This is a genomic window from Treponema zioleckii (genome assembly GCF_014737315.1).
GTDB classification, from domain to species: Bacteria; Spirochaetota; Spirochaetia; order Treponematales; family Treponemataceae; genus Treponema_D; species Treponema_D zioleckii.
Genome location: NZ_JPUF01000030.1, coordinates 1 through 47,198 on the forward strand (window position 1 = coordinate 1; position 47,198 = coordinate 47,198).

The 47,198-nt window shown below is 39.9% G+C and carries 36 protein-coding genes; 17 read left to right on the forward strand and 19 right to left on the reverse strand.

All coding sequences use genetic code 11. The features are described 5' to 3' along the window. Positions 1-126: 126 nt before the first annotated feature. Positions 127-300: a hypothetical protein gene (locus JI65_RS09120; protein ID WP_191015498.1), complete on the reverse strand. Its 174-nt coding sequence runs from the start codon at positions 298-300 to the stop codon at positions 127-129. 262 nt (positions 301-562) lie between these two features. Between JI65_RS09120 and JI65_RS17395 the strand changes: the two genes are divergently transcribed. The 11 genes from JI65_RS17395 (at position 563) to JI65_RS09170 (ending at position 10,974) form a co-directional block, all read left to right on the forward strand. Then, positions 563-703 carry a hypothetical protein gene (locus JI65_RS17395; protein WP_242457205.1) on the forward strand — a complete coding sequence of 47 codons (141 nt, stop codon included), beginning with the start codon at positions 563-565 and terminating at the stop codon, positions 701-703. Continuing rightward, entirely contained in the window at positions 684-1,175 is a 492-nt protein-coding gene (locus JI65_RS09125; RefSeq protein WP_242457206.1) for a V-type ATP synthase subunit E, read from the forward strand. The genes JI65_RS17395 and JI65_RS09125 overlap by 20 nt, the downstream gene beginning before the upstream one ends. A 51-nt stretch (positions 1,176-1,226) precedes the next feature. Then, the gene (locus tag JI65_RS09130) at positions 1,227-1,778 is read left to right on the forward strand and encodes a DUF2764 family protein (protein ID WP_191015501.1); all 552 of its coding nucleotides are present in this window, start codon (positions 1,227-1,229) and stop codon (positions 1,776-1,778) included. 24 nt (positions 1,779-1,802) lie between these two features. Then, positions 1,803-3,566: a V-type ATP synthase subunit A gene (locus JI65_RS09135; RefSeq protein WP_191015503.1), complete on the forward strand. Its 1,764-nt coding sequence runs from the start codon at positions 1,803-1,805 to the stop codon at positions 3,564-3,566. Positions 3,567-3,584: 18 nt separating this feature from the next. Then, the gene (locus tag JI65_RS09140; RefSeq protein ID WP_191015505.1) at positions 3,585-4,880 is read left to right on the forward strand and encodes a V-type ATP synthase subunit B; all 1,296 of its coding nucleotides are present in this window, start codon (positions 3,585-3,587) and stop codon (positions 4,878-4,880) included. A 19-nt stretch (positions 4,881-4,899) separates the two neighbouring features. Beyond that, on the forward strand, positions 4,900-5,550 hold the full coding sequence (locus JI65_RS09145) for a V-type ATP synthase subunit D (RefSeq protein ID WP_191015508.1): 651 nt from the start codon (positions 4,900-4,902) through the stop codon (positions 5,548-5,550). Continuing rightward, complete coding sequence (locus tag JI65_RS09150; protein ID WP_191015511.1) at positions 5,547-7,535, forward strand: V-type ATP synthase subunit I; 1,989 nt, start codon at positions 5,547-5,549, stop codon at positions 7,533-7,535. Before JI65_RS09145 ends, JI65_RS09150 begins: the two co-directional genes overlap by 4 nt. Before the next feature lie 77 nt (positions 7,536-7,612). Then, positions 7,613-8,044, forward strand: coding sequence for a V-type ATP synthase subunit K (locus tag JI65_RS09155; RefSeq protein WP_191015513.1), 432 nt, complete (start codon positions 7,613-7,615; stop codon positions 8,042-8,044). Positions 8,045-8,221: 177 nt separating this feature from the next. Continuing rightward, on the forward strand, positions 8,222-8,527 hold the full coding sequence (locus JI65_RS09160; protein ID WP_191015516.1) for a hypothetical protein: 306 nt from the start codon (positions 8,222-8,224) through the stop codon (positions 8,525-8,527). A gap of 126 nt (positions 8,528-8,653) precedes the next feature. After that, on the forward strand, positions 8,654-9,760 hold the full coding sequence (gene ispG / locus JI65_RS09165) for a flavodoxin-dependent (E)-4-hydroxy-3-methylbut-2-enyl-diphosphate synthase (protein ID WP_191015518.1): 1,107 nt from the start codon (positions 8,654-8,656) through the stop codon (positions 9,758-9,760). Positions 9,761-9,879: 119 nt separating this feature from the next. Next, positions 9,880-10,974, forward strand: a complete 1,095-nt coding sequence (locus JI65_RS09170) for a hypothetical protein (protein WP_191015521.1) — start codon at positions 9,880-9,882, stop codon at positions 10,972-10,974. A 1-nt stretch (position 10,975) separates the two neighbouring features. Here the strand turns inward: JI65_RS09170 and JI65_RS09175 are convergent, their stop codons facing one another. From JI65_RS09175 to yidC, 14 genes are all read right to left on the reverse strand, one after another. Continuing rightward, a complete protein-coding gene (locus tag JI65_RS09175) occupies positions 10,976-12,523 on the reverse strand; it encodes a BamA/TamA family outer membrane protein (protein WP_191015523.1) in 1,548 nt (515 codons plus the stop codon). Beyond that, complete coding sequence (locus tag JI65_RS09180; protein WP_191015526.1) at positions 12,523-13,950, reverse strand: exopolysaccharide biosynthesis polyprenyl glycosylphosphotransferase; 1,428 nt, start codon at positions 13,948-13,950, stop codon at positions 12,523-12,525. The genes JI65_RS09175 and JI65_RS09180 overlap by 1 nt, the downstream gene beginning before the upstream one ends. 72 nt (positions 13,951-14,022) lie before the next feature. Then, a complete protein-coding gene (locus JI65_RS09185) occupies positions 14,023-15,093 on the reverse strand; it encodes a glycosyltransferase family 4 protein (protein WP_191015529.1) in 1,071 nt (356 codons plus the stop codon). Between the two features lie 59 nt (positions 15,094-15,152). After that, on the reverse strand, positions 15,153-16,223 hold the full coding sequence (locus JI65_RS09190) for a glycosyltransferase (RefSeq protein WP_242457207.1): 1,071 nt from the start codon (positions 16,221-16,223) through the stop codon (positions 15,153-15,155). A 63-nt stretch (positions 16,224-16,286) separates the two neighbouring features. Further along, the gene (locus JI65_RS09195) at positions 16,287-17,351 is read right to left on the reverse strand and encodes a glycosyltransferase family 4 protein (RefSeq protein ID WP_191015532.1); all 1,065 of its coding nucleotides are present in this window, start codon (positions 17,349-17,351) and stop codon (positions 16,287-16,289) included. 86 nt (positions 17,352-17,437) lie between these two features. Continuing rightward, on the reverse strand, positions 17,438-19,492 hold the full coding sequence (locus JI65_RS09200; RefSeq protein WP_191015534.1) for a methyl-accepting chemotaxis protein: 2,055 nt from the start codon (positions 19,490-19,492) through the stop codon (positions 17,438-17,440). Positions 19,493-19,641: 149 nt separating this feature from the next. Beyond that, positions 19,642-20,886, reverse strand: a complete 1,245-nt coding sequence (locus JI65_RS09205; protein ID WP_191015537.1) for a CDP-glycerol glycerophosphotransferase family protein — start codon at positions 20,884-20,886, stop codon at positions 19,642-19,644. A gap of 108 nt (positions 20,887-20,994) precedes the next feature. Next, complete coding sequence (locus JI65_RS09210; RefSeq protein ID WP_191015540.1) at positions 20,995-22,986, reverse strand: aminotransferase class I/II-fold pyridoxal phosphate-dependent enzyme; 1,992 nt, start codon at positions 22,984-22,986, stop codon at positions 20,995-20,997. A gap of 58 nt (positions 22,987-23,044) precedes the next feature. Beyond that, complete coding sequence (locus JI65_RS09215) at positions 23,045-25,771, reverse strand: YidC/Oxa1 family membrane protein insertase (protein WP_191015543.1); 2,727 nt, start codon at positions 25,769-25,771, stop codon at positions 23,045-23,047. Between the two features lie 31 nt (positions 25,772-25,802). Further along, complete coding sequence (locus tag JI65_RS09220) at positions 25,803-26,552, reverse strand: phosphocholine cytidylyltransferase family protein (RefSeq protein WP_191015545.1); 750 nt, start codon at positions 26,550-26,552, stop codon at positions 25,803-25,805. Between the two features lie 13 nt (positions 26,553-26,565). Then, positions 26,566-29,280 carry a YidC/Oxa1 family membrane protein insertase gene (locus tag JI65_RS09225; protein ID WP_191015548.1) on the reverse strand — a complete coding sequence of 905 codons (2,715 nt, stop codon included), beginning with the start codon at positions 29,278-29,280 and terminating at the stop codon, positions 26,566-26,568. 4 nt (positions 29,281-29,284) lie between these two features. Next, on the reverse strand, positions 29,285-30,448 hold the full coding sequence (locus JI65_RS09230; protein ID WP_191015550.1) for an RNA-binding domain-containing protein: 1,164 nt from the start codon (positions 30,446-30,448) through the stop codon (positions 29,285-29,287). Further along, entirely contained in the window at positions 30,448-31,677 is a 1,230-nt protein-coding gene (locus JI65_RS09235; RefSeq protein ID WP_191015552.1) for a CDP-glycerol glycerophosphotransferase family protein, read from the reverse strand. The genes JI65_RS09230 and JI65_RS09235 overlap by 1 nt, the downstream gene beginning before the upstream one ends. Positions 31,678-31,699: 22 nt before the next feature. After that, on the reverse strand, positions 31,700-34,381 hold the full coding sequence (gene yidC / locus JI65_RS09240; protein ID WP_191015555.1) for a membrane protein insertase YidC: 2,682 nt from the start codon (positions 34,379-34,381) through the stop codon (positions 31,700-31,702). Positions 34,382-34,478: 97 nt separating this feature from the next. On the opposite strand from yidC, the gene JI65_RS09245 reads away from it, so the two are divergent. Both JI65_RS09245 and JI65_RS09250 read left to right on the forward strand, forming a co-directional pair. After that, positions 34,479-35,777, forward strand: a complete 1,299-nt coding sequence (locus JI65_RS09245; RefSeq protein ID WP_191015558.1) for a hypothetical protein — start codon at positions 34,479-34,481, stop codon at positions 35,775-35,777. Positions 35,778-35,785: 8 nt separating this feature from the next. Beyond that, the gene (locus tag JI65_RS09250; protein WP_191015561.1) at positions 35,786-37,339 is read left to right on the forward strand and encodes an MBOAT family O-acyltransferase; all 1,554 of its coding nucleotides are present in this window, start codon (positions 35,786-35,788) and stop codon (positions 37,337-37,339) included. A 94-nt stretch (positions 37,340-37,433) separates the two neighbouring features. Here the strand turns inward: JI65_RS09250 and JI65_RS09255 are convergent, their stop codons facing one another. The 3 genes from JI65_RS09255 to JI65_RS09265 are packed head-to-tail and all read right to left on the reverse strand — an operon-like array spanning position 37,434 to position 40,343. Next, complete coding sequence (locus JI65_RS09255) at positions 37,434-37,655, reverse strand: phosphopantetheine-binding protein (protein ID WP_191015563.1); 222 nt, start codon at positions 37,653-37,655, stop codon at positions 37,434-37,436. Between the two features lie 29 nt (positions 37,656-37,684). After that, entirely contained in the window at positions 37,685-38,848 is a 1,164-nt protein-coding gene (locus JI65_RS09260) for a diaminopimelate decarboxylase family protein (protein ID WP_191015565.1), read from the reverse strand. Continuing rightward, positions 38,832-40,343: an amino acid adenylation domain-containing protein gene (locus JI65_RS09265; protein WP_191015568.1), complete on the reverse strand. Its 1,512-nt coding sequence runs from the start codon at positions 40,341-40,343 to the stop codon at positions 38,832-38,834. The genes JI65_RS09260 and JI65_RS09265 overlap by 17 nt, the downstream gene beginning before the upstream one ends. A 282-nt stretch (positions 40,344-40,625) precedes the next feature. Here JI65_RS09265 and JI65_RS09270 point away from each other — a divergent pair, with 282 nt between their 5' ends. Both JI65_RS09270 and JI65_RS09275 read left to right on the forward strand, forming a co-directional pair. Then, positions 40,626-41,306, forward strand: a complete 681-nt coding sequence (locus tag JI65_RS09270) for a dihydrofolate reductase family protein (RefSeq protein ID WP_191015570.1) — start codon at positions 40,626-40,628, stop codon at positions 41,304-41,306. A gap of 2 nt (positions 41,307-41,308) precedes the next feature. After that, positions 41,309-41,857 carry a GNAT family N-acetyltransferase gene (locus JI65_RS09275; RefSeq protein ID WP_191015572.1) on the forward strand — a complete coding sequence of 183 codons (549 nt, stop codon included), beginning with the start codon at positions 41,309-41,311 and terminating at the stop codon, positions 41,855-41,857. 112 nt (positions 41,858-41,969) lie between these two features. Here JI65_RS09275 and JI65_RS09280 read toward each other — a convergent pair whose 3' ends face one another. Continuing rightward, on the reverse strand, positions 41,970-43,358 hold the full coding sequence (locus JI65_RS09280; RefSeq protein WP_191015575.1) for an MATE family efflux transporter: 1,389 nt from the start codon (positions 43,356-43,358) through the stop codon (positions 41,970-41,972). A 304-nt stretch (positions 43,359-43,662) separates the two neighbouring features. On the opposite strand from JI65_RS09280, the gene JI65_RS09285 reads away from it, so the two are divergent. Further along, positions 43,663-45,744 carry a methyl-accepting chemotaxis protein gene (locus JI65_RS09285; protein WP_191015578.1) on the forward strand — a complete coding sequence of 694 codons (2,082 nt, stop codon included), beginning with the start codon at positions 43,663-43,665 and terminating at the stop codon, positions 45,742-45,744. A gap of 15 nt (positions 45,745-45,759) precedes the next feature. Continuing rightward, the gene (locus JI65_RS09290) at positions 45,760-46,989 is read left to right on the forward strand and encodes a sugar ABC transporter substrate-binding protein (RefSeq protein ID WP_242457208.1); all 1,230 of its coding nucleotides are present in this window, start codon (positions 45,760-45,762) and stop codon (positions 46,987-46,989) included. Positions 46,990-47,198 lie beyond the last annotated feature (209 nt).

Sequence of the window (47,198 nt, forward strand, 5' to 3'; positions counted from 1 at the left end):
CATTTGCGCTTTTATTGCTCGATTTGTAAAATTTGTGGCAGAAAAGTTTCTGGGATTTAAAATAAAAAAACCGACCCAAAGTGCACTTTAGGGTCGGTTGTCAAAACTCAAAAATATAGTTAAATATTATTTGAAATCTTTAGGGCGACGTTCCTGTCTCTTGCATTTTGAACATTCTGCAAGGTTTCTAAGTCGTCCGTTTTCGTACATAGTCTTCATATTGATCTCACCGCCGCAATCAGGGCAAATGAATTTCTGTGTTGTAACTGTTGTACGAGAGTTCTTACTTGCACCAGCCATGACTAGCCTCCAATTAATCGATTATTGTGCTATTCTATAAAATAGTAGCACTGTTGTCAATATCACAAGTAAAAATCAGCGTTTGTTTTTGTAATAATAAATATTATCGGAAATATTTTGCAAAATGCTAAGAAAAAGCCCCAGAAAAGATAAAAATTTAAGTTGTTTTTTAGATAAACTCGCATATAATATAAAACAGATTAGTGATTATTTCGTTTGTAAATAGTCTTAATTTTTTATTTTACTTATAAGCGAGGTTCGCATGGACGTCCAGTTACAGGAATTGATCGACAAGATCAAGAAAGATGGTGTCGCTGCTGCAGAAAAATCCGCTTCTGAGAAACTTGCTCAGGCAAAAAAAGATGCTGAAAAAATCATCGCTGATGCAAAAGATAGAAGCTGAAAAAATTATCAAGGCGGCAAAAGACGAGACAGCACGTATGGAAAAAGCAAGCGAAGACGCAATCCGTCAGGCTAGCCGAAACCTTGTTTTGTCTTTTAGAGACAGTGTTACAAAAGAGCTTTCTGCTTTGGTAACCTCAGAAACTGAAAAAGCTTATTCTTCTGATTTGCTTTTAAAACTTATCCCAGAAACAGTAAAAGCTTGGACATCTAAAACTGATGCAGAGAATGTTGCTGTTCTTCTGAATGAGAGTGACCTTTCGGCTCTTGAGTCGTCATTGAAGTCGGCTTTAAAATCTGAAATCGAAAAGGGGCTTACTCTTAAAGTTGACAACTCAATCAACAAAGGATTTAGAATAGGAATTGACAATGGTGCGGCGTTCATCGACCTTTCTGATGAGGCTGTTGCTGATTTGTTCAGTGCATATTTGAATCCAAAAGTTGCTGCTATCATGAAAGAGGCTTCTAAGTAATAAAATCGCCAATAAATTTTATATTTTTTGAGCTGTTTATATGGGGGTAAAATGAGTAATCAGTATTACTTGGTGTCACAGCTTCCAGAATTTACTGTGAGCGATGACCGTTCAAATCTTCCAATTACTTATGAATACTATTATGACCTCTGTTCACGTTTTCTTGACAAAAAAAGTATGATGATTCTTGACGGGCTTTCTCTTGAACCCGCACTTGATTCTTCTAAAACAGGTTCTAAACTTGTTGATTCTTGGAACTACAAGGAAAAAAGTTTGAGACTTGCGCTTGCTCAGATTCGTGCGCTTCGAATGAAGAAGAAGTTTAGCACATCAAATGAGTCGATTGCTCCAGACGCTGTACAGGCGGCACGAACTGCTTCCGGAATGGAAAGTCCTTTGGCTGCTGAACAGTTTTTGAATCAATATAGGCTTAATGTTATAGAAAGTATGCGTCCGACAGATGGTTTTTCGCTTGATGCTGTATTTAGCTACGGTTTGAGACTGAAACTTGCCACACGAATGAAAAAATTCAATGCGGCTACTGGTATGGCTTCTTACCATAAAATCTATGATAGTATACTCAAAGAAGGCTCTTCTGAGTAATTCTGGAGTTAATGGAGATAATAAATGACGGATACAAAAGGAAAGGTAGTCGGCGTTAATGGAAACATGGTTTCTGTCGAATTTGACGGAAATATTTCCATGAACGAAGTTGCCTATGTAAAAGTTGAAGATTCAAGCCTGAAAAGTGAAGTTATCCGTATCCGCGGAAATGTAGCTCAGCTTCAGGTTTATGAAATGACAAAGGGAATTAAGGCAGGTGACACTGTTGAATTTACAGGTGATTTGCTTTCTGCTGAGCTTGGTCCAGGTCTTCTTGGTCAGGTTTATGATGGTTTGCAGAACCCGCTTCCTTTGCTTGCTGAAAAAGCCGGCTGGTTCCTTGAGAGAGGTGTTTATGTAGATCCTCTTGATAAATCTAAAAAATGGGAATTTACACCTACTGCAAAAGTTGGTGATGTACTAAAAGCCGGAGAATATGTTGGAACTGTTCCTGAGGGTCCTTTTACCCACAAGATTTTCGTTCCGTTCTATTTGCTTGGTTCATACACTGTAAAATCAGTTGCGGAAAAAGGTGAGTATACACTCAAAGATACTGTTGCTGTTATTACAGATGAAAAAGGCAACGACGTGAATGTTACATTGTCTTTCAAGTGGCCTGTAAAACGTGCAGTTAACTGCTATGCAGAGCGACTTGCTCCTAACGAGACAATGGTTACAAAGGTTCGCCTTATCGATACATTCTTCCCTGTTGCAAAAGGTGGAACGTATTGTATTCCAGGCCCGTTCGGTGCTGGTAAGACAGTTCTTCAGCACACGACTTCAAAATATGCGGACGTTGACATTGTAATCATCGCTGCCTGCGGTGAGCGTGCGGGTGAAGTCGTTGAGACACTTACTGAGTTCCCTGAACTTAAAGACCCAAAAACCGGAAAGACTTTGATGGAGCGTACAATCATCATTTGTAACACTTCTTCAATGCCTGTAGCTTCACGAGAAGCTTCGGTTTACACATCAGTTACTTTGGCTGAATATTATCGCCAGATGGGACTTAACGTTCTTCTTCTTGCAGACTCAACATCTCGTTGGGCTCAGGCTCTCCGAGAAATGTCTGGTCGCTTGGAGGAAATTCCTGGTGAGGAAGCATTCCCTGCTTACATGGAATCCTATATTGCCGCATTCTACGAACGCGCGGGCCAGGTTCTTTTGCCAGATGGTTCAAAGGGTTCTGTAACTATCGGTGGTACGGTTTCTCCGGCCGGTGGTAACTTTGAGGAACCTGTAACACAGGCTACATTGAAGGTTGTTGGTGCGTTCCACGGACTTTCTCGTGCTCGTTCTGATGCTCGAAAATATCCTGCTATCGACCCGATTCAGTCTTGGTCAAAATATCACGGAATCATCGCGCAGGACAAAGTTGATTTCTGTTTTGACATAATGCGTCGTGGTGTTGATGTTGCTTCGATGATGAAAGTTGTTGGTGAAGAGGGTACTTCTCTTGATGATTACCTCGTTTACCTCAAGGAAGAAATGCTTGATGCGGTTTACTTCCAGCAGAACTCATTTGATGCGATTGATGCTAACGCGACTGTAGAGCGTCAGAAATATGACCTCGACAAGCTTATTGGTATTCTTGGTTCTAATTTTGAACTTTCGGACAAAGATGAGGCTCGTTCTTACTTTAACCAGCTTCGACAGAAGTTCCTTGACTGGAACTACACAGAGTTTGAAAGCGATGACTTTAAGAAACAAGAAAGAGAAATTGATGCTTTGTATGCGTCAAAATCTGGAAAACTTACTGCGGAAGCAGAAGGTCTTCTTAAGGCTTAAGCGGAGGACAGTGCACAAATGAACAAAGTATACAGCAGAATTGAATCTATTACAGGTTCGGTTATTACAGTCCGCGCTGAAGGCGTAAAATACAATGAACTTGCAGAAATCACAACCCGATTCGGAAAATCTCTTGCAGAGGTTAACAAAATCGACGGTGACTTGGTTTCTTTGCAGGTTTTTGCTGGTGGTCGAGGTGTTTCTACTGGTGACCACATCCGCTTCCTCGGACACGAAATGGAAGTTTCTTTTAGCGATGATTTGCTCGGACGTATTTTCAACGGTTCTGGAGAGCCGAGGGATAACGGTCCGTCTCTCGCTGAGAACTTGAAGCCAATTGGAGGTCCTTCTGTAAACCCTTCAAAACGTATTCTTGCAACACGCATGATGCGTACGAACATTCCGATGATTGATATGTTCAATACATTGGTCGTTTCGCAGAAACTTCCGATTTTCTCTATCTCTGGTGAACCTTACAACCAGCTTTTGGCACGAATCGCTATGCAGGCTGAGGCTGATGTAATCATTCTTGGTGGAATGGGTCTCAAATATGACGACTTCCTCTACTTTAAGAAAACACTCGAAGAGGGCGGCTCTTTGAGCAAAACTGTAATGTTCGTTCATACGGCGGCAGACCCGACTGTAGAATGTATCAAGATTCCTGATATGTCGCTTGCAGTTGCCGAGCAGTTTGCTTTGCAGAACAAAGACGTATTGGTTCTTCTTACCGATATGACTTCGTATGCGGACAGTATGAAGGAAATCGCAATTACACAGGAGCAGGTTCCTTCTAACCGAGGTTATCCTGGAGACTTGTACTCGCAGCTTGCTGCCCGATACGAGAAGGCCGTTGACTTTGATAGTGCTGGTTCTGTAACGATTCTTGCCGTTACGACAATGCCTGGTGATGACGTAACTCACCCGGTTCCTGATAACACTGGATATATCACGGAAGGTCAGTACTACCTTAAGGGTGGACGAATTGAGCCGTTCGGTTCTCTTTCTCGATTGAAGCAGAACGTAAACGGTAAGACCCGAAAAGACCATCGTGCCCTTATGGATGCTATGATTCGTCTTTACGCATCTTACAAAGACACCCTTGAGAAAAAATCGATGGGATTTATGATGAGTAACTGGGATGAAAAGTTGCTCAAATATGGTGTAATGTTCGAAAAAGAAATGATGGACTTGACCGTTAACATTTCTTTGGAAGAAGCTCTTAATCTTGGTTGGAAAATCCTTGCGGACTGTTTCGACAAAGATGAGACTGGTATCAAATCTGAATTGATTACAGAATTCTGGCCGAATAAATAGCATTTACGGAGAGGATTGAATGGCAAAAATTAAGCTGACAAAGAATGAGCAGAAAGTTCAGAAAGATGCGCTTAAAATGTATCAGCGTTATCTTCCGACTCTTACGCTCAAAAAACAGCAGCTTCAATCTGAAATCAGAACTATCGAGGTAAAAGCCAAAGAGGTTCGACAGGCGCGAGTTGAACTTGAAAAAGAATTTCAAGTTTGGATAAGTGTCTTCGGCGAAGAAGAGGCTTTTAAACCTGGCATGGTAACTGTCCGTAACATAAAGAAAGGCGTCGGAAATATTGCCGGCGTTACGATTCCCGTTTACGAGGGAGCTGAATTCAATAGGGGCGATTACGATTTGTATTCGACTCCTCTTTGGATTGATATGGCTGCCGACAGAATGGAAAAAGCACTTTCTTTGGATTTGGAAGCCAGTGTTCTCGACGAACAGGTTAGGCTGCTTTCTAAGGAATTGCGCACTACAAGTCAGCGCGTGAACCTTTTTGAGAAGGTTAAGATTCCTGAGGCAAAAAGCAATATTAAGAAAATTTCGGTCTACCTTGGTGACCAGCAGGTTAGTGAAGTAGTTCGCTCTAAAATCTCGAAAAAGAAGATTGATCAGCGAAATGCCGCTAAAAAGCTTGCCGAGGAGGCTGAAAAAGCAAAGGGGGCTGAAGCATGATAGTTCCAATGAAGAAAGTTTCTTTGATTGTTCTTCAAAACGAACGCAAAGAAGCCCTCAAATCGCTTAGAAAAGTTGGTGTTCTTCATCTTGAGGAAGTTCAGGGAAACAGTGAGGAGCTAGCTTCTTATAAAGACCAGAATTCTAAAGTTGAAAAGGCACTTTCGCTTCTTGGTGAAATTAAATTTGGCAAAAAGGACAAGCCGGCCCAGCAAGATGTTGTACGCGACCGTGCTGTTGAAATTGCCAAAAATGTCATTGCGCTTTCTGAAGAAAAGAAAGCTTGCTTTGACCGCGTTACAAACGATTCTGTGGAGCTTGAGCGATTTGCAAAGTGGGGCGAGGTTAATCCTGCTGCTTTTGCAGAACTTGGCGAAAATGGAATCAACCTTTCGATGTTCGAAATTCCGTCGGATAAATATGTTTTGATCGGCGAGAATGTTAAGACTGTGGTTGTGAACAGGGATAAAGCTCATACAAGATTTGTGCTTGTTTCTGACGAGCCGTTGAGTCCGAATGAACGACCGGAAGGAATTCCTGCGGAAGCGTATCAGGTTGTAATGCCTCGATGCTCAACAAAAGAGCTTTCAGACGAGATTTCGCATAGCCGAAAACGAATTGTTGAGATTGAGAATGAGCTTAAGAAAAACGTTCAGTATGTTGATTCTCTAAAAAAGTCGTTGGGAATCATTGCGAAAGATATTGAACTTGAAAATCTTTGTAGCGGAATGGGCTACGAGGATAAAGTTACCAGCGAAACTGGCGTGGTTTCTTCAAACGAATGCAAGGCGGATGAGAATCCTGTTGCATTGGCATGGCTCACGGGATACGTTCCTGTTGATGAGATGCCTAAGCTTGAGAATGCCGTTAAGCTCAATAAATGGGCATTTGCGGCTTCAGACCCTGCCGAAGATGACGTTGTACCGACAAAACTTAAGAACAACAGGTTTGTAAGCCTTATTTATCCGCTTACGGACTTTTTGGGAACGGTTCCGGGCTACCATGAATATGATATTTCTGGTTGGTTCCTCTTGTTCTTTACGGTGTTCTTCGGAATGATTTTTGGTGATGGCGGTTACGGTGGACTTGTAACGGCTGTTACGTTGATTTTTATTTTGAAGACCGTATGTGCCGGTAAGAAAGTTCCTGCAGTGCTTAAGCTGGTTCTCCTTTTGGGAGTTGCCACAATGGCATGGGGAGCTGTCACTTGTACGTGGTTCGGTTTACGACCAGACCAGCTTCCAGATTGGCTAAAGAACCTTTCTGTGCCTCCGTTGTCGAACGCTTACGACACGGTTGAGTGGGTTCCGTTCTGGACTAATGATGCCTCAAAAGGTACCTTGAGCACGGCTCAGAACTTGCAGATATTCTGCTTTACGCTGGCATTGTTGCAGCTTTGTGTTGCACACCTGAAAGGCATGGCTCGCTATGCTAAGGAAAAGTCACTGAAGTGCATTGCCGAATTTGGTTCATTTATCGAGCTGATTGGTATGTATTGGGTTGTGCTTTCTATGGTTGTTGACGGAAATATCTTCCCTATGATTGGAGGGGATGTTTACGGACTTCCTTGGGGAACAATCTCAATTCTGCTCGTTGGAGTTGGCTTTTTGTTCAGCTTTGTCTTCGCTAATTACGAGGGAAGTATCGGAAAGTCGATTCTTGAAAGCGTAAAGAATATTATTTCTGTTCTTTTGGGTGTTGTAAACGTGTTCTCGGACATCGTTTCATACATTCGCTTGTGGGCAGTTGGTTTGGCAGGTGCCGCAATCAGTGGAACAGTAAACACTATGGCAGGGCCGCTTGTTGGTCATGCAGTTTTGTTTATTTTCCTCATCATGTTGCTGGTTTTTGGTCATGGCTTGAACATGATTTTGAACTTGCTTTCTGTAATCGTTCATGGTGTTCGCTTGAATACGTTGGAATTCTCCAACCACTTGGGAATGTCATGGTCAGGATTTAAATACAAACCGTTCAGTGAAGAATAGCTGGGCTGTAGGTATAAAAATTGTGGTTTTATAAAAATCACATATCAAAAGAAACTTATCTTAAAAGGAGATAAATTATGAATTTTGGAATGATTGGTGCAGGTCTTGTTATGGGTATTGCTGCTATTGGTTCTGCAATCGGAATCGGAATTGCTGGACAGGGTGCGATTGGTGCTTGGAAAAGATGCTTTATGGCAAATAAACCAGCTCCATTCATCTTGACTGTATTTGCAGGTGCTCCTTTGACACAGACTATCTACGGATTTTTGTTGATGCAGCAGATGGCAGCTTCTTCAAAAATTAGTGAGAATCCACTGTTCTTCTTCGGCTTGGGAATCGCCGCTGGTCTTGCTATGTGTTTCTCTGCAATCGCTCAGGGAAAAGCTGGTGCGGCTGGTTCTGATGCGCTTGGTGAGACAGGAAAAGGTTTCTCTAACTACATCATGGTAGTCGGACTTTGTGAAACTGTTGCTTTGTTCGCAATGGTATTCGGAATGATTCAGTGCTAAGTTTATCTTAATCATGAAGATATAAGGGAATTGCTTAAGTTTTGGACTTGTGTCTTAAACTTTTGCAATTCCCTTTTTTTAAATTTCTTTTTATTCATATTTTTATTATCTAAAATACAATTGAAAGACTTTGGTTCAGTGTGGTAAAATAAACCAATCTTGATTAGGAGGATAAAATTGGCTAATAATTCAGAAGAAATCGTTGACTGGCGCAATACATTGAACGTTATTCTTGTAACACTTGGCCTTATCGTTTACTTCGGTGTAATCGGTTGGTTTTTCTGTTACGGAATTAGTAACGGTTATTTGAAGGCAATTGCTGGATTAGTAATGCTCGTTCCAAACGTTATCGGTTGGGTTGTAAACGGTTTTGCTAATGCTTCTGCAATTCAGCTTGTTGATGCTGAATTTGTAAGGGTTGTTACAATTGCTCTTGTAGTCATTGTCGCACTATTCATTGCAATCAAACGGCTTGAAAAATAGTTATCAGTTTTTGAGTTGCTATAAAAAGCGGTGCGTTTAGTTTTCGGGATTCTCGATTCTGCGTTCCGCTTTTTTATTTTTAAATGATTTTGATTTTTTTTGAATTATACGGTGATTTTTAATTATATGGCTGAAAATAAATTTTTAAAAACTAAAACAGTTTATTTGGGCGGTTCTGGAAATGTTCAGCGAATTGGAATCGGTGGTGACGAGCCCATTACGATTCAAACTATGTGGAAAGAGGGAATTGTAGGCGTAAAAGATGACAAAACTCGGCTCGAAAAAATTCGTGAAGAGATTGCCGAATTAAAAATGCTTGGCTGCGATATTATTCGTTTTGCGGTTCCGGATATGGCTAGCGCGGAAAGTTTTATTGAAATTTGCAAAATTACTTCCGTCCCGTTGGTTGCTGATATTCATTTTGATTATCGCTTGGCTTTAAAATGCCTTGAGGGTCCTGTAGCCGCAATCAGAATCAATCCTGGCAATATTGGTGCCCGTGAGCGTGTTGAAGCTGTTGTGAACGCTTGCCGCGACAAAGGTGCTGCGATTCGAATTGGTGTTAATACAGGAAGCCTTCCAAAAGACCTTGAAGCGAAGGTTGAGTCTGGAGAAATTAGTCGTGCTGTTGCGTTGAGCGAGACTGCTGCCCGCGAAGCTGCTGTTTTTGACGAACTTAATTTTGACCAGTTTGTTGTTAGCATGAAAGCTAGCTCAGTTCAAGAAACTATCGAGTCCAATGAAAATTTTGCTTCCAGATTTAACATTCCGCTTCATGTGGGTGTTACAGAAGCGGGGCCGTTGATTACAGGCGTTGTAAAGTCAACTTTGGCTTTTTCACATCTTCTTACCGAGGGAATCGGAAATACGATTCGCGTCAGTCTTTCTTCGTCTCCTGCAAACGAGGTTATTACCGGTCTTGAAATTTTGCGGGAATGCGGAAAAAGATCGGGCGGTGTAAAACTCGTTTCTTGTCCTCGTTGCGGCCGTCTCGGTTTTGACGTTCACGGTTTTATGAACAGGTGGCAAAATGAGCTTCTTTCGCTCAAAAAAGATATAACCGTTGCCGTTATGGGCTGTGTCGTTAACGGACCGGGAGAAGGCAAACACGCGGACTTGGGAATCGCTGGTGCAGGTGAAAAAGCTATAATCTTCAAAAAAGGTAAGATTGTAAAAACAATCGATATGAAGGATGCTGATTCTGAGTTCCGAAAGGAATTGGAATCTCTTTAGAAATAAAAACTGCTTTTAAGAGAAAAAGAAGCCGATAATAAAAGTATAAAACTGTTTGCATATTTTTATGTGCGCTACTTTTGTTCGGCTTCGAATAATTTTGAAGGACTTCAATTTTTATGAAAAAAATCGCTTTAATTTGCAGCTTGTTTTTCGTTTCTAATTTTGTTTTTTCTCAGATAGCTCCTAAAAAGCCTGAAAGCAAAGAGCTTTCTTGGCGTATTCTTGAGAATGCGCAAGTTGCGTTTGACAATGGAAAATATGGCGAAGCAATTAACCTTGCCAACAAGGCCCGCGAAAATAGAAAAAAAGAGATTGATTGGGAACTTTATGTTCTTGACGCTGCTCTTTCTCCGCTTGCCGTTCGTAAGGCTGGTGAGCTTTTTCCAAACGTCCTTGAAGTGTTAAAAGAACGTGATGAGAATGAAGCGATAAATCTCATCAACAAATATTTGAATTTGTATTCTTCGGAGCGTTTTGACGATTCGGTTTATAAACTGATTGCATGGCTAAAGTCTAAAAAAGTTTACCCAGAGGCTGATTTTTTGATTGGTCGTGTCTATCAGCTTGAAGGTGAATACAAAGTTGCCTATGATTTTTATGAGCGAGCAAGGACCGAGCGTGAATATCTGGATATTCCAAATAATGTTTATGATATTTTGTATGCTTTGTCTGACCTTGCAAAAGAGACTGGAAAAAAAGAAGAATATGAACAGGCTTTGCTAGTAATTTTGGATAATGACAAGAATTTTAAAAATTCTGGACTTCACAATGCATTCATAAAAATTATTGAAACTGACAGACCTGAAAATGTTGATAAATTTTTTCTCTTGTTTCGTGCGCCTTGCAGTGATTCTTTAAGGGCGATGTTTGAGATTGGAAATCTTTATGCAGACCGCAATGAAGAGAAAAAGGCTCTTATTTGTTCGTCATTAATTTCAATTGAATCTATTACTCATATTTATGATTTTTTGCTGGAGCATGATTCTAGCTTTGAATATACAACTTTTTCGGATTTTTTGCGTGAAGCTGGAAAATATGACGAAATAATTGTATGGGGACAAAAAAATCATGTTTGGGAGTCGATTTATTTGATGGCTGAGCGAATTGAAAAAAGAGGTCAATCTAAATTCGCCGAGCAGCTTTACAAAATAATTGCAGAGTCAATGCCTGACAGTTATTTTAAGGCAAAGGCTCTGTACCATATTCAGTAATTTAATAATGCAAGCCGATTCCTACATAGAATTCGTGTGACGAAACATCTGAACTTCGCCAACTTGAGTCATAATAGTTTTGTGCTTTCTTAGAAAGTATCAGCTGCCCTAAATCAAATCCTGCACTTGCCCGAACAACCAAGCTTCGCCAGCGTGCAGGATAAACCAAAACTTCTATGCCCGATGCATACCAACCGTCGCTTACTGAAAAACATTTTCCTGTGATTTTATTTTTTGTTAACGCAATATCAACGAAAGGTGAAATCTGCATTTCGAAATTCAAGTGCTTTAACCACTGAAAATGACGGTTTATCCATGAGTCTTCGCCAAAAATAGCTTGCGTCCAACTAGTCCAATCTGTGGTGATTATGTGAATCGGAAAATCCAGGTTCATTACAATTGCGGATGAGACTTTTAGTGCCCTCTCATCGCTGTCATTGTAGAATTGGTCATCAAGAATCCCGCGGATATTTTTACCGATTTTTTGAGACGTATTCATTGAGGCAAAGATAATGCTTTTTAGAGCTACCCCTGCGAAGTTAAAAGCCTTGAATGCCTGAAGTTCTCCCCGAATTTTCGGTTGATACTCGTTTCGCTGAAAATCATATCCCACTGATTGCGAAAAAGAGAGTAGTGCTCCATTCCTGAAATTTCCATACCAGTTGATTCGTTTTGTAAAAAAAGCGTGCCCAAATGTAAGCACAGGATTCGTTAAATCTTGGTTTTCGTAGTCAATCCCATTTTTATCATAGTCGATTCTGCACTCAATAAAAGGTGCCCAATCAACATTTCCCCAATCATTTATTTCTGCAATTTTTATTGGCATTGAAAGTTTTGCATCGGTCTGGGAATAGAGTTCGTCATTGAATTTTGTGTAATCGTAATCTTTTACCAAAGATTGAGTAATATCAAATACAAGTGAATATGAGTCAAAAGGTAATTCAAATGAAAGTCCTGTATTTAAGTCAAATTCGCTGCTGGAATTTCCAAAATTATACGAACCCTCAAAATCGTTGCACCAATTTGCATTTAGTATGCCGAGTTTAAAAGGATAGTCGTATTTAAACTCGAATCCTGCCGAGAAGTCTCCATCTTTGGTTCCGATGCTGATGTCTGAACTCAACTTGTTCATTGTGCCCAAGAAATTTGAGTCTTCAAGCTTTAATTTTAAAACTGCGCCATCATTTGAGTCATATTTTGGATACGGAACTAAAACAAAATGTTTTGAATCTGTTGCTTTAATTTTTAAATTTACGTATTGAATGTCAGAATCTTCATCAAAATCAGAAAGTGTGTAATTCACTTCTGTTGAACTAAAAATACGCTGATTTTTGAATTTTTGCCGCAAATCATCAAGATATTTCTCAAATTCGTCTTGATTTTTAAAGATTTTTTTTTGGGAAATATCAACTTTTTTTTCAAGAGCATATTGCTTTGTATTTTCAAGCTCATATTCCACATTCTGAATTTGGAATTTCTCCCCAAAAACTGCAAAGTTTGCAGAGAAAAAAAGTGAGAAAATAAAAGCATTCGCAATTTTGTTTTTCATTAATATGCGCCTTTTCGACGGAGAACGACGTATATCGTTTTGATGATTATCCAAATATCTAGCCAGATTGACCAATTCTGAATGTAATACGTGTCTAGCATGATTCGCTCTTCGTATCCCGTGTCGCTGCGTCCTGAAATTTGCCACATTCCGCTCAATCCTGGTTTTACCGAAAGAATATAATCTACATATTTATTGTATTTTATAAGTTCTGGTTCTGTAACAGGACGTGGACCGATAAAACTCATTTCTCCAACAAAAATATTCCATAATTGCGGAAGTTCATCTAAACTTGTTTTGCGCAAAAATTTGCCGAATTTTGTTACTCGTGGATCGTCAGTAAATTTTCGATCTTTTTCCCATTCTGCTGCGCGTACTGGATCATTTGCTAAAATTTCTTTGAGTTTTACGTCCGCATCAATGCACATCGAGCGGAATTTCCAGCACTTTAATACAGAATGATTTTTTCCGACACGTTTGTGACCGTAAAAAATTGGGCCTGGGGAAGTGATTTTTATTCCTATAGAAACAAAAATTGTGATTAAAATTACAAACGGCGCTGCAATTAGGCACAAAATGATGTCGATTAATCTTTTTAAAATCAATGCCTCGATTTTTGTAAGATAATTTGTTGAAGAAAAGCCTAAAAGTCCGCCGAAGTTTTTCATTTTTAATGAAAGCGTCGTTGTAAGCTGGTTTCGCGGAATCCTGATAAAGTAGCGGTAATTAGTCTGAATTTCTTCAACGCTCTCTTTGTAGCCGCAGATAATCGCAACCTTTATGTGCAAGGTTTTTATTGTTTTTGTTAATTCTTCGCTGTTGTTTATAATCGTGATTCCTCTGTATTTATCTGTATGAATTTTATCAGAGGTGATTATCAAAATCGGTTTGTAACCTAAATATTTTTTTCCTAAAAGCCTGTCAATAATTACTTTGTAATTGTCGCCGCTCGTATAAATAACGACAGGAACTCCCCACCAGCTAAAGTGGCAAAAAAATCCTCGTGCAAATTCTCGAACGACAGGAAGACCGATTGTGCAAAGTGGCCATGCAATCATAAGAGCAGCTGCGATTGGAAGATAATGTCTTTGAGATTTAATTGTCGCTATTGCAATCGATGCGCTGCACATGCAAAAGAAAGTTCCGATTGAGGCGAGCCTAACCTCGTCTTCGGATGCGAGCGTAATTCCTGGATACAGGCCTAGACCATAAAAAACACAGAAAATCAGCGGGAGGAAGATTGCGTATTTTATGCATGAGCGAAGCCAAATTTCTTCTGGCGTAATTAAATTCATTATAAAAAATCCTGTTGTGATTGCGAGCATGATTACAACGGCATCGGTAAATGCCATTGAGCAACCCATTATAAATGAACTTGTGTGTTTGTATTGAGAGCGTAAAGATGTTTTAAATTGTTCATCAATCATAAAATCCTCTTTAATCTTTTTGATTTCTTTATAGCGACTCTAAAATTTCAGTTTTTGAGCCAACTCTGATTTTTATTTTTTATAAACCTTGCGGAATTGTTCCAAAATTGTTTCGGCAGATTTTTTGTACGAATATTTTTCTTTTAGTGCACCTAAATCGATTGTGTCTGTTTTCATACTGAGCATTTTTTCTGCCAAGTCATTTGCGTCTCCGCATTTAAAAAAGTGAACTGGAAATCCTTCGTAAATTTCCTTGAAAACCTCAATGTCGGAAAGTAAAACCGGCGTTCCGAGCGTCATTGCCTCTAGCGGAGGCATTCCGAACCCTTCGTAAAGTGACGGCTGAACTAAAAACTTTGCTTTCTGATAATTTTCTTTGAGCATTTGATTCGAGATTTTTCCCGTGAACTCAATTTTGTCCTTTGGCAAGGATTCTAGTTTTCGCACTGTTTCGTCGTCACCTGTCCTAAAATTGTCAGCATTTCCGACAATTACGAGTTTTGAAGAAAAACCATTTTTTAGTGCGATTTCGTAAGCTTCAAGAAGCGTTTTTAATCCCTTGTGTTTTTTTATATTGCCTACAAAAAGTACAAAATTCTCTTTTGCGATTGCATTTTCGCTTTCTTCATTAAAATTCTCTCGCAAGTATTTTGGAGTTGAGTTGTAGGTTATCACAATATTTTTTTTACAGCGTAAATTTGCTCGAATCCGATTTTTTGAAAATTTTGACACTGTAAAAATCGTGTTGGATTTGTTTATTGCCCGCTGATAAATCATTTTTCGGCCGAGTTTTCCAAAAAAACTTGTCAGCCCAGGGACGTCTAGGAAAACTACGTCGTGAATCGTTGAAAACACAGGAATCGTAATTCCGTTCGGAATATTGCAGTACGGTGTAAAATACACGTCGTAAGAATTGATTCTTGCAAGAATGTCCGATGGAAAATTGAACATTTCCTTTTTTGAGAATGGCTTTACATCGCAAAAGCAGAATTCTACGTTTTCAAGACGCACAAAATCCATGCACTGCTCATGCGAGCCGAGTAAAAGAGTGTCATTTTCTTCTATTAAATATGGAATTAATTCTGAAATGTATGAGCCAATTCCGCCTGAACCAATCATTCTGCAATCAATTGCGATTCTCATAAAATTTTCCTTATTTGTTGAATTCTTCTAACGTTTTGTCAATTGCTGCTTTTAGCTGTTTACAAAATCTTTCTGTTGAAAAACTTTTTGCGTGCGAGACTAATTTTTTCTGTTTTAAAAATCCCTTTCTCGTTTAATTCTTCAAATTTTTCGATAGCTTTGCAAACTGCATCGTTTTCTTGTTTTTCAAAAAATACTCCTGTTTTATTTTCAATAACAGTTTCTAGCGCACCGCCTTTTTGGAATGCTATTACCGGGCGACCGCAGGCTTGGACTTCCACAGGAATAATTCCAAAATCCTCTTCCGCACTAAAAATCATGGCTTTGCATCTCTGTAAATAATCCTGAACTTCTTCATCTGAAATTCGTCCGGTGAATTTTATGTTTGCATCTGGATATTTTTGCGCCAGTTCCTTTAATTCTTTTTCTTGTGAACCACTTCCGATCACTACGAGATTTTTTTTGAGCGTGCCACAGGCTGAAATGGCAAGGTCAATCCTCTTATACGGAACAAATCTCGAAAAAACTACGTAAAAATCCTCTGCCTCTTTGCCGTTTGGGGAAAGTCGTGTCGTATCGACAGGAGGGTAAATCACTTCGCTTTCACGGTTCCAATATTTTTTTATTCGTCTTGCAATGTATTTTGAATTGCAGATGATTTTGTCGATTCTCTGGCTTGAAACATAATCCCAAAGCCGAATTGACGGCATCCAGCGGTTCATAAAAAATTGGGTGAGTTTTCCGCTTCGTTTTTGATATTCAAAAAACTGATCCCATGCGTAGCGCATAGGGGAGTGGATATACGCGATGTGCGGAACCGACTGCGGCGTAATCACGCCCTTCGCACAACTTGACGATGAGCATAAAACTAAGTCGTAAGATGAGAAATCAAAACTTTCAAATGCCTGTGGCATGAATTTTAGGAATTTTGTATAAAGTTTTGTGGCTTTTGGCCATTTTTGAATGAATGAAGTGTGAACTTTTTCTTTTGGAAAAATCTTACCGATTTTTTTTTCGTCATAAACAAGTGTGTAAATATCTGCATCTGGATAGAGCGAGAGCATGGCCTCTACAACGCGCTCCGCTCCTCCGTAATTAACAAGCCAATCGTGGACTATTGCAACTTTCATAAATTTCATTCTAGCATGTAAAAAGCACAAAATCAATTGACCGAAATTTTCTAACAAAAAACTTTATCCATTTCGGAGGGCAGCAAGAAGTTTTTGAGCAGATTTTTCGTAAGTGTATTTTTCGAGGATTTTTTCATTTGGCTCTACTTTTTCTAAGAGAAGTTTTTCAAAATCAACATCGGCCGGATTTTGATTTATGTCAATGTAATGAGCCGATTTTTCGTATATTTCTGGCAAACTTGCCGCATTCGCGCAGATTATTTTTGCCCCGACGCTCATGGCCTCCAGCGGCGGAATCCCGAAACCTTCGTAATAGGACGGAAAAACAAACGCCTTGCATTCGCTCATAAGAGCTTTTACTTCTTCATCCGAAACGTAGCCCAGCAAAATCACGTTGCTCAAAGAGGAAAGTTCGCTGATTTCTTCTGATTCGTAGCCAGAAATTACCCTGCCAGAAATTGCGAATATTTCTTGCGGATGATTTTTTGCGTGAATTGCAATCCATTTTAGATTTTTTCTTTTTTGAAGCGAGCCGAGTGTAAAATAAAAATTCTTTTTTTGAAGTTTTGGATATTTTTCAAAAATTCCGTCATCTTTTTGAATTGAATTAAAATGCTCCCAGCCGTTCGGAATTACTGCAAGACGCGAGTCGCTAACTTTGTAGGCTTTTTTTATTTGTTTTGCGCTGAACTCAGAAACCGTAAATATTTTTTTTGCATTTTTTGCAATATTTTTGTAGTTCAGATTGCAATATGCCTTAATCAATTTTTCTTTTAGCGATACAAAATCTTTTGGAAAGTCGTGGGCGTAAATATCGTGGATAAAAGCGTAGCCGCAGGCTTTTCCGAGCGGAGCCGTGTTTGAAAAATTGAGCCCGATTGCATTGTGTTTTTTGCAAGCTTTCTTAAAATCGAACAAATCCCATTTCGGAAAACTTTTTATCGGCTTTTCTGAGATTATGAGTTTGATTTTTTTGAAATCTGGAAAATTCTTTGCATTTGCTGGTGCTAAAATTGCAAAGTCATCGTCTTTTTGAATCAGATTGTCAAGTTGTTTGCAAATTTCCCAGCTGAATCTTTCTATTCCTGTAAGATTTCTGCAAAGAAAATTTCCGTTAATCAAAATCATAATTTTACCGCCACGAAGTTTATGCTATTTTCAGTGCTAAAAATATAGCATAAACTTGGGTGAATTGCTATTGCGAAAATAAATGTTTACCCTTGAAATTGGTCAACTTGCCGGCTGATTTCGTTTATTGAAGTCTCCATTATTTCGGAAATTTCTGAAAGCGCTTTTCCGGTTCTGCTGATTTTTTGAGCACTTTCGCTCATTTCGAACATTCCTTGCTTCATTGCGCGGGTTTCTTCCTGCAATGTGCCAACTTCTCCCATGATTGCACGGCTTCCAGCTGTCATTTCGCTGCTTGCGTTCTGAACCTGAACGGTACTTTCGTTCATGTTGTGGAGCGCACTCGTAATCTGTGCCGAACCAGCCTGCTGCTCTTCCATAGCCGCTTTTATTTGCTGAACGAGCGAGTCAATTGCATGAATTTCGCTCGCAAGATGTGAGTAGCCCTGAACGCCTTCCTGCGTGGAAATGACAACGGTTTCAATTGTGCTTTGGATATTCTGGAGTTGCTCCCCGATAGTGCGTGACTGATTGGAAGATGTTTCTGAAAGTTTTCGGATTTCATCTGCAACGACAGCAAAGCCTTTTCCGGCTTCGCCTGCGTGGGCTGCCTCAATCGCAGCATTCATTGCAAGAAGATTTGTCTGTTCTGCAATTGAGGCGATTACTGTGTTCGCTTCATTCAAAAGAGAAGACTGTCGTTCGATTTCGCTGATTTGCTCTTGGAGTTTGTTCTGGGTTTTTGCACCAGATTCCGCATCATTTGCAAGTTTGTTGAACGACCCAGCCATTTTGTCAACGCTTCGGTTAACTTCGCCTATATTTCCAATCATTTGTTCAACTGCACTGGAAGCTCCTTGTACAGATTTTGCCTGCTCTCCTACAAGATTCTCAAGGGCCTTTATGCTTCCAAGAATTTTGTTCACACTTCCGGCAGTCTGCTCAACGCTGTTGTTTTGAGTAAGAAGATTGTTTTCGACGCTTTGTGTGCTGCTTAAAATTTGAGAAATTGCTCCGGCCGTGTCCTCGGTTCCAGCTTTTAAATCTTCGCCTGCCTGCGTGAGCGAGATTTTTGATTTTTTCATGCTCTCGATGATTCCCTGAAGTCTTTCCGAAAAAGTATTGAATCCATTCGCAAGCAAAAAAGCTTCTTTTGTAAAATAATTAGGATATTTTTTTGAAAAGTCTCCTTTCGCAATCAATTCGCAACCTGATGCCATAACCTTGAAACAGTTTGAAACTCGTTTTGATAGGACAACATCGATTACTATCATAATTGCGACAAGACCTAGCAGCCCGGAAAGTACGTAAAAAATAAGATTCATGTATTCACTTGAAAAATCTGAGACAGGACCTTCCGTAACAATGAACCAGTCCGTATTTTTAATTTGGTGAACTCCGTAGAAAGTTTTTCCCTCGATGAATGCTTTTTGTGTTCCGTCAAAATACGAGTCTTTTGAGTATGACGCAATCGAACAATCATCAAAATAATTCTTGTTCATAATTGCATTAAAATCATCATTTGTTATAAAGAAACCGTTTTTTGTAACAATGTTGATTTTGCTGTGCGTGGAAACCTTGATTTCTTTTACGATTTTTGAAAGTTCGTCAAGAACAATGTCTGCAGCTGAGACACCAATAATATTTCCAGAGTTGTCAAGAACTCGGTAGCTTATCGTAACGATAATTTTTCCGGTGTTTACGTCGGTAAAAGGCTCTGTGTAGCAGATTTTTGCAGGGTTGTTTGTGGCGCTTTTATGCCATTGCCTTGATTGCAAGTCAAAATCAGAAGGTGCTTCCCAACCTGTGTGGCTTATGAGTGTTCCGCCGTCCCAAAGTTGCTCGGCGGTAGCGTAGTAGAGGAGTGTGTCTCCCGTTAAATCTTTTCCCATGCTTTTTATTACGCTTTTCATCTGCTCCCTGTCATCGATGGCAGGAATCACGTTGGAAAGATTTTTTACAAGGTCATTATATTCGCATAAGATCCCTGCAACTCTTTCGTTCAACGTATTCATCGTCTGATTGACCGAATTAATGGTCGATTTCTTGACGATTTTTAGCATTGCGAATAAATAAGATACACACAAGAAAACTGCGATAATCAGCATTGAGCCGATTGTTCCAATTAATAGTTCCGTCATTAAAGACAATGATTTCTTCTTCATAACTATTAATTATAACTTGTATTTTAATTTTTTTTGTAATGTTATTTTAAGAAAATAAATTTCTTTAAAATCCCCTAAAAGTGAGTTTTCGTTATCACATTTTAGGGGATTAAAAAGTGCATGTTTTATTTTGCTTTATTTTCGCTATCAATTTTTTCCATAGTTGAAATCATGTAATCAGCTGTGAGTTTTCCTGCTTCACCGATGTGCTGCCAGGCTTCTGCCTTGTAGTGGGCACGGAGTTTTGCAAGTTCCGGACTGTCAGAAGCATTTTTGATTACTTCTGCAATGTTTTCAAAATCTTCTTCCTTTATTGGAATACCGATTTTCTGCAACGTTGTGACAGCCCATGGCTCATGGCCAGTGTCGTAAATGTCATACGGAAGTAAATCCATTTCGGCATTCGCGTACATTACAGGTTTGTCGCACAAGAAAGTGTAGTCGTAGACGATTCCTGAAAAGTCAGAAATCATCAAATCTGCTTTTTTGAGCGAATAGATGTTGTCCCGCTCGTTATCCCAAGAAAGATTCTTTGCATCTTTGTAGCGTTCTTGCAAGCGGTCGAGCATTTCTTTTTCGGAGATTCGGCTCTGCGGATGCGGACGTACGATAATCTTCATGCCGCTTGCAACCAGCGGGTCAAGAAGTTTTTCGCCATAAAGACCGAGCAATGCGCTTTTTCCCCAAGAAGGAGAAACCAAAACCGTAAACTCGTGGTTTTCTTCGGCTGGAATTGAAGCCATTTTTTCTTTAAGCACATCGAGATAGGTACATCCTACGGTGACAAGTTCTTTTGCGGGAAGTCCGCGCTGTTTTTCTAGCAAGCGAATGTCGTCTGCCTGATAGTCACCTGTCATCAAAACAGAATCAAAGTAATCCAAACCAAAAAGTCGGTACATTGTCGAGTCTGTTGTCGAATGGAAAATATGGCTGTAGTGCTTTACATTTCTGCTGCGTTTTAACTGGTAAACCTGAATTCCTGGAGTTGTCATAAGAACGATTCCTGCAGAAAGCATGTTCAGTTTTGCGTAAGCCACGTTGCCTGTACCGATGAATTCGGCATGAACGAATTCGTATTTCTTGTCAAAAATTGCGTCATCCTTTGAACCCGTGTAATAGGTAAGCTCTATTTTTCGTTTTTCAAATTCTTCGACAACTGGCTGAAAAACAGTCCAATATCGTTTGTCTTCGCAATAAATCACATACTTTTTATATGATTTATCTTCTTGGACGCCTTTTTTTCCTGCAAAAACAAGCTTTAGCTTTAAAAGCAATGCTTTTGCCAAAAAAAAGAGTGTTGCGGCGGCGCCAATAAGAATCGAAAAAAGCATTGACCCCGTGCCTGGGTCGATATACAAAGGTAAAATCATAAAACTGTTATGTCATTCTGACCCCGACCGATTACGTTGCCCAGGTCACCTTGATTCGGAATCTGTCCGAAAAAGATGCAGAAACAAGTTCAGAATGACATTTTCTCCTTATTTGCTTACAAATTCCTTAATCAAGCCAAGAACTTTGTCCATATCTGCCTGCGGAGCTACCGTGATTCTCATCGAAAGATGGCTTCCCTCTGTCCAAAGTCTTGTAAGATAACCGTTTGCGGCAAGATAGTCTTTGAGTGCCTGAACGTCAATTTCTTTGTCATTCTCGCCCATGTTTTCGTTAAATCGAATGAAGATAAAGTTTGCGGCTGATTTATAAGCCTTGATTCCCTTTATCTTGTTGATTTCAGAAATAAAATCGTCCTTGAGTTTGATAATTGTTTTTGTAAGATTTGAGTAATAAGTTTTATCCTGCAAAGCTGCGATGCAAACTTTGCGTCCGATGTTTGAAACTCGGAACGGGTTCAAATCGAGCTTGAAAACCTGTTTTGCCATTGGAGTGCAGAGTCCATAGCCCATTCGGATTCCTGCCAAACCGTAGAGTTTGCTGAACGTGCGGCAGAATACTACGTTGTTGTATGAGTTGAGCAAATATTTTGCGTCGTAAGTTACTGTTGAAAGTCCGAGATACGCTTCATCAACGATTATGAGAGAAGTCGGGTTTTCTTTGATGACCTTTTCCAAATCATTTCTGCTGATTACGGCACCTGTCGGGTTGTGCGGTGTAGTAATGATGATGATTCTTGGCTTAGTCTTTTTTGCGACTGACATAAGGCTTTTCATGTCGAATTCGTAAGAATCTTTTCCTGGAACAACATCGTAGTAAGCGGCTTTTGCGTGGCGAAGCTCACATACAGATTTGTAGTAATTCCATGCCGGGCTTGAAATCAAAACAGTGTCATCTTTGTTCAAAACGATTGTCATAATTGTTTTGATTACGTCTGACGAACCTGAATGAATGAAGATTGAATCAGTAGGAATTTCCGTAACTTTTGAGACTTCTACCGCTAAGTCGTCCTCGCGGGTAAGGTCGTAAAGATACAAATCTTCCATCGTAGCGTTGTGAAGAACTTCAAGACATTTTGGGCTTGGTCCGAACAGGTTTTCGTTTACATGCATTCGACCTGTAAGCTGTTCTGTCGCGACTACAGAATATTGCTTTGTCTCACCGTAGTTTGAAAGATAACTGATTCGCTGTGTTGAGTTAATTAATTCGTCTTCCTGAAAAAACTGGTCGATGAACTCTTTAAAATTCGGGTAGAACTGGAGAATATCATCAGTCGTGTCGAATTCTTTGCATTCATTGTCATCATAGCGTTTGATTTTCATCAAAAGTTCTGTGATGTGCTTAATCTGGAAATCGTCCCAAAGCATGTATTTCATGTCCGGGTCATAGTATTCTTTTACCATCAAATCAACAAATTTTTCGCTGAATGATTTTGAGAAGAACGCTTCACCGATTGTGTACCAAGCTTTTTCGCCACCTTTTTTGACTTCTGTCATGTATCCGCGGTCGTCCAAGCCTTTTACGCAGTATTCGTTGCAGAATTCGTCGCTGTACAAGCATCCGTAGTATGAATCATAAACATAATCACGGTAAACGTTATGAGCAAACCAGTTGTCCGAGCAGCAGATGTAAGATGCCTTAATGTAATCCTTTGCGGCATAGAGTGAAGACATGTTGTTTTTTTCTTCCCACTCTGTATTGTCGATTACGATAAGCTCTGGATATTTTTTTGCCATTTCGTAGTAGCGTTCTTTGAGGTAGCCGACAACGAGAATAATTTCTTTGATTCCTGCGTCGTGGAGCTGTTTAATCTGGCGCTCAACCATTGTGTCGCCTTTAATTTCAAACAAGCCTTTCGGAAGGTAGTTTGAAAGAGGCATACACCTTCGGCTGCGTCCTGCCGCCATGATGATTGCATTGTCTACTTTATATGGTGCGAGGGCTTCCATACCTTCGGCAGTAACTTTGCTGTTTTTTACCCATCCAGCTTTTGTACATGAAAGAATTGTGTCCTTGTTGAAATTTGAGACATCTTCTTTTCGGCGAATTGCCATTATGTAATCAAATTCTTGTTCTGTCATATTCATTCTCCTTAAAAATAAGAGGTTATTACAATCATAATAATCTTTTAATAGATTATCAATTTGCAATATTTTCCTGACTCCAGCTTGAAGCCTTAAAAATACTGTCTTTTACGCGCCACCATTGGTTTTCTTTTATAGGGAACGTGTATAAATCTTTGTAAAGCCAAGCCTGATGAACGTCGCTTGAAGTTACCACAACACCGTCTTTTTTGATTGCGCTTGTGTCGAGCGGCACGGCTTTTTTTGTGAACGGGTTTATAGGATTTCCGATAATTCCCTGCAATGCGAGCGAAGGCACGTCTCCGTTCGTCATAAAGGTCATGTCGGTTTTTAAGTCGCCTGCAGCATTAAAGTCTTTGACCATCAAAAGCGGATGAAAGTGACCTCGGCCTTTGTAACGGTCGCCCGCAATTTTATCATCAAGCTCATTATCTTTTTCGATGCAGTCTTCATAAGTTGAGCGCCCGTGGTCGGCTACAAAAATTATTTTTGTGTTGTTGTAAACACCGTTTACTTTTAGATATTCAATCCACTTTGCAAGGCGCTTAAAAGCCGCCATGTTCGTGTGGTACGCCTCATCTTTATTGAATTTTGAAGTTCCGTAATTTGTAACGCTCTGGCTCGGAACGTAATCCGGTGCCTGCATGTAAATGCTTGAGTGCGTAAGTTCATTTACCATGCAAATATATGAGCCTTCGGATGTTTCAGAAAAATCTGTGAGTTTTGGCAAGAAATCAAGCGGTGCAAGATTGTTTATAACGTTTGTGTACGAAGTTAAATTCCCGTTTGAATTCCAATATTTTCCTTTTAAATAAATTGCCTCACGAAGAACGACAGGACTTTCCCTAAAAATACTGAAAATAAATAAATTGTGCTTTAAAAGTGCATCGGTATTGTCGAGCGAATTTTCTTCATTGTGAGTTTTGTACCACGCTGTTGAATATTTTCCGATAGTTTGGTATCCGTCGATTTTTGCGTAATCGTCCGTAATCGAAAGGTCTGCATACGCAGAATAGTTTGCCCAGGAAGGGTCTGTTATTGTTGCTTTGAATTCGCCCTGCTCGGTAAAAATTCTTGGAAGCAACAACAAAGCTTCATTTGTTTTCTTGTATAACAATTCATCTGAACGCTTGTTCATTTCGAGCGGTTGATATTCGTAACCGCCATAAACGAGCGGTGCGCCCATAAAAGTGTGTCCGTTGAACGAAACCGTGTTCGGATAGAATGTGAATCCTGAGAAAGTTCCGTAAAAATCAGGCGATTCCTTGAACATTTCATCAATGAATTGGCTTTCGGCTCTGTCGAGCATAAAAACGACAACATTCTTTTTATTTTTTGAAAGATGAAAAATCGGTTCGATTTCAACTTCGTTAAGATTTCCGCTGGCGACAAATGAGTTGTATTCTTTTTTAATCGTAGAAATGCTTGTAACTGCCAAGCTGACCATCGCAAAGCAGATAATTCCAAAAGAATATGTAAAAATTTTTCCTTGTAGCTTTGAGATTGTAAGAGTTACAAAAACGAAAGCTAAAGCAAGGATGAAAATATTCAAAATTGAAATAAATGATGTTGTTTTGAATTCAACGGCATTCAAGAACGTGAGTGTTGCCGAAATATCACCGTAATTCAGCATGAAAACGAATGCGTTTAGCAACGCCGAAATCGAGACGAATGCCATTATTAGAGTTAGCACGGACTGAACTTTTTTGCTGAAAAGAAAATAAACGCATGTTGGCCAAAAGATAAAAAATCCTGCTGCCTGCATGAGCGTTACCGAAACGTAGCCCAATGGATTCGGATTTGAGCCGATTCCCGCAAATTCAACTGGGGAAGACGAAATCAAGGATGTTGGAATCGTAAGCCCGGATAGGATGAATAACAGTGCACACGAAAGAAAATAAATTGTCGTTCGTGTTTTGTTGTGCTCAAAAAGTGGCGTAAGGAATTTATGAAAAATCGATTTGATTCCTTTTATTAAAATCGGCAGAGAAAAAACTACCGCAATTGCAAGTGCAAATACTAGTTTGTAGACAGTTTTTGTTTCAAAAACAAAAAGAATAAAAATCAGAATCGGAATGCAAGCAATACATGAGAAAATCCAGAAAGATTTGAGCGGATTCTTGAGCTTATAAAAAACATTTTTTACGAGCGAGAAAATATTGTTGAATGTCCAGTATAAAACGAGTCCCGCAGGAGAATTGTAAAGTACGACCAAGAAAATTGCCGCCATTCCAAAAATCTGAATTTTTTCGCGGAGTCCGTGCCCTTTTGAATAAATAAGCCCCGATCCACAGTTTATGAGCGTCATTGCGATTGGAAGAACGTTTACCGTAAAAGAGCCGATTGAAAAAAGTGCGTCGGGACTTCCCATGTCGCGTATAAACAGGAACGACTCGCCCTGCAAGTCTGGCAAATGCGAAAGAAAGCCATACGCCGCCAAAAAAAACGGAATCTGAATAAGAAGACCAAAAGAAGATCGCAAGCCCATAATCGGACTATAATGATGCTGCTTGTAAAAAGTCGTCGTCATCATGTAACGCTCGTCGCCAGAAAAAGCCTTTTTTATGCGGTCAAGCCCGCTCTTCATTTTATTCTGCTTTTCGCGTTCAACTTCTTGCCAATGTTCGGCCACAGCATAAAGCGGCAAACAGAGCAACGTGATTGCCACACTTACACCAATGACCGCAATTCCCTCGTTATGCGTTATTTTGTCGATAAGCGTAAACGCGACTTCGATTATTGTGTAAAGAGGATAAATTATAAGCGTGTAAAGAAAATTCATGTGGCATTTTCTCCAAAAAAAATTAAAAATCTTATTTAAATCGTTCTTCGGCGGCTTTTAAATCATCTGGATTGTCGATTTCATACCAGGTGTCAGCAGAAACTTTAAAGCCTTTGAGAAGCGTAGGATCTGTAAGTGAAAGAAATTTTAGGCAAGTCTCGTAATAATTGTTTTTTCCAAACACGTCCATGTATGTCTTCAGGAACGGTAGATAATACGAGTTTGTGAAATACTTTGAGAACTTGTAGATATTCACTGTTTTATAATACTTGTCAGTATCGTTCGGATTTTGTGCGCTTTTACCGATAAAATCCAAAATATTGTTGCTTGAATCAAGAATTGTGCAAGTTCCGTCCATCCAATCTTCATATTTGCTTACGACTGCAAGATTCGGTTCTTTTGATGCGACTAAATCTCCAATGAGTTTCTTGTCAAAAACAAGGTCGCTCTCAAGAAGAATAGTATCGTCTTTTTCAAAAACATCTTTTGCAAGATAAAGCGAATAAATGTTGTTCGTTCGGTCATAAACAGGATTTTCGATGTAATCTATTTTCATGCCCCTGAGCCGAGTGTCATCAAAATTATCTTTTATGAACTTTTTGAGAACATCAGCTTTGTAGCCAAGTCCGATATAGAGTTTCTTTATTCCTGCGTCCACGAGCGATTCGATTGCACGCTCAATCATCGGAACTCCGTTTACTGGAACCATACACTTTGGAACTTTTTCTGTATATTGCTTTAATCGGCTTCCTGTGCCTGCTGCAAGAATAATTGCCTGCATTGCTTTCTCCTCTTTATTTTGATTCTGGCGCATTTTCATATGACCAGTTTTTAGAATTAAAAATACTGTCTTTTACACGAATCCAAGAATTGTCCTTCGCTGTAAAAATATAATCGCTCTTATTATGATACGGCATAAAAATGTCGTCCATACAAATAAGCGCACCGTTTGCTTTTGCCTTGTTGTCAAAATCCTTGTTGGTGTAAGGATTTATTGGATTTTCAACAATTCCTGAAAGCAAGAGTGTTGGTGTATCCGCGTTTGTCATAAACTCAGTGTTGATGTTGAGTTTTCCGCTTGAGCCAAAATCCTTGAACATCAAAAGCGGGTGATAATGCCCCGGCTTGATTTTATCAAAATCGGAATCCCAAGTAAATTCGTCTTCTTTATCAATTGCACCATGGTCAGCGACAATTACAATTCGGGTGTTATCATAAACACCGTTTGCTTTTAGATAATTGAGCCAATCACCAACACGCTTTAAACTTGCTGCATTTGAATGATAAAGCGCATCATCTTTAAAACGAGATGTTCCCCTGTTCGTTACAGTTGTTGCAGGAACATAATCTGGAGCTTGCAAGAACAACTCTTCGTGCGTGGTGTTGTTTACGAAATTGACAAAAACATTTTCTGTTTCTGAATCAAAATCAGTGAGCTCCGGAAGATAATCGAGTGCTGAATATCCCTCCAAAAATCCGTTTACGTCCGCAAGGTTCGTGTTCGGCGACCAATATTTTCCGTCGTTATAGAAGGCCGGGCGAAGTGCGAGCGGGGAAATTCGGAACAGCGAATACCACAAAATATTGCGCTTTAAGACCGTACTCGTGATGTTCGCGGCAAAAACGCCTTCGTGGTCTTTGTACCAAGCCGAAAGATATTTTTTGTCTGTATTGTATGCCTTGATTGCAGGATAATCCTTGTAAATGCTCAAATCTGGAATCCAGCTATAATTTGCCCAAGCAGGGTCTGTTACAACAGCGGAAAAATCTTTTCCCTGTTCGGTAAAAATACGCGGAAGCACTGTTAATGCTTCGTTCTGCTTGTCTTTGAGTTTTTCAGAGTTTCGTTTGTTCATGCTTTCGGGCGTGTATTCGTAGCCACCAAAAACTGGAGCTGCGCCAATCAGCGTATGTCCGTTGAATGACGCTGTGTTCTTGTAAAGCGTAAAGCCTGAAAAAATATCGTTTAGTTCCGGGGACTCTTCAAAAATTGGTTCAACAAAACGGTTCTGCGCCCGGTCAAGATACAAAAGCACCACGTTCTTACCAGTCTTTGAAAGATGGAAAATAGGTGAAACTTTTGAGTTTGATTCTCCTGTTGCTTGGAGTTTTTCATAGGCTTTATAATCTTTCTTGATTGTTTTAATTTGAAAAGCCGAAACGAATACTAAGGATGCAGCAACGACTGCAAAGAAATAGTTCAAGATGACAGCTTTTTTGACTGCAAGAATTACAAAAATTGCAGCACAAAGGGCGAACATTGCGAACAAATTTATTGCGATTGCCGAAAGGCTTGAATCTACGCTGGAAACATTTGTAAAGACAAGAAGTGTTGAGAGCGTTCCGTAATTACCTTGAAAGAGAAATGCGTTTCCAAGTCCCAAAGCGAGAAGAAGGGCAAATCCGAACGCAAGCAAAGTTTGCATTTTTTCGCGGTATAAAAAGAAAATCAAGAATGGCCAGACGATGAAAAGACCGAATGCCTGCATACAAGTGTTTTTTACAAAATAAAGTGGACTTCCCAAACCGTCAATTCCAGAGAATTCCATTGCCGAAGATGAAATCAGCAATACAGGAATCAAAAGACCTGCGAGGAGAAAAATCGACACTGCCGAAGTCGCAAAAAGTGCGAAACGGAGCTTTGAGTTTTCTTGAATAGTTCTAAGAGGCTTGTTGATAAGATAATTTGCAAAACGAACAAAAAGCGGTGCAAAATACACAAGTGCAAATACAAAACTTACAAGAATTGCGCGCTTGAATGAAAGCACGTGCCCGAAAATCAAAAATGCGATGAAAAGCGTAACCAATGCACACGCAATATAATAGAGTACTTTTACAGGGTGCTTCATTTTATAGAAGATATTTTTTACGAGTGAGAAGATATTGTTCATTGTCCAGTACATTACAAGACCTGCGGGACTGTTGTACAAAATTACCACGAACAAAAGCGCAAGACCATAAGTCTGGATTTTATCTCGAATCGAAAGTCCTCGTGTGTACAAAAATCCTGAAACCATATTGATGAGCGTCATTGCAATCGGAAGCACGTTCACATTGAACGAGCCGATAGAAAAGAGCGAGTCAGGTGAGCCCATATCGCGAATGAAAAGAAAATGCTCTCCTTGCAAAGCTGTCATGTGTGAAAGACAAGTGTATGCCGCGGTAAAAAACGGAATCTGAATTAAAAGACCAAAGGCAGAGCGTAGCGACATAATCGGGTGATAGTGGTTCAAGCGGTAATATGTTGAAAGAATCATGTACTGCTCGTCGCCTTTAAATGCAGATTTTATGTGATTTACCCACGGCTTCATTTTCTTCTGCGTATTTCTCTCAACTTGCTGCCAGTGCTCTGCCACAATGTAAAGAGGAAGCGTCAAGATACTGACTGCAAAACTTACTCCAAGAATTGCAATGCCCGTATTGTCGAAAATCTTGTTTCCGAAAGAAAAAACAAGCTCGATAATTTGTGTGAGCGGATAAATTACGAATGCGTGTATTAGAGTTCCCATAGAACTAAGCTCTCCTCGGAATGATAACTTTGAATTGTTCGCCGTCTTTGTCGTTTTCAAATTGAATATTGTTCTGATTTTTTATTGCTCTGGCAATTCCAGAGCCTAGGCCCCTGTAATTCATCAGTTTTGAAGCATAAGAAACAACTAGATTATTGCGAACCACTGCATTCCCCATTTTTATGTTTTCAATTGTGAGTGAATTTGGTAAGCAACCAGGACTTATTATTTCAATGCGATTGTCAAAAATCAGAACTCTTACGGGAGCATTCTTGGAATAATCACGATGTGTGAGAGCGTTTTGAAGAAGTTCCTGTAGGGCAATTTCAGAAATCTCTAGAATGCCTGTACTGTTAAAATTCTGCCCCTGTTGCGTATGATGCAGATTTCGCTTGAAAAAATCCATTGTTTCGTCAAATATTTTCGGAACTGTGCCTACAATATCCTGACTGTCGCGATATTCCGTACCTGCTATGTCATTGCCAAAAAACGCTACTGCTTTTACACAGAACGCAGGACGAAATTGCTGAGGCTTTTTTGCGAAAAACAAAAGTCCGCCCAAAGTAAGCTTGTCAGCTTTTAGAATATTAAGATTCTTGCAAATCTGTTCGGTAACGTCCTCTGTAGAGTGTTCATCACCGTCGATTTTAGATAAATATGCACAAATTTTTTCTTTATTCAAATCCGAAAAAGCTGTGTTTGGAACAATCATTTCATCAACATAAATAAGTCCACTCTGCTGAAAGAGCCTAATCTGCTCATTATTGTCTGTAAGTTTTCTTTTGTCGCCACCTTGCTTAATCCAGATTATTCCTTGATGGTCTTTATAAGGTTTTGCGATTCCTTCTTCAATGTTTGCCACGAGAACACGTTTTGTATCGGCATTGATAAAAACTGAAACAACTTCGGTAGTTATGAAAATCTGAGGCTTTACCAAGTCTGTTGCAATAGAAGAAAGTTTGTTTCCGATTTCTTGAATTTGTGAGTATTCCAAACCGCAAATCTCGCCAGTTTTATCTGCAATGCCAAAAATAATTTGGCCACCTTTTGAATTGGACATGGCGACCATTTCCGCAGCAATGCTAGCTTGATTGTCGAGTAATGCTTTGAACTGAACTCTGCTTGTTTCTCCGCAAGCTGCAATTTCAAGTAATTCTTTATCCGTCATTATTTTTCCTTTAGTTCTTCATGTTTTGCAATCAAATAATCTACGGTGCGTTTTGCGCCTTCGCCCTGATACTCCCAAGCTTCATTGCGAATTTTTTCTCTTCCTTTTTGGAAAGATTCATTCTGCATAAGATTATCGATAATTGCTTTGAGATTACCGAAATCTTTTTGTTCAAGTTTTACGCCCAAGTCCGGCAAAACCTTGAAACGCCAAAGCTCTTCGTCAAGCCAAGCACTGTCGTAAGGAGAATTGTCGTAAGAAGTGTCCGCGTAGATAATTGGCTTGTCAAAAATGAGTGAGTAATCAAATATGATTCCTGAGAAGTCTGTGATAAGCACATCTGCTTCGTGCAAGACTTCAAAATTGTCGTTGTCGCGGTTCCAGATAAAGTTTTCATTTTCTGTATACTTTGCGATAAGCGGTTCAATCATATCTTTTTCAGATGTGTATGACTGAGGATGGGGACGTACGATAATCTTGTAGCCTGTTGAAATCAAAGAGTCCAAAATTTCAGACCCATATTTTTTGAGAATTGCACTCGCACCCCAGCTTGGAGCGAGCAGAATCACTGGTTTTTCGTTTTTGACAAAAGGAAGTTTTGAAAGTCGTTCTTTCATCACATCCATGTATGGACAACCAACGACTGCTGTTTCTTTAGGAGTTTCGTCACGTTTTTTTTCAAGCAAACGTATATAATATTCCTGATAAGCTCCAGAAAGCAAAATCGCATCATAAAAATCACAGCCAAACATACGGTAACCAACAGGATCTTCCACGTCATGCCGGATATGCACATAATAATCCACGGTCTTGCTTCGTTTCCATTGATACACGTCAAGTCCTGGCGTTGTGGAAAGCACGATACCAGCATTCATCATATTGAGGCGGGCAAAAGCCTTGTTTCCTTCGCCGATAAACTCTGCCTTTACATGCTTGTAGTCTGCAGAAAGGGCAGGATCGTCCGGGGATGCCGTCCAATATACAAGCGGAACGCCACGTGCTTCAAATTCGTCACAAATCGGCTTAAAAATGTTCCAGTAGCGTTTGTGGTCGGTAAAAATCACATACGGAATCTTTGCGGAATCGATTTTGTCTGTCTTTCCGCCTGCGATAACAAATTTAAGTTTCATGTAAAGTTTGCGTCCTAAAAACACGAAAGTGCTTAGTACGCCGATAAAAACCGAGAAAAGCATTGAGCCCGTACCTGGGTCGATATATAAAAGCATCATACTAAAAAGTCCTCATCATTTTTTAATTTCCAAACGGATATATTTGCTGCCAGTTTTCTGCTTTGAAAATATCGTCATGAACCGTATACCACACATCGTTTGGAATCCTAAGCGTCGTGTTTAGACGGTTTCTAGTGCTTTCAGCCTGTGGCTTACAGATTTTTATGTATTGTTTTTTTTCTTCTTGCGTCAGTTTGTATGGGAGTTTTGTAAATGGATTTTTTGCGTTTTCAATAATTCCTTCTGTGGCGATTGCAGGCGTATCTGCGTTTGTCATAAATGTCATATCTTTGTTAAGATGAACGCCATCTTCGCTTGGAGTTCTGTCGTTAAAATCTTTTACAAGGAGACTTGCGGTAACATGTTCTGGTAAAAATGGCATTTTTCCTTTTTCAAATTTTCCAGAATCTATAACTGTACCATGATCTGAGACAATTATAATTCTTGTGTTGTCGTACAAATCATTCGCTTTGAGCCAGTCAAAGAATTTCGCGTAGCAGCGAAGAGTTCCTGCTTGAGTGTTGTACTGTGGATCTCTTGACCATTTCGTTGGTCCAAATTGAGTCACTTCTTTTACAGGTTCGTATTCTGGCCATTGTAAAAGAGTTGGTTCGTGTGTCGCAAGGTTGTCAATCATCGTGAGCGTGTTTTTTTCTGCTTTGTCGTCGAACAATTCTGGAAAATAGATTAGGCAACTGTAGTTGTCGATGAACTGCGAGAAATTATCCTTTCTGCCATTAGTGTTCCACCAGCGTCTGTGATGTACAAGACGACGCAAAATAGGAGGAAATGTTTTGAAAACACCGAACATAAAAAAGTTGTGCTTTATGCTTTCGCTTATATATGGAGTTTTTTCAATACCGTTTTGTTTATACCAGTAATCTGAGTAAATGCCCTGAGTCCAAAGACGGTTTACAAACGGGTAATCTTTGTACATGTCAGTAAGCGGTTCTTTGTCAAAATTTTCGTAAGGCAAATCAGAAACCGTTACTGAATATCCTCCTTCGTGTAGAGTGACAGGTAAAGAAAGCAAGGCTTCGTTGTGCTTTTTCTGAATTGTCTCGGTGTTTCGCTTATTCATTTCTGCAGGAGTGAAGCTGTAACCACCAAAAATGCCCGGAACTCCCAGCATGGTGAGTTGACCGAAGGAGACTGTATTTGGATAAAACTTAAAACCATCAAAGTGTTTTACAAGCTCAGGTTTTTCCTCGAAAACTTCGTCGATGAGCGGCGAAAAAAGCCTGTCCTGCATAAAGATAATGACATTTTTTCCGGTTTTAGAAAGATGATAAACAGGTTCAATTTTTGCGATTGTTTGCGGAGGTGTCATTTTTCCGTATGAGTCTGATATGATTGCGATGTTTCGGATAGAGACAGTGCCAAGAGCCACGAGCAAAATTGCTGAATATGGAATAAGAAGAGCGGCTTTTTTGTTCAGCAGCAAAATGATAGATGTCAGTGCAGCGAGTGCAAGAAATGCATTCAAAATGATTCTAAAAATCGTGTCACCAAAGAACTGCGCTTCCATAAAATCGAGATTTGGCTGTAACGGACCGTAGTTTCCTGTAAAAGCAAAGTTGTTGATTAGTGCGTAAGTGGCAAGAAACGCTGAACAAAGAGTGAGGAATTTTTTGATTCGAGTGCCGAAAAGTGCATAAAAACAAAGTGGCCAAAGAACATAAAATCCCAATGCCTGAAAAAACGGAGTCCACAAGAATATAAACGGTGACTTGTAGCTATCCACAAAGCTGAATTCCTGAACCTCGCTTTCGATGAGCATTGACGGAATCGTAAGCCCCGTAAGGAAAGCGGTTAATAGAGATGAAAGAATGAATATAGATGTCATTCTGTGTGGGTTTTTCGTAATGTCTTTTAAAAAGTTGTCCGTAAAACAGATAACGGCTTTTACGGCAAGCGGCGAAAGAATTATAGCTAGACAGAGCAAAGAAAACATTGCCCGAATTTCGATTTTTGTGCCATTCAATGCAAAAATCACGAAAAGTATACCCAAAACGCTTGCTCCAGCCGCTACATAATATAGAGTTTTTATAGGATTCTTTAATTTATAAAAGATATTTTTAACAAGCGAAAGAAGATTGTTCATTGTCCAATAAATTACAAGCCCGGCAGGCGAGTTGTAAAGAAGAACGAGGAAGATAAGCGCTGACACATAAATCTGGATTTTCTCTCGAATTGAATCGTGTTCCTTTGAATAAATGGCTCCCGAAATGCAGTTAATCAAAGTCATTGCGATTGGAAGGACATTTACCGAGAACGAGCCGATTTTAAACATAGAGTCTGGACTTCCCATGTCTCTTATGAAAAGAAATGAAAAACCGTTCAGAGTCGTAAGGCTAGAAAGAAAAGTGTATGCTGCAATAAAAAACGGAATCTGAATAAGAATGCCGAGAGATGAGCGGAGTGCCATAATCGGGTGATAATGATTCTGTCTATAAAAAGTGGAGAGCATCATGTACTGCTCATCACCTTTAAAAGCTTTTTTTATTCGTTCAACGCGGAATTTCATCTGCTTTTGTTTCTGTCTCTCTTTTTCCTGCCAGCCTTCTGCGACAATGTATAATGGAAGACAAGCGAGAGTGACGACAAAACTCAAGCCGACTACAGAAATTCCAGGACTTCCTGTTAGTTCCTCAAAAAAGATATAAAAAATCTCAAGTAACTGCCTGATAGGGTGAATAATCAAATTATAGAAAACATGTCCTTATATTAATTTGTTTTTGTATAAATGCAATTATTACGGTTTGTTGCAAATGACTGAAAAATCTCATATTATTTCGTATATGAAAAAGTCTTTTCTTACTTTAAAAATCATTACCTTTATTGTGATTTTCTTTTTGCTTACTATTCCTGTTGCATTCATGCTGAAAGACGATGTGAATTCCTATTCCCGTGTCTTGACGCATGAGTTTTACTCCCAGGACAATATCGACATTCTTTTTTGCGGGGCTAGCCATGTTTCCCATGGAATTGATTCACGCATTTCCGACAAGGCTTTTGGAAAAAACACTTTCAGTACTGGTACGCCGAGCCAAGGTATAAACGGAACTTATGCGATTATTCAGCAGGCTTTAAAATCGTACAAAATTTCAAAAATCTATCTTGAATGTGATTTTGCAGTTGCCTGCCGGGCTGGAGCAGCTCCAAAGAAAATGGGAACTGCTGACTTTATCGTGTCGAGTTTTTTGAGGGATTCAAAAATCAAAACTCAGTTCATTCTTGAAAATTCAAGTCCTTCGAATATTTTGAACGCTGTTTTGCCAATCGGAAAGGACAAACTCATTACGCTCTCGCCAAAGAAATTCCTGAACAAATGCAAGAGCCTCTTAAACGGCTATTATTTTGAATATAAGTATTCTGAGAGTGATGCGGGGTATGCCGGAAAAGGTTGCGTGTTAAATTATGATGCGATTGAAGACGGATCCTTTTCAAATGATGAATCTGAACTTCCGTTTTATCCTGTTTCGGAATACTGGAAATCCTACATAAAACGTATTTGTGACTTGTGCAAAGAGAATAATGTGGAAGTTGTGTTTTACGCCATGCCGGGAAGTGATTTTTACTTGCATGAAAAGGGCAATTATGATGATTTTTATTTTGCGGTAAAGGATTTTCTTGCAGGTTTGGGATATGACTATTATGATTTTAACCTTTGCAAGCCAGATTATGCTTTTTCTGACCATCATTACAGCGATGACAATCATTTTAATCAGGCTGGCGTAGAGCAATTCAGTCGTGTTTTTTGTGATTTCTTTACGGGGCAGATTTCTAAAAAAGATTTGTTCTATGATAGCTATGCCGAAAAGATTGCGGCTCAGAACGATAGGATTTACGGTTTGATTTATCATTTTTCTGATGACAAAAAATCGCTTTTGATTGAGCCTGTAAAAAATCATGTTGTTTCTTCAAGAATTACTTATGATGTTTATGCCTTGTGCGGTAGCGAAAAAATTACGCTTGCAGAAAAATCAAGTGAGTCGAAGTTCACACTGCCAAGCGGAAAGACTGGCAAAATTCGTGTGGTAAGCTACATTGACGGCATTAAACAGAATGACTGCATTGAGAATTTCGCATCTTTTTAGGAGTTTCTATGAGCTTTTATACATTTACCTTTGCAATTTTTCTTTTGATTTCTCTCTTTGTTTATTATATTGTTCCTAAACGATTTCAGTGGATTGTTCTGCTTGCTGCAAACACCGTTTTTTATGCGGTAAGCGGAATCGGCAATCTTGCTTTTATTCTTGCAAGCTCTTTGATTACGTTTTTTGGGGCAAAAATCGTCTCTGATATGAACGTGGCTCTTAAGGCTAAAAAAGCGGAACTTTCAAGAGATGATTTTAAGACGGAGAAGGCGAGAACTTTGACCAAAAAACGGCTTGTCCTTCTCGGAATGCTTGTGTTGAACGTGGAAATTTTGATTTACCTAAAATATTGGAGGATTCTTGTTGGGGCAGAAACCCTTTTGCTTCCGCTCGGAATCTCATATTACACACTTTCGACAATTGGTTATTTTATGGACGTTTACAACGCAAAATATGCACGAGAGACAAATTTCTTCAAATATTTCGTGTTCGTTTCGTTTTTTCCTCAGCTTATTTTAGGTCCTGTAGTTCGTTATAATCAGAGTGGGGTTCAGCTTCGTGAAGAGCGTAAGTTTGATTTTGAGAACATAAAGCACGGATTCATGCTGATTCTGTATGGTTCGCTTAAAAAATACCTTGTGGCGGACCTGCTCGTAAAGCATGTAGGCACGATTTTTGACGGCCCATACACGAATTATCCAGGTTGTGTTCTTTTAACAGGAATTTTGATGTATGCAATTTACCAATATGCGGATTTTTCTGGTGGTACCGATCTCGTTCTGGGAATTGCAGAACTTTTTGGAATCAAACTCCCGCAGAACTTCAAGCAGCCGTATTTTTCTGTCAGCATTGCGAATTTCTGGCAAAGATGGCATATTACTCTCGGTGGTTGGATGCGCGACTATATTTTCTATCCGTTTGCGCTTACTAAAGTTATGCAGAATTTGAGCAAATGGTGCACTAATCATCTTGGAAAGCACTTTGGTCGCACTTTGCCAGCATGTATTGCAAATATTCTTGTGTTCATGCTTGTTGGTTTGTGGCATGGTCCTGAACTTCACTTTTTTGTTTGGGGATTGTACAACGGACTTGTGATTGCTCTGAGCGACATTTTAAAGCCTGTCTTTGAGAAAATAAATGAGAAACTTCATGTGAACGCAAAGAGCAGGGGCTGGCATGTTTTTCAGATTATCCGAACTTTTATAATTGTTAACATCGGTTGGTATTTTGACCGAATTGTTGATGTCCCGAAGTCATTTGCATATCTTCGTAATACCTTCACAAATTTTGGAAATCCTCTCATGCTCGCTTCAAAAGATTATATGAATCAAGTTTTAGGAAACATCTCGGATTTCCAGAGCCATATCGTGCTGGTTGGTCTTGGTTCTCTGATTATTTTTGTGGTGAGTGTACTAAAAGAAAACAAAATTGATGTGTACACTTCGATTCAGAAGAAGAATATTGCTGTTCGTTGGATTGCGTATTATATTCCGCTCATTTTGATAATCCTTAGCCTGAGTTTTAGTGCAGGCGACACCGGATTCATGTACGCGCAGTATTAAAAAATGCGGTGGTAGAGTTTATTTAAACCACCGCGCATAGCGTGGATGCTGAATCATGTTCAGCATGACAATACTTTTTTCAACTCCGTTGCGTTTACTGCAATCGTTGAACCATTGCCCACATTGCTTCTGCGGAGTTAAAATTCTCTGGTATAATATCTGCAGGGGTAATGTCAATATCGAATGTGTCTTTAAGTGTAGTTACTAATTGCACTATATCAAACGAGTCGAGTATACCATTGTCAATTAAACCTGTTGCTGTTGCAAAATCAACGTCTGGTGCTAAATCTTTTAAGATGTTTAATAATTGATCCATAAGAACAAAATCCTCTTAATAATAAAAAGTTATATATTCAGTGTATAGGTTTCGGTTATCTTTCGCAATACACTTACTTCTCCATTGTCATCGCATAAGACGGCGGGTAGCGGATGACTCAAAAATAAGTAGATTCCCTCTGTTATTGAGTACGCGCCAATATCATTGAAAACAAGCAAATCTTCAATAGTCGGTGCTGAAAGCGGAATTTTTCTTATTACGATATCAGCTGTTGTACAGAGAGAACCTGCTATTGTATAGTTTTCGGCATCAGAGAAAGCGTTTATCTGAGAGATATGCTCGATTTTTGGCACTTTCATTCCCATCATCTGACCGAAATAGTTTATGTGGTTGATTCCGCCGTCAATCAGACAGTACTTATTCTTTTCATCGCCTTTTACGTCGATGATTTTTGTGACATATTTTGCGCAAGGAGAAGCTATATAGCGTCCAAGTTCAATAACATAGCTGAAAGTTGAATTTTCAATCAGCTTTGAGAATTCTTCGAGGGCAGAAAAGTTGTGCTTTTCGTCTTGATTAGAAAAATAATCGTAAGGAAGTCCCGCGCCGTATTCTATTTCAAGATTCTCTAAGCCGAAGTCAGATTTTAGGTGTGTGCAGTAATCTTCGATGTATGGGATTTCTTCCGAAATCGTCTTGAATTTTTTCTGGGTTCCTGTAAAAAAATGGATTCCTCGGATTTTAATTGACGGAGCCTTCTTGATTTTTGAAATACATTCCGCCAAATCTTTTTCGCTCATTCCAAACTGATTTCCGCCTGAGAGCCTTAGTATAACTTGTTGTTTGTGCTGAGATTCACTTTTTGCGGCTTCAAGAAGATATTCGCAGTGAGCTTTTGATTCCAGCGTGATTGTGTTCACTTTGAGCGCATACGCTCTTTTTACATCTTCCAAAGTTTTTACTACGCCTGAGAAAACGATTTTGTTCGGATTCATGCCGATTTTTTCGCAGATTGAAAGCTCTCCCGGTGAGCAGACTTCAAACAAAATGTCTTCATCTTTCAGAAAAGCAGTGAGAAACGCATTTGCTTTGATTGCGTAGCAGAGTTTTGCGTTCTTTGGAAATCTTTTTTTGATTTCGCGAACACGATTTTTTGCCTCAGTCTTGCTTAAAAAATAGAAAGGGGTGCCGTATTCAGAGGCGAGTTTTGCGTAATCAGTCTTTGCAGGCATTTAATTTCTCCGTGAGGGCTCTTTTGTCAATTTTTCCGTTCTTTGTGAGCGGGAATTCTGCTATACAGATGAAATCTGACGGAACCATGTAGGCCGGAAGAGAGATTTTTAGAAGTGTGACGATTTCCTTTTTTTCGGTCTCTTTTCCGATGTAGAACGCTGTGATTTTATTGTCGACAAAAATGCAGCAGGCACGGGTTATATTCTCATGCTTTGCGATTGCATTCTCAATCTCCCCAAGTTCGATTCTGTGCCCCATGTGCTTGATTTGCGTATCTTTTCGCCCGATGTAGTAATAATTTCCGTCTGTTCCGAGGTGCGCGAGGTCTCCTGTTTTGTAGATTCGCTCAAAAGTTGTCCTGTTGTTGGGATTTTGGACGAAAACTTCGGCAGTCTTTTCGCTGTTATAGTAGCCGAGTGCAACGCAAGTTCCTGAAACGCAAACTTCACCTTCGGTGTCAGCGTCTGTGACGAGCTTGTTGTTTTCGTCGAGGAGGAGAATTCGCTCGTTCGGGAATGGAATCCCCATCGGAATGCCTTTTGTGTAAGAAGTCAAATCTGCATCCTGTGGAATCCTAAAATATGTACAGTTGCAGGTGATTTCCGTCGGGCCGTAAAGATTTATGTATTCAGCATTTGGAACAAATTTTTTCCAAATTTCAAGCTGTTTTATAGGCATAACTTCGCCACTGAACATGACTTTGCGGAGCTTTTTAGGAACTTTGTAGTCAAAACCGTTGAGGGTTGAAACTATGCAAAGGGCTGAAACTGCCCAGATAAGAACTGTGATTTCCCGTTCTTCAAGATAGTCCAAAAGTTTTGTCGGAAACGAGAAGAACATTTTTGGAACGAGATGTACCGTTGCGCCGGTGAAGACTCCAGAGAAAATGTCCTTTACGGAAACATCGAAGTCGAACGGTGCTTGGTTTGCGATATTGTCAGAAGATTCAATTCCAAAAATCTCCGTAAAAATCGAGATAAAGTCGATTACCGAACGGTGTGACACAACTACGGCTTTTGGAGTTCCGGTTGAGCCTGATGTAAAATTGGCATAGACTGCATCTGTGTCGATGATTGAACGGCGGCGAGTGTCTGTATATTCAGCTTTTTCTTCCTCAAGATTTTTATAGAAAAGTGGCGTGACATTGAGGTTTTCAAATTTTTTCTCGAAGCGGCTGTCGGCGATGATGTGTTTTACACCGAGTGTGGAAATCATTGAATTGAGACGCTCTGCGGGAAATGTTGCATCAAAATATGAATAAAAACATCCTGCATAAAGGGCACCAAAGAAATATTCCAGAGTTTTAATGCTTTTTTCAATCATGACAGGAACTGCTTGTCCTGGTGCAAAATATTTTGCGATAATGGCGGACTTTGCTTTTGCGTTCATAACAAAATCACTCCACGTTACGGAAGTGCTCACATCTGAAAATGCTATTTTATTAGGAAATCGTACTGCTGTTTCTTCAAGATAATCAATAATTGTAAATTTCATAAGTTATCCTATAATAATGATTTATAATCATTTCAGCAATTAGTAAAAAAACATTATATTTTTTAGTTAGGTCGAATGTCGAGTTTTTTAATCAGCTTAAAAAATGCGTCCACTACCAGAAAAGCGCGTCTTTTTTTGTCATGGCTGAAAGGTAATAGGAATCCGACTGCGTTCGTTTCACTCGCTTGCGAACCTTCAGAATGACAAAACAGTCGCTGGAAAATATAGAAGATTTCATCGAAAAAATGTAAAATCGGCTCATAAAAAAAATCGGGGATAAAAATGAATCGACCTTTAACTACGCTTTTTATGCTGATGAGTGTTGACGGAAAAATCAGTACGGGTGCTTCGGACGCTCTTGATGTTGACAAGGACTTTCCAAAAATTAAGGGGCTTAAAGAGGGGCTTTTTCAGTACTACGAAATCGAGCAGACCACGGATTTGTGGAGTTTTTGCACTGGTCGGGTTCAGGCAAAAATCGGCGTGAACGAAAAAACTCTGCCGCAAAAAACGCCTGTTTCGTTCGTGATTCTTGACAACTCGCATTTGACGGAGCACGGCATAAAATATTTTTGTGCCCGTTCAAAAGAATTTGTCCTTCTTACATCAAATAAAAATCATCCTGCATTCAACATAAAAGAATCAAATCTGCATATTTTTTATCAAGAAAAATTTTCTTTGCAAAAATCTTTGGAATATCTTCGGGAGAATTTTGCTTGCGACAGGCTTACGGTTCAGTCTGGCGGCACGGTGAATGCTCTTTTTTTGCGCGAAAAGCTTTTTGACTTCGTTGACGTTGTGGTGGCTCCTGTTCTTGTGGGCGGAAAAGACACTGCAACTTTGATTGACGGAAAATCCCTGCTTTCGGAAGAGGAAATTTCTTCTTTGGGCGTTTTAAAATTGATTGACTGCAAACTTTTGAAAGGTTCGTATATTCGGCTGCGATATGAAGTGGTGAGGTAAAAATGGAATACAATAAGACTGTAATTTTAAAAGACGGGCGGACATGCCTTTTACGAAACGGCACTGAAAAAGACGGTGAGGCGGTTTTTGAGATTTTTAATTTGATGCACGCACAGACGGATTTTTTATTGAGCTATCCGGATGAAAACAACATGAATCCCGAAGAAGAGTCAAAATTCCTAAAAGAAAAAACTGAAAGCGAAAACGAAATAGAGATTGTAGCGGTTGTTGACGGAAAACTTGCGGGGCTTGCGGGAATTGGAGCTGTCGGCAAAAAATACAAGGTTAAGCACCGCGCAGAGTTTGGAATCAGCGTGGAAAAATCTTTTTGGCATCTTGGAATTGGACGGGCTTTAACGGAATCGTGCATTGAATGCGCAAAAAAGGCTGGTTTTATGCAGCTTGAACTTGATGTTGTGGCGCAGAATGCTAGCGCGCTCTCGCTTTACAAAAGTGTTGGCTTTAAGGAGTATGGCAAAAATCCGCGCGGTTTTTCTTCCCGCACGGCTGGCTACCAAGAACTGGTTTTAATGCGTCTGGAACTTGACTAGTATATTGAATCTAAAATAACAGCCATTCCGAACTTAAATTCTGCATCTGTTTTTATGGATTTTGAATCGAGTTCGGAATGACGGGCTTTGTAAAAACTCAAAATTGAACCTATCATTTGTTTGCCAGCGTTTTTAGCCAGCGTTCTTTTTTTAGCCAAAAGTGAAAGACCACGAGTTTTATTACATCAAGAAGTTTGATGCAGAAAAACAAGTTTACGGGGCTTATTTTTGTGAGTTTTCCGAGAAGAATCACCATTGGAATCAGTACAAAAATTGTGATTGTGGCGTCCGTGTATGCTCCCATTGCGGTGTCTCCGCCTGCACGGGCAACAGCCTGCTGGGAATTCATAAAAACCCAAACTGGCATAAAAAATGACATCAAGATTACCATGTGCTTGCAAATTGTGATTGCACTTGCGCTGAGTCTTCCGAACACAATCGGAACGATGAGCGTGGTTGCAAGACCGAAGAAAAGCATGAACGTTCCAAAAATCGCCGCACCCGACAAAAGCCATGTTTTTTGCTGGCGAGCTTTTTCTAGCTGCCCTTGGCCCAAAGTCTTTCCGATTATTACGCCAGTTGCATTGTAAATTCCGCTGAAGGCAATGAAGAACAGATTTGCGATTGCAAAACTTGACGACATTCCAGAAACTACGTCGGCTCCGCCTTTTCCGTTGTAGATTGCACTTGCGAGCGTTTCTGAACCAACCCAGACCATTTCGCAGAAAAGGACTAGCGCGCCTTTTTTTAAAATCTCTTTGAACAGCTTTCTGTCAATTTTAAAGAATTGTGAGAGTTTTATTGCAAATTCGGGCTTCTTTTTTGTGTAAATCACGATGAATATTATGAATTCAACGGAGCGGGCGATTACGGTGGCAATTGCGGCCCCCTGAACGCCGAGGTGCGGAAAACCGAAATTTCCGTAAATCAAAAGATAGTTGAACACTGTGTTTGTAAGGGTTGCAACAATCGTAACGAGCAGCGGAAGTTTTACTTGCCCCATGTCGCGGAGCGAGCTTGCTATGCACACCGAAATCGTCATCGGAATTCCCATAAAAAACATGATTCGGATGTATTTTACTCCTTCATCCAAAATCAATTCAGCCTGAGAGTTTCCGATTAGCATTAGTGAGAGAATTTGCCGCGGAAAAACTATGCAAACAAGAAAGTACGGAATTACCGCCGCAAAACCCATCACAAGTTTAAAAATGAATGCTTGCTTCATTCCGTCGGAATCTTTTGCGCCAAAAAACTGGGTCATAAAAATTCCGCCCGACATGCAGATTGTGTTCACAAAGACCATAAAAACAAAAAGCACCTGACCTGCGACGTTTACGCCGGACATTGAAACGTCTCCAAGACCCGAAACCATAAAATTGTCGATTAGCGAAACCAAACTTTGAATGAGCTGTTGCAGCATTATTGGAACTGCGATTGAAAGTGCGCCAAAATAAAAACTTGCCGGCGCAAATAGTTTTTTCTTTTTTTGAATCGATTCCATTTTGTCTCCTGATTTTTGAGGAACCTTTTGTACGCGAAAATATTTAATCAGTATAGCATAAAAACTGAATATCTGTAGAGGTAAAATGCAAAAAGGCTTATAAATTTCTGTGTAAATTGAAATATTTAAGTTTGTTTTAATAAAAACTCTATTTCGGAAAGAAAACTAGAAATTTTTAGTATTATTTTAGAAAATAACGTTTTTTTTACTGTGTTATTGGAAGTTTTTTATATTGATTACATTTTTCACTCGTATAATTCTCTGATTAGTTTTTTTTATTTTTTATTTTTTTTGGGGAGTTTTTATGAAGACAAAAACACTTTCATTCATGATTGTCATGCGAATTGTTCTTCTTGTTATTCTTATTTGTGTTTTGCTTACAACATTTTCGATTGTTATTTTGGACAAAGTTCAGACAAATCAGGTTTTGAGTACAATGGCAAAATGCCGTGATGATGCTGGAAAGTTGATTGAACTTTCGATTGACGCATACATCCGTGAAGTAAAGGCGATTGCCCAACGAAAAGATATTCGTTCTATGGATTGGAGCATTCAGAATCCTGTTCTTAGGGAAGAGGCCCGTCGGGTTGGGTTTGAATCGTTCGAGGTTGGAAATCCGAACGGAATGGCTCACTCCACGAACGGAGACGATATTTGGGTTGGCGGAAGAAGCTATTACGGAAAGGCGCTTTCTGGGACGGCGAATATTTCTGACCTTGTGTATGACGAGCGATATAAAAAAATGGTCGTCGTAATTAGCTGCCCGCTTCACAACGATTCTGGCGAAGTGATTGGTGTTCTTTCAGGTGTTGCGGACGCGTCTTTTACGAACAAAATCACTTCGTCAATCGAACTTGATTACGACGGTTTTATTTTTATTATAAATGATGCCGGCGAAAAAATGGCTGGCGTTGATTACACTGGATATTCAAGACTCGAAAACAACATTCACGACCCGAATTATGCTCCGAGCGGAAGATTCGGCCAGTTTCGCGAAGCGCAGATAAAAATGATTCAGGAAAGAACTGGTCTTGAAACGTTTTTTATGGACGGCAGGGAATATTATTTGTCGTTCATTTCGATTAACAACGGTGAGTGGCACTTGGGAATAATTCAGGACAGACGTCAGGCTCTTGCGGTTCTCAACATGATTCTTGGACGAATGATAATCATAACGGCTGTTTCTATACTGATAGGTTCGCTCTCCGGCATCTTGCTTTCTCGAACTTTACGACCGTTAAAGCGTGTGAGCAGCAGCATTAGCGAGATTGCTTCGGGCAAAGCCGATTTGACGCAAAGAATCAAAATCAAAACGGAATATGAAATTGCGGAGCTTGTGGATGGGTTCAACACGTTCACTGCAAAACTTCAGAGCATTATCAAAGTTATGAAGGAATCCAAGAACACTCTTTTTGAAGTTGGAAATCTTCTTAAAAATGACACCGAAAACACTCTTTCATCGATTGGAACTATTATCGACAACATCAATGCGACCAGAAAAGGAACTTCCCAGCAGTTTTCGAGCGTTGAGCAGACGGCGAGTGCGGTTCACGAAATTGCGTCGAACATTGAGTCCCTTGAGCGAATGGTTGAAAATCAGTCGGCCAGCGTAAAAGTTGCGAACGATGCTGTTTTTGCCATGGTCGAGAATATTTCGAAGGTAAATCGTTCGGTTGCGATGATGGCAGATTCGTTCAAGAATCTTGAAGAAAAAGCTCATAGCGGAGTTTTAAAGCAGGAAGACGTTAACAACAAGATTGCGATTGTTGGTGAGCAGTCAGAAATGCTCGGAAACGCGAACAAGACGATTCGCGAGATTGCGAGCCAGACTAATTTGCTCGCGTTGAATGCGGCGATTGAGGCGGCGCACGCAGGCGAAACCGGAAAGGGATTCTCTGTGGTTGCGGATGAAATTCGAAAGCTTTCTGAAATTTCTACGGCACAGTCAAAAGAAATAGGCGAGCAGCTTGGCCATATTCAAAAATCAATCAAAGAAATCATTGTCGCCTCAAATGATTCCAGGGTTGCTTTTAAAAATGTAAGTGATGAAATTCAGGCGACGGATTATCTTGTTCAGGAAATTTCGAATGCGATGGATGAGCAGCACAAGGATTCCGAAAGAATCAACTTGTCGTTGAACAGCATGAACGACAGCACCGACGTTGTTCTTGCGGCTGTAAACGAAATGTCTGAGGGCAATGCGGCGATTTTGAAGGAAATCAAGAACCTTCAGGATTCAACCACTGAACTAAAGCAGAACATGGATCGCATGGAAAACGGTGCTAAGTCAATCATTGAGACTGGAAACGCACTTTCTGATATTTCAAGCCAGATGTCGGCTTCAATCAATGAAATCGGCGGACAGGTTGACCAATTCCAGGTTTAAAAACGAGGTGAGAAGATGATTGTAAATAGAATAAAATATGTTGTTTTTGCACTTGCGACACTGCCTTTTGTGTTCATGACAGGCTGCGGTCAAAACCGGGACGGAAGCGTAAAAGAAAATAAAGACGAAATTCACATTCGTGTGTGGGAATCAAAAGATGGCGTTGACACGTTCATTAAGCAGGCTAGACAGGCTTATACTGCCGAGCATCCGAATGTGCGAATCGATTTTGTAAATGTGGAACTTCACAATACTGCCGATGCGCTTGAAAATGACGCCCCGCTGGGAATCGGACCTGACATTATTGCGGCTCCCCACGATCTTTTGGGTTCACTTGTTGCAAAAAAATTAGTTATTCCCACAGAAAATCCTTCGGAGGTTGCAAATAAAGTTTTAAAGTCATGCACAAAAGCGATTACTTACAACGGAACGATGTACGGATATCCTGTGAGTGCGGAAACTTACGCTCTTTTTTACAATAAAAATTTGATTCGGGAGAATGATGTTCCAAAATCCTGGGAAGATTTGGTTGAATGGGTTCAGGGCTTTAACGAAAGTCATCCTGGAAAACTTGGCTTTGTAATGGACGTTACGGCTTCCTATTATTCGATAATCTTTCTGACTGCCGGAGGAAATAGGCTTTACGGCGAGAGCGGCGTGGATTCATCCCATCCGAATATGAGCACTCCGCTGGCGATTAAGGGAATGGAGTTTTTTCAGAGTTTGAGAGAGAGTTTGGGACTTCAGGAAACTGAGCTTAGCACTTCTTCGTGCGACAATCTTTTTGCTTCTGGAAATGCGGCAATGTACATAACAGGTTTGTGGAACGTAAAAGCATTTGAAAAGGCTGGAATTAATTTTGGCGTAACGACAATTCCGGCTTTGCCTGGAGAGAGCACCCCGGCGGCTTCATTTAGCGGAACTCGCGTGATGTATGTTACGGCTTGTTCCGCTCATCCAAAAGAAGCGGCGGATTTTTTGGAATTCACTCTTTCGCCAGAAATGCAGCAACTTAGGTTCAATTTGACAGGCTCAATGCCTGCAATCAGCACGAATGTCAACAGTCCGTATATTTCAGGATTCTTGAAGCAACTTGATTATGCATTCCCGATGCCGTCGATTCCTGCGATGGTAAAATTTTGGAACGAGAGTACCGGCGTTCTTACTGACATTTGGAACGGTGCCGATGTTGAAAGTTCGCTAAAAGCTTTTAATGAAAAAATCAAAGGAAACGCGGTGAATTAGCTTTGAGAATTTGGGTTTAGCTTTAGCGTTTCCCGCAAGTTTTTCTGGCGAAAAACTCGCGCTTTGGTGGGCGGGACTTGCAGGGGCTCACTAAACGCGGCGGCAAGGAGAGCCGCGTTTAGTGAGTTTGGTTTTGTTGCTCGCGCGAGGCTCGCAACTTTGGGTGAGAGCTTGGTTAAAATTACTGTCCGTGGGGCGAAACGCGGTGA

What these genes read in the sequence shown, in the direction of transcription:
- JI65_RS09120 (WP_191015498.1), bottom strand. Translation starts at nt 300, where the DNA reads ATGGCTGGTGCAAGTAAGAACTCTCGTACAACAGTTACAACACAGAAA.
- JI65_RS17395 (WP_242457205.1), top strand. Translation starts at nt 563, where the DNA reads ATGGACGTCCAGTTACAGGAATTGATCGACAAGATCAAGAAAGATGGT.
- JI65_RS09125 (WP_242457206.1), top strand. Translation starts at nt 684, where the DNA reads ATGCAAAAGATAGAAGCTGAAAAAATTATCAAGGCGGCAAAAGACGAG.
- JI65_RS09130 (WP_191015501.1), top strand. Translation starts at nt 1,227, where the DNA reads ATGAGTAATCAGTATTACTTGGTGTCACAGCTTCCAGAATTTACTGTG.
- JI65_RS09135 (WP_191015503.1), top strand. Translation starts at nt 1,803, where the DNA reads ATGACGGATACAAAAGGAAAGGTAGTCGGCGTTAATGGAAACATGGTT.
- JI65_RS09140 (WP_191015505.1), top strand. Translation starts at nt 3,585, where the DNA reads ATGAACAAAGTATACAGCAGAATTGAATCTATTACAGGTTCGGTTATT.
- JI65_RS09145 (WP_191015508.1), top strand. Translation starts at nt 4,900, where the DNA reads ATGGCAAAAATTAAGCTGACAAAGAATGAGCAGAAAGTTCAGAAAGAT.
- JI65_RS09150 (WP_191015511.1), top strand. Translation starts at nt 5,547, where the DNA reads ATGATAGTTCCAATGAAGAAAGTTTCTTTGATTGTTCTTCAAAACGAA.
- JI65_RS09155 (WP_191015513.1), top strand. Translation starts at nt 7,613, where the DNA reads ATGAATTTTGGAATGATTGGTGCAGGTCTTGTTATGGGTATTGCTGCT.
- ispG (WP_191015518.1), top strand. Translation starts at nt 8,654, where the DNA reads ATGGCTGAAAATAAATTTTTAAAAACTAAAACAGTTTATTTGGGCGGT.
- JI65_RS09170 (WP_191015521.1), top strand. Translation starts at nt 9,880, where the DNA reads ATGAAAAAAATCGCTTTAATTTGCAGCTTGTTTTTCGTTTCTAATTTT.
- JI65_RS09175 (WP_191015523.1), bottom strand. Translation starts at nt 12,523, where the DNA reads ATGAAAAACAAAATTGCGAATGCTTTTATTTTCTCACTTTTTTTCTCT.
- JI65_RS09180 (WP_191015526.1), bottom strand. Translation starts at nt 13,950, where the DNA reads ATGATTGATGAACAATTTAAAACATCTTTACGCTCTCAATACAAACAC.
- JI65_RS09185 (WP_191015529.1), bottom strand. Translation starts at nt 15,093, where the DNA reads ATGAGAATCGCAATTGATTGCAGAATGATTGGTTCAGGCGGAATTGGC.
- JI65_RS09190 (WP_242457207.1), bottom strand. Translation starts at nt 16,223, where the DNA reads ATGAAAGTTGCAATAGTCCACGATTGGCTTGTTAATTACGGAGGAGCG.
- JI65_RS09195 (WP_191015532.1), bottom strand. Translation starts at nt 17,351, where the DNA reads ATGATTTTGATTAACGGAAATTTTCTTTGCAGAAATCTTACAGGAATA.
- JI65_RS09200 (WP_191015534.1), bottom strand. Translation starts at nt 19,492, where the DNA reads ATGACGGAACTATTAATTGGAACAATCGGCTCAATGCTGATTATCGCA.
- JI65_RS09205 (WP_191015537.1), bottom strand. Translation starts at nt 20,886, where the DNA reads ATGATTTTACCTTTGTATATCGACCCAGGCACGGGGTCAATGCTTTTT.
- JI65_RS09210 (WP_191015540.1), bottom strand. Translation starts at nt 22,986, where the DNA reads ATGACAGAACAAGAATTTGATTACATAATGGCAATTCGCCGAAAAGAA.
- JI65_RS09215 (WP_191015543.1), bottom strand. Translation starts at nt 25,771, where the DNA reads ATGAATTTTCTTTACACGCTTATAATTTATCCTCTTTACACAATAATC.
- JI65_RS09220 (WP_191015545.1), bottom strand. Translation starts at nt 26,552, where the DNA reads ATGCAGGCAATTATTCTTGCAGCAGGCACAGGAAGCCGATTAAAGCAA.
- JI65_RS09225 (WP_191015548.1), bottom strand. Translation starts at nt 29,280, where the DNA reads ATGGGAACTCTAATACACGCATTCGTAATTTATCCGCTCACACAAATT.
- JI65_RS09230 (WP_191015550.1), bottom strand. Translation starts at nt 30,448, where the DNA reads ATGACGGATAAAGAATTACTTGAAATTGCAGCTTGCGGAGAAACAAGC.
- JI65_RS09235 (WP_191015552.1), bottom strand. Translation starts at nt 31,677, where the DNA reads ATGATGCTTTTATATATCGACCCAGGTACGGGCTCAATGCTTTTCTCG.
- JI65_RS09245 (WP_191015558.1), top strand. Translation starts at nt 34,479, where the DNA reads ATGAAAAAGTCTTTTCTTACTTTAAAAATCATTACCTTTATTGTGATT.
- JI65_RS09250 (WP_191015561.1), top strand. Translation starts at nt 35,786, where the DNA reads ATGAGCTTTTATACATTTACCTTTGCAATTTTTCTTTTGATTTCTCTC.
- JI65_RS09255 (WP_191015563.1), bottom strand. Translation starts at nt 37,655, where the DNA reads ATGGATCAATTATTAAACATCTTAAAAGATTTAGCACCAGACGTTGAT.
- JI65_RS09260 (WP_191015565.1), bottom strand. Translation starts at nt 38,848, where the DNA reads ATGCCTGCAAAGACTGATTACGCAAAACTCGCCTCTGAATACGGCACC.
- JI65_RS09265 (WP_191015568.1), bottom strand. Translation starts at nt 40,343, where the DNA reads ATGAAATTTACAATTATTGATTATCTTGAAGAAACAGCAGTACGATTT.
- JI65_RS09270 (WP_191015570.1), top strand. Translation starts at nt 40,626, where the DNA reads ATGAATCGACCTTTAACTACGCTTTTTATGCTGATGAGTGTTGACGGA.
- JI65_RS09275 (WP_191015572.1), top strand. Translation starts at nt 41,309, where the DNA reads ATGGAATACAATAAGACTGTAATTTTAAAAGACGGGCGGACATGCCTT.
- JI65_RS09280 (WP_191015575.1), bottom strand. Translation starts at nt 43,358, where the DNA reads ATGGAATCGATTCAAAAAAAGAAAAAACTATTTGCGCCGGCAAGTTTT.
- JI65_RS09285 (WP_191015578.1), top strand. Translation starts at nt 43,663, where the DNA reads ATGAAGACAAAAACACTTTCATTCATGATTGTCATGCGAATTGTTCTT.
- JI65_RS09290 (WP_242457208.1), top strand. Translation starts at nt 45,760, where the DNA reads ATGATTGTAAATAGAATAAAATATGTTGTTTTTGCACTTGCGACACTG.